50 protein-coding genes, 5 tRNA genes and 1 pseudogene (1 of these 56 running past the window's edge) are annotated in these 57,671 nt (G+C 39.3%); 20 read left to right on the forward strand and 36 right to left on the reverse strand.

Annotation, left to right across the window (positions count from 1 at the left end; all coding sequences use genetic code 11):
- The 3 genes from pilV to ispH all read right to left on the reverse strand — a co-directional run.
- A partial coding sequence (gene pilV, locus J582_RS13280; protein ID WP_081405534.1) for a type IV pilus modification protein PilV occupies positions 1 to 382 on the reverse strand: 382 nt, incomplete at its 3' end.
- A complete protein-coding gene (locus J582_RS13285) occupies positions 376 to 849 on the reverse strand; it encodes a pilus assembly FimT family protein (protein WP_016803890.1) in 474 nt (157 codons plus the stop codon). The genes pilV and J582_RS13285, both read right to left, overlap by 7 nt.
- Positions 850 to 1,017: 168 nt before the next feature.
- Positions 1,018 to 1,968, reverse strand: coding sequence for a 4-hydroxy-3-methylbut-2-enyl diphosphate reductase (gene ispH / locus J582_RS13290; protein ID WP_002051768.1), 951 nt, complete (start codon positions 1,966 to 1,968; stop codon positions 1,018 to 1,020).
- Between the two features lie 122 nt (positions 1,969 to 2,090).
- Here ispH and gmk point away from each other — a divergent pair, with 122 nt between their 5' ends.
- The 7 genes from gmk to bfr all read left to right on the forward strand — a co-directional run bounded on the left by gmk (position 2,091) and on the right by bfr (position 7,015).
- Positions 2,091 to 2,720 carry a guanylate kinase gene (gene gmk, locus J582_RS13295; RefSeq protein WP_031982109.1) on the forward strand — a complete coding sequence of 210 codons (630 nt, stop codon included), beginning with the start codon at positions 2,091 to 2,093 and terminating at the stop codon, positions 2,718 to 2,720.
- A gap of 72 nt (positions 2,721 to 2,792) precedes the next feature.
- Entirely contained in the window at positions 2,793 to 3,071 is a 279-nt protein-coding gene (gene rpoZ, locus J582_RS13300) for a DNA-directed RNA polymerase subunit omega (RefSeq protein ID WP_000135049.1), read from the forward strand.
- Between the two features lie 38 nt (positions 3,072 to 3,109).
- Positions 3,110 to 3,241 carry a hypothetical protein gene (locus tag J582_RS26745; RefSeq protein WP_102990545.1) on the forward strand — a complete coding sequence of 44 codons (132 nt, stop codon included), beginning with the start codon at positions 3,110 to 3,112 and terminating at the stop codon, positions 3,239 to 3,241.
- A gap of 39 nt (positions 3,242 to 3,280) precedes the next feature.
- On the forward strand, positions 3,281 to 5,386 hold the full coding sequence (locus tag J582_RS13305; RefSeq protein ID WP_017392603.1) for a RelA/SpoT family protein: 2,106 nt from the start codon (positions 3,281 to 3,283) through the stop codon (positions 5,384 to 5,386).
- Positions 5,387 to 5,507: 121 nt separating this feature from the next.
- Positions 5,508 to 5,891 carry a RidA family protein gene (locus tag J582_RS13310; RefSeq protein WP_002051728.1) on the forward strand — a complete coding sequence of 128 codons (384 nt, stop codon included), beginning with the start codon at positions 5,508 to 5,510 and terminating at the stop codon, positions 5,889 to 5,891.
- Between the two features lie 220 nt (positions 5,892 to 6,111).
- Positions 6,112 to 6,306: a bacterioferritin-associated ferredoxin gene (locus tag J582_RS13315; protein WP_000289091.1), complete on the forward strand. Its 195-nt coding sequence runs from the start codon at positions 6,112 to 6,114 to the stop codon at positions 6,304 to 6,306.
- A gap of 244 nt (positions 6,307 to 6,550) precedes the next feature.
- Positions 6,551 to 7,015 carry a heteropolymeric bacterioferritin subunit Bfr gene (gene bfr, locus J582_RS13320; protein WP_000678123.1) on the forward strand — a complete coding sequence of 155 codons (465 nt, stop codon included), beginning with the start codon at positions 6,551 to 6,553 and terminating at the stop codon, positions 7,013 to 7,015.
- A gap of 40 nt (positions 7,016 to 7,055) precedes the next feature.
- On the opposite strand, the gene J582_RS13325 is transcribed toward bfr, so the two are convergent.
- The 17 genes from J582_RS13325 to J582_RS13405 all read right to left on the reverse strand — a co-directional run bounded on the left by J582_RS13325 (position 7,056) and on the right by J582_RS13405 (position 28,612).
- Entirely contained in the window at positions 7,056 to 8,684 is a 1,629-nt protein-coding gene (locus J582_RS13325; protein ID WP_032048047.1) for a PglL family O-oligosaccharyltransferase, read from the reverse strand.
- A gap of 99 nt (positions 8,685 to 8,783) precedes the next feature.
- The gene (locus tag J582_RS13330; protein WP_031982112.1) at positions 8,784 to 10,094 is read right to left on the reverse strand and encodes an O-antigen ligase family protein; all 1,311 of its coding nucleotides are present in this window, start codon (positions 10,092 to 10,094) and stop codon (positions 8,784 to 8,786) included.
- 56 nt (positions 10,095 to 10,150) lie between these two features.
- A complete protein-coding gene (locus tag J582_RS13335; RefSeq protein WP_031982113.1) occupies positions 10,151 to 10,612 on the reverse strand; it encodes a pilin in 462 nt (153 codons plus the stop codon).
- Positions 10,613 to 10,951: 339 nt separating this feature from the next.
- On the reverse strand, positions 10,952 to 11,512 hold the full coding sequence (locus J582_RS13340) for a TPM domain-containing protein (protein WP_022575997.1): 561 nt from the start codon (positions 11,510 to 11,512) through the stop codon (positions 10,952 to 10,954).
- Positions 11,506 to 12,588 carry a TPM domain-containing protein gene (locus tag J582_RS13345; protein WP_022575998.1) on the reverse strand — a complete coding sequence of 361 codons (1,083 nt, stop codon included), beginning with the start codon at positions 12,586 to 12,588 and terminating at the stop codon, positions 11,506 to 11,508. Before J582_RS13345 ends, J582_RS13340 begins: the two co-directional genes overlap by 7 nt.
- 21 nt (positions 12,589 to 12,609) lie before the next feature.
- Positions 12,610 to 13,200 carry a LemA family protein gene (locus tag J582_RS13350; protein ID WP_002051712.1) on the reverse strand — a complete coding sequence of 197 codons (591 nt, stop codon included), beginning with the start codon at positions 13,198 to 13,200 and terminating at the stop codon, positions 12,610 to 12,612.
- 133 nt (positions 13,201 to 13,333) lie between these two features.
- Complete coding sequence (locus tag J582_RS13355) at positions 13,334 to 14,221, reverse strand: metal-dependent hydrolase (protein ID WP_031982115.1); 888 nt, start codon at positions 14,219 to 14,221, stop codon at positions 13,334 to 13,336.
- Between the two features lie 173 nt (positions 14,222 to 14,394).
- Positions 14,395 to 15,816: a glutamate synthase subunit beta gene (locus J582_RS13360; RefSeq protein ID WP_002051782.1), complete on the reverse strand. Its 1,422-nt coding sequence runs from the start codon at positions 15,814 to 15,816 to the stop codon at positions 14,395 to 14,397.
- Positions 15,817 to 15,885: 69 nt separating this feature from the next.
- Complete coding sequence (gene gltB, locus J582_RS13365; protein ID WP_171073045.1) at positions 15,886 to 20,361, reverse strand: glutamate synthase large subunit; 4,476 nt, start codon at positions 20,359 to 20,361, stop codon at positions 15,886 to 15,888.
- A 462-nt stretch (positions 20,362 to 20,823) separates the two neighbouring features.
- Complete coding sequence (locus J582_RS13370) at positions 20,824 to 21,699, reverse strand: hypothetical protein (protein ID WP_004711666.1); 876 nt, start codon at positions 21,697 to 21,699, stop codon at positions 20,824 to 20,826.
- A gap of 15 nt (positions 21,700 to 21,714) precedes the next feature.
- The gene (aroB, locus tag J582_RS13375; protein ID WP_002051763.1) at positions 21,715 to 22,797 is read right to left on the reverse strand and encodes a 3-dehydroquinate synthase; all 1,083 of its coding nucleotides are present in this window, start codon (positions 22,795 to 22,797) and stop codon (positions 21,715 to 21,717) included.
- A 28-nt stretch (positions 22,798 to 22,825) separates the two neighbouring features.
- Complete coding sequence (aroK, locus tag J582_RS13380; RefSeq protein ID WP_002051689.1) at positions 22,826 to 23,395, reverse strand: shikimate kinase AroK; 570 nt, start codon at positions 23,393 to 23,395, stop codon at positions 22,826 to 22,828.
- Between the two features lie 11 nt (positions 23,396 to 23,406).
- A complete protein-coding gene (gene pilQ, locus J582_RS13385) occupies positions 23,407 to 25,572 on the reverse strand; it encodes a type IV pilus secretin PilQ (protein WP_031982120.1) in 2,166 nt (721 codons plus the stop codon).
- Between the two features lie 62 nt (positions 25,573 to 25,634).
- Entirely contained in the window at positions 25,635 to 26,162 is a 528-nt protein-coding gene (locus J582_RS13390) for a pilus assembly protein PilP (RefSeq protein ID WP_004711660.1), read from the reverse strand.
- A 10-nt stretch (positions 26,163 to 26,172) separates the two neighbouring features.
- Positions 26,173 to 26,913: a type 4a pilus biogenesis protein PilO gene (locus J582_RS13395; protein WP_006581061.1), complete on the reverse strand. Its 741-nt coding sequence runs from the start codon at positions 26,911 to 26,913 to the stop codon at positions 26,173 to 26,175.
- Complete coding sequence (locus J582_RS13400; RefSeq protein ID WP_004711656.1) at positions 26,910 to 27,554, reverse strand: PilN domain-containing protein; 645 nt, start codon at positions 27,552 to 27,554, stop codon at positions 26,910 to 26,912. The genes J582_RS13395 and J582_RS13400 overlap by 4 nt, the downstream gene beginning before the upstream one ends.
- Positions 27,554 to 28,612 (reverse strand): pilus assembly protein PilM, encoded by a 1,059-nt coding sequence (locus tag J582_RS13405; protein WP_004711654.1) that lies wholly within the window; start codon positions 28,610 to 28,612, stop codon positions 27,554 to 27,556. The genes J582_RS13400 and J582_RS13405 overlap by 1 nt, the downstream gene beginning before the upstream one ends.
- Positions 28,613 to 28,773: 161 nt before the next feature.
- On the opposite strand from J582_RS13405, the gene ponA reads away from it, so the two are divergent.
- Positions 28,774 to 31,332: a penicillin-binding protein PBP1a gene (ponA, locus tag J582_RS13410; protein WP_032048048.1), complete on the forward strand. Its 2,559-nt coding sequence runs from the start codon at positions 28,774 to 28,776 to the stop codon at positions 31,330 to 31,332.
- Between the two features lie 18 nt (positions 31,333 to 31,350).
- Here ponA and J582_RS13415 read toward each other — a convergent pair whose 3' ends face one another.
- The 9 genes from J582_RS13415 to J582_RS13455 all read right to left on the reverse strand — a co-directional run bounded on the left by J582_RS13415 (position 31,351) and on the right by J582_RS13455 (position 40,926).
- Positions 31,351 to 32,175, reverse strand: a complete 825-nt coding sequence (locus J582_RS13415) for a putative RNA methyltransferase (protein WP_086223555.1) — start codon at positions 32,173 to 32,175, stop codon at positions 31,351 to 31,353.
- Positions 32,176 to 32,177: 2 nt separating this feature from the next.
- Positions 32,178 to 32,510, reverse strand: coding sequence for a hypothetical protein (locus tag J582_RS13420; protein ID WP_031982126.1), 333 nt, complete (start codon positions 32,508 to 32,510; stop codon positions 32,178 to 32,180).
- A gap of 60 nt (positions 32,511 to 32,570) precedes the next feature.
- Positions 32,571 to 33,689 carry a phospho-N-acetylmuramoyl-pentapeptide-transferase gene (gene mraY / locus J582_RS13425; protein WP_002051726.1) on the reverse strand — a complete coding sequence of 373 codons (1,119 nt, stop codon included), beginning with the start codon at positions 33,687 to 33,689 and terminating at the stop codon, positions 32,571 to 32,573.
- Positions 33,690 to 35,090 carry a UDP-N-acetylmuramoyl-tripeptide--D-alanyl-D-alanine ligase gene (locus J582_RS13430; RefSeq protein ID WP_032048049.1) on the reverse strand — a complete coding sequence of 467 codons (1,401 nt, stop codon included), beginning with the start codon at positions 35,088 to 35,090 and terminating at the stop codon, positions 33,690 to 33,692. It lies immediately after the preceding gene.
- Between the two features lie 8 nt (positions 35,091 to 35,098).
- Positions 35,099 to 36,598, reverse strand: coding sequence for a UDP-N-acetylmuramoyl-L-alanyl-D-glutamate--2,6-diaminopimelate ligase (locus J582_RS13435; RefSeq protein WP_031982128.1), 1,500 nt, complete (start codon positions 36,596 to 36,598; stop codon positions 35,099 to 35,101).
- Between the two features lie 3 nt (positions 36,599 to 36,601).
- Positions 36,602 to 38,434: a penicillin-binding protein PBP3 gene (ftsI, locus tag J582_RS13440; RefSeq protein ID WP_002051677.1), complete on the reverse strand. Its 1,833-nt coding sequence runs from the start codon at positions 38,432 to 38,434 to the stop codon at positions 36,602 to 36,604.
- 11 nt (positions 38,435 to 38,445) lie between these two features.
- A complete protein-coding gene (locus tag J582_RS13445; RefSeq protein ID WP_002051754.1) occupies positions 38,446 to 38,778 on the reverse strand; it encodes a cell division protein FtsL in 333 nt (110 codons plus the stop codon).
- A complete protein-coding gene (gene rsmH / locus J582_RS13450; protein ID WP_031982130.1) occupies positions 38,778 to 39,701 on the reverse strand; it encodes a 16S rRNA (cytosine(1402)-N(4))-methyltransferase RsmH in 924 nt (307 codons plus the stop codon). Before rsmH ends, J582_RS13445 begins: the two co-directional genes overlap by 1 nt.
- Before the next feature lie 226 nt (positions 39,702 to 39,927).
- Positions 39,928 to 40,926 carry a sulfate ABC transporter substrate-binding protein gene (locus J582_RS13455; RefSeq protein WP_031982132.1) on the reverse strand — a complete coding sequence of 333 codons (999 nt, stop codon included), beginning with the start codon at positions 40,924 to 40,926 and terminating at the stop codon, positions 39,928 to 39,930.
- 401 nt (positions 40,927 to 41,327) lie between these two features.
- Between J582_RS13455 and J582_RS13460 the strand changes: the two genes are divergently transcribed.
- From J582_RS13460 to J582_RS13500, 9 genes are all read left to right on the forward strand, one after another.
- Entirely contained in the window at positions 41,328 to 41,627 is a 300-nt protein-coding gene (locus J582_RS13460; RefSeq protein WP_031956437.1) for a hypothetical protein, read from the forward strand.
- A gap of 117 nt (positions 41,628 to 41,744) precedes the next feature.
- Complete coding sequence (gene gltX / locus J582_RS13465) at positions 41,745 to 43,253, forward strand: glutamate--tRNA ligase (RefSeq protein ID WP_002051704.1); 1,509 nt, start codon at positions 41,745 to 41,747, stop codon at positions 43,251 to 43,253.
- A gap of 57 nt (positions 43,254 to 43,310) precedes the next feature.
- Positions 43,311 to 43,386 (forward strand) — tRNA-Ala (locus tag J582_RS13470).
- A 25-nt stretch (positions 43,387 to 43,411) separates the two neighbouring features.
- A tRNA-Glu gene (locus J582_RS13475) sits at positions 43,412 to 43,487 on the forward strand.
- Positions 43,488 to 43,618: 131 nt separating this feature from the next.
- Positions 43,619 to 45,037, forward strand: coding sequence for an amino acid permease (locus J582_RS13480; protein WP_031982134.1), 1,419 nt, complete (start codon positions 43,619 to 43,621; stop codon positions 45,035 to 45,037).
- Positions 45,038 to 45,153: 116 nt separating this feature from the next.
- Positions 45,154 to 46,038 carry a hypothetical protein gene (locus J582_RS13485; protein ID WP_080660957.1) on the forward strand — a complete coding sequence of 295 codons (885 nt, stop codon included), beginning with the start codon at positions 45,154 to 45,156 and terminating at the stop codon, positions 46,036 to 46,038.
- 134 nt (positions 46,039 to 46,172) lie between these two features.
- Positions 46,173 to 46,248 (forward strand) — tRNA-Glu (locus J582_RS13490).
- Between the two features lie 28 nt (positions 46,249 to 46,276).
- Positions 46,277 to 46,352 (forward strand) — tRNA-Glu (locus J582_RS13495).
- A gap of 28 nt (positions 46,353 to 46,380) precedes the next feature.
- Positions 46,381 to 46,456, forward strand: a tRNA-Glu gene (locus tag J582_RS13500).
- A gap of 92 nt (positions 46,457 to 46,548) precedes the next feature.
- Here the strand turns inward: J582_RS13500 and J582_RS0104705 are convergent.
- Positions 46,549 to 47,496: pseudogene (locus J582_RS0104705) on the reverse strand (hypothetical protein).
- Positions 47,497 to 47,770: 274 nt separating this feature from the next.
- Here J582_RS0104705 and J582_RS13505 point away from each other — a divergent pair.
- Positions 47,771 to 48,109 (forward strand): membrane protein, encoded by a 339-nt coding sequence (locus tag J582_RS13505; protein ID WP_002051673.1) that lies wholly within the window; start codon positions 47,771 to 47,773, stop codon positions 48,107 to 48,109.
- A 19-nt stretch (positions 48,110 to 48,128) separates the two neighbouring features.
- Here J582_RS13505 and J582_RS13510 read toward each other — a convergent pair whose 3' ends face one another.
- The 5 genes from J582_RS13510 to J582_RS13530 all read right to left on the reverse strand — a co-directional run bounded on the left by J582_RS13510 (position 48,129) and on the right by J582_RS13530 (position 55,435).
- Complete coding sequence (locus J582_RS13510) at positions 48,129 to 49,085, reverse strand: cation diffusion facilitator family transporter (RefSeq protein WP_002051646.1); 957 nt, start codon at positions 49,083 to 49,085, stop codon at positions 48,129 to 48,131.
- Between the two features lie 131 nt (positions 49,086 to 49,216).
- Positions 49,217 to 52,375, reverse strand: coding sequence for an efflux RND transporter permease subunit (locus tag J582_RS13515; protein WP_031982138.1), 3,159 nt, complete (start codon positions 52,373 to 52,375; stop codon positions 49,217 to 49,219).
- Entirely contained in the window at positions 52,365 to 53,573 is a 1,209-nt protein-coding gene (locus J582_RS13520; protein WP_031982139.1) for an efflux RND transporter periplasmic adaptor subunit, read from the reverse strand. Before J582_RS13520 ends, J582_RS13515 begins: the two co-directional genes overlap by 11 nt.
- The gene (locus tag J582_RS13525; RefSeq protein ID WP_017392592.1) at positions 53,573 to 54,982 is read right to left on the reverse strand and encodes a TolC family protein; all 1,410 of its coding nucleotides are present in this window, start codon (positions 54,980 to 54,982) and stop codon (positions 53,573 to 53,575) included. The genes J582_RS13520 and J582_RS13525 overlap by 1 nt, the downstream gene beginning before the upstream one ends.
- A 57-nt stretch (positions 54,983 to 55,039) precedes the next feature.
- Positions 55,040 to 55,435: a cation efflux protein, CzcI-like gene (locus J582_RS13530; RefSeq protein WP_342451356.1), complete on the reverse strand. Its 396-nt coding sequence runs from the start codon at positions 55,433 to 55,435 to the stop codon at positions 55,040 to 55,042.
- A gap of 153 nt (positions 55,436 to 55,588) precedes the next feature.
- Between J582_RS13530 and J582_RS13535 the strand changes: the two genes are divergently transcribed.
- Complete coding sequence (locus tag J582_RS13535) at positions 55,589 to 56,281, forward strand: hypothetical protein (protein WP_031982142.1); 693 nt, start codon at positions 55,589 to 55,591, stop codon at positions 56,279 to 56,281.
- Between the two features lie 330 nt (positions 56,282 to 56,611).
- The gene (locus J582_RS13540; protein ID WP_004711619.1) at positions 56,612 to 56,992 is read left to right on the forward strand and encodes a tetratricopeptide repeat protein; all 381 of its coding nucleotides are present in this window, start codon (positions 56,612 to 56,614) and stop codon (positions 56,990 to 56,992) included.
- 43 nt (positions 56,993 to 57,035) lie between these two features.
- Here J582_RS13540 and ettA read toward each other — a convergent pair whose 3' ends face one another.
- Positions 57,036 to 57,671 carry the 3' portion of an energy-dependent translational throttle protein EttA gene (ettA, locus tag J582_RS13545; protein ID WP_002052196.1) on the reverse strand. Its footprint extends 1,026 nt past the window's final position, so only the last 636 of its 1,662 coding nucleotides appear in the window; the start codon falls outside the window, past its right edge — the gene reads right to left on this strand; its stop codon occupies positions 57,036 to 57,038.

The raw sequence follows: 57,671 nt of genomic DNA on the forward strand, positions 1-57,671 counted from the left end.
AATTTGTCATTGTAATTTTGATACCCAGCTGATCTGCATTTTTTGCTGTTTGATATGCGTCAAATTGAGCAAGCTGTGAAGGCGTACACGGCCTATTAAAGCAGGAAGTCGGAGCCACTGTAGTTGATGAAAAATTACTATAACTACGCACAAATGCTGGATATTGACCAGCTTGAACACTATTTGTGCGAATATTTTCAGCTAACCCCCTCATGACTATCATCGCCTGAGATTTAGTTAATGCTTCTGAAGATGCGTCCATTGCCCTGATCTGAAGTGCTACATAACCAAGTACTCCTATTGCAAGTAGAATTAAAGCAACTAAAACTTCTATTAAACCAACACCTGCTTGAACTTTCAGATTGTTTAAATGCATTAGCATGTCTCCTCAGCTTTAAAAACCAAAGCTCCAAGTTTTGTAAGTATAAAATTTTTCTTTTTATTTATTCTTGAATTACAAATAGATATAAGTGCATCCTGAGTAATATTACTCACAACTCCATTTGCGTTAAATGTTAAAGTAGTGATAGCTAAAGAACTTTGGGTATTATCAGCAGCTATATTTTTTAGCGTTAGAGTGTTGTTAGAAGTAGGTTGCCAATTTAATAAAGTGGCAGTATTAGAAGCCGCTGAATTCAAATTAACTGAAACATTCTGACGACCAAGCACAGCCTGACTTTTCGCCTCAGATAGAGTGCTAATTAAATCTCTTTGATTAGTATCTAAACGTTTACTTTCTAATAAATTTGACATAGACGGCGCAGCCATCATTGCAATAATAGCCATGACTGCAATTGTTACGATGAGTTCCACTAAGGTGAACCCTTCTTGCGGAGTAATTCCCCTCATCCCCATAACCCCAAATAAATTTAAAACTTTTTATTTCTATATAAATTTTACGTTCTACTTTTACAAAACGAATACAAACCAGATAAAGGGTATAAAAAAACAGATAACCGTCATTTGACAATCATCTGTTTAAATTTTTTAAAATCAATATGTTAAATAAGTCACATTTTATGCTTGAGTAACATGAATACGTAACTCTTTAGGAAGACTAAAAGTAATATTTTCTTCACGCCCTTCTAACTCTTTAGGTGCTTGGGCTCCCCAATCCTGTAAACGTTGAATCACTTGTTTAATTAAAATTTCTGGAGCAGAAGCGCCTGCTGTAACGCCAATTTTACAAGTATCATTGAACCATGATTGTTCAAGCTGATCAGCGTTATCTACTAGATAAGCAGCTTTCCCCATACGTTCAGCAAGCTCTCGTAAACGATTCGAATTTGATGAATTAGGTGATCCAACAACTAATACGACATCGCATTTTTCAGCTAAATCACGTACGGCATCTTGTCTATTTTGAGTTGCATAACAAATATCATCTTTGCGTGGCCCTTGAATTTTAGGGAACTTCGCACGCAAAGCATCAATGACTTTCGCAGTATCATCAATAGATAAAGTCGTTTGTGTAACAAAAGCTAATTTTTCTGGATGTCTGACTTCAAGCGCTGCTACATCGGCTTCATCTTCGACCAAATAAATGTCACCGCCTTTTAATTTGTCATATTGTCCCATTGTTCCTTCAACTTCTGGGTGCCCTTCATGACCAATTAAAATCGCTTCTGTACCTTCACGGGCATATTTAGTCACTTCAATATGCACTTTCGTAACAAGCGGACAAGTCGCATCAAAAACTTTGAGACCTCGACGCTCTGCTTCTTGCTGAACCGCTTTTGAAACTCCGTGCGCACTGAAAATTACAATAGAATCATCTGGCACTTGATCCAGCTCATCAACGAAAACAGCCCCTCTTTGACGTAAGTCATCTACCACAAATTTATTGTGTACAACTTCATGACGCACATAAATAGGTGGATTAAAACATTCCAAAGCCCGATTGACGATTGCTATGGCTCGATCAACACCGGCACAAAAACCACGCGGATTAGCTAACACAATTTCCATAACAGCCTCAAAATTAATAAAACAGGGGAAGTTCTCGTAAATATTTGCAGTTAAAACTATTCAGTTTAAACGCACGGTACACTACAATAGCGAAGATATTTTATCATATCAGGAAAAATATCATGTCGGGTCTATTGTTTGTCGTTTCTGCTGCATCAGGAACGGGCAAAACATCTTTGGTGAAAGCCCTACTTGACCGTGTGAGCAATTTACATGTTTCAGTTTCGCATACTACCCGAGGTCAACGACCAGGTGAGTTAGATGGTGTTCACTATCATTTCACAAGAAAAGATGTCTTTTTAGACCAAGTAAATCAAGGTGGATTTATTGAATACGCTGAAGTATTTGGTAACTACTACGGCACTTCTCAAGCAACTGTTAAACAACAATTAGCTCAAGGGCATGATGTCTTGCTTGAAATTGACTGGCAAGGTGCTGAGCAAGTACGTAAACTCTTTCCTGAATCTAAACAGATCTTTATTTTACCACCTACTCAATTCGATTTACGTCAACGGTTATCTAACCGTGGCACAGACTCTGTGGAAGTCATCGAACATCGCTTAAGCTGTGCTGTGGAAGACATGCAACACTATGTAAATTTTGATTACATTATTATTAATGATGACTTTAATAAAGCACTTCATGAGCTTGAAGCAGTAATTACTGCAAACCGCTTAGTGTTATCTCAACAAGCAAATAGATACCAAGCATTAATTCAGGACTTGATTACTCCTCAACCAAAACAGGAATAACTTGAGTCTAGAACGAAAGCCTTTTATACTATTTAGTCTGTTCAAATTTACCATTCCAAAACGAGAACTTTTATGGCACGCGTCACCGTTGAAGATTGTTTAGATCATGTAGACAACCGTTTTGAGCTTGTGCTCGTTGCAAGTAAACGTGCTCGTCAATTGGCACGTCAAGGCATGGAGCCAACTGTAGAATGGGATAACGACAAACCAACAGTTGTTGCTTTACGCGAAATCGCTGTAGGTCACGTAACGAAAGAAATTCTTAAACAACGTGAGCAAGATTATCAAACTTCTAGTCTTGATCTTGCCCTTTCTACAAACAGTTTAAATTTAGAAGGTTTTTCTTTCTAATTACTCCTGTTTCTATAAAAAACCATCGTTTCTTTGCGATGGTTTTTTATTTGGCTTCTTTATATTTAAAAACATATTGGCAAAAGCAATTATTTTCATTGAAAAAAAAATACACTTTTTCAAACGAAAAAATTGACAAGTTCCGCAATATGCTTTTCATTAAGAAGTAGATAGATTTAGTTTTTTAAGTAACAGAAAAAGGGTGGTCTATGCCAGGCGAAGAGGTCAGCCAAGCCAAGCAACAGCTCAAATTAATTATCGAACCTTACTTATCAGTAAGTGAAGTCGAGAAAGTGCTTGCTGCCTGTGATTTTGGAGATCTGGCACACACTGGTATTACCCGTAAAAGTGGTGAACCTTATATTCTGCATCCTATTGCTGTCAGCTGTATCTTAGCTAATATGCGTTTGGATCCTGAAACTTTAATGGCAGCGCTCTTACATGACGTCATTGAAGATACTCAATATACCAAAGATGATATTATTGAGCGCTTCGGGCAAACAGTTGCAGAACTCGTTGATGGCGTAACTAAGCTAAGCCAGTCAAGCGATAAAGAATATAATAAAGCCGCATCTTTCAGAAAAATTCTGCAAGCAACCTTACAAGATCCACGCGTTATTATTATTAAACTAGCTGATCGCTATCATAATATGACCACATTGGGTGCTCTGCGTCCCGATAAACGTGCTCGTATCGCGCAAGAAACTTTTGATATTTTTGTACCTATGGCAAGATTAGTCGGCATGAATGAGATGGCTGATAATCTTGAAAATTTATGTTATCAAAATCTTGATTTAGATATGTTTGATAACGTTCAAAATGCTTTACTTCAAACCAAACCCGAACGATGTAAATATCAAAGTATTTGGGAACAAAATCTTGCAGAGCTTCTGCACAACTATCACATTCAAGGTCGCATTAAAAAGAAAAATAATAATATTGAGTTATTACGCCATTTCGTTAAAAACGAAATGGATTTACAAGAGCTGACTCATAGTCATGCTTTTGAAATCGTTTTACAGTCTATTGCTGACTGCGACCGCTTAGTGGCAGCATTAAAAGAAAATTTCCAAGTCATCCAATATCAAGATCATATCCGCCGTCCACTACCTGGCGGGAATCAGTCTTTACTGATCAAGCTCAAAGGCGAAAAAACTACGCTATCACTCACCATCCAAACTGAATTGATGCGTAAAGCTGCCCGTTTTGGTGTGGTATTAGGTGAAAATGCTCCACAAACTTGTCGCTCTGCCATTCAGGCATCAATGCAAAATTTAAATACACTCATTGATAGTGAATGCGCTAAGACAACTTTTAACGATTTACTTGATTATCTACATCAAGAAAAAATTTGGGTCTATACCCCACATGGTCAATTACATGAATTACCACAAGGGGCAACAGTAGTCGATTTTGCCTATTCAGCTAGTCTTTTCTTGGGTAACCATGCGGTAGGTGCGAAAGTTGATGGTGAAATTAAGCCACTTTCAACCCCCCTAGTCAGTGGACAAGTTATTGAGATTATTACTGATGTTTTAGCAACACCAAATCCAGATTGGCTTAGCTTTATTAATACTCAGAAAGCTCGTCGTGCTTTACAACACGTGCTCAAAGATCAAGATATTGAAGAACAACGCTTAGTGGGTGCCCAAGCACTTTCACGCGCTTTGAAACTCTTTAATCGTTCAATCAACGACCTTTCAGATGCAGATTGGCTAGATCTTTTACAATGGCGTCATATTGACAATAAAAATGCATTATTTGAGCAAATTGCAGTTGGAGATTTACTTCCTCAACTTGTAGCCAACCATTTGTTTGCAAATGATAAACATCCACAAGTAGAAAATTCGGACCGATTAATTCAAGGTACTGAAGGTATCGATGTTAAATATGCTCACTGCTGTAACCCAATTTTAGGCGATTTAATTCAAGGTCATTTAACACGTCGTGGCCTAATTGTGCATCGTATTCGTTGTCATAATTTACTTCATGAACAACATCTACACCCAGAAAATATTATGCCACTTCAATGGAAAGCAGATGATGTAGATGATGTACGATTTACGGCCTACCTTGCGATTTATATGGCAATGAATGATGAACAGATATCAGATCTCATCTATCAATGCCGTAAAAATAATGCGGGGGTGGAAATGGTGCATTCCAATGAGCAACGTACTTTCGTCAATATTGTAGTCAACAATCGTAAACATATTGCGAAAGTCATTCGTGATTTACGAATGCACTATGGATTCCCACGTATTGAGCGTTTGGATGCCCCTGCTCCACAAGCAGAAGTTTCTAAAGTCAGCTAAAAATTGTTCTACTTTACTAAAATCTAACTTTCCATAAGCACCTAATTAATTAAATCGATGATACTTTTGTCAAAACCTATCATCGATTATGATGGAAAAAGATTTAATCAAGGAGAACCAAATGTCCCGCCAAGTCATTCATACTGAAAATGCCCCTGCTGCTATCGGCACATATTCTCAAGCTATTTTAGTAGGTAACACACTCTATCTATCAGGGCAAATTGGTTTAGACCCTTACAGTATGGAACTTGTAGACGGTATTGAAGCTCAAATCCGCCGTGTATTCGATAATCTCAAAGCAGTATGTGAAGCTGCGGGTGGCTCACTTGCAGATATTGCAAAGCTCAATATTTTCCTTACTGATTTATCTAATTTCCAGCTTGTAAACCAAATTATGGGCGAATATTTTGCTCAGCCATACCCAGCTCGTGCAGCACTTGGGGTAGCAAGTCTACCTAAAGGCGCATTAGTAGAAATGGATGGAATTGTAATTATTAATCAATAAGATAAATATTTAAGGAAAAAAATAATCCTTAAATATTTAGTTCTAAAATTAGATACCGCTATGCTTAGAAATCTAAACAACCATTAGATTTCCGCTTAGGCGGTATTTTTTTATCCAAAATCCCAATAAAGATAAATGAGATTTTAAATGAATTTCATTGACAAACGATAATAATTATCAATAATATCAATTATCGCATTTATATTTGGGGATTACTCCCATGTACGTTTGCTTGTGTCGTGGCATTACCGATCAGGATATTAAAGACGCTATTGAAAATGGCGCTGAAAGCTATCGTGAAATTCGCGATTTGCTTGACCTCGGTACTTGCTGTGGACGCTGTGCACCAGAAGCACGTGCTATTATTAGTGAAGAATTAGCAGAAATTGCTGCGCGCATTTCTGTAGCTGCATAATAAAAATTAGTATTTAACAGTAAATTATTGACTCCTCCACCGCTTTTTGCGGAACGTTAATTGTTCCTCATTCAAGCGGTTTTTTTTGGAAGGAAATTCAGCTTTACCAATATTGTGTTGTTTTTGATTGCGATTTTCATTTGCTGTTCTATAAATTACTCGCCATATCTGTGAATGTTTACTAAAATGAATTCATAGATTGCCTTAATTGGATTAAGGCAGAAATTGTTTTGGAGTAGCTACAATGAAAGGCAATCGTGATGTAATCAATCAGCTTAACCAAGTGCTGTATCATCATTTAACTGCAATTAACCAATACTTTTTACACTCTCGCATGTTTAATGACTGGGGAATTGAACAACTCGGTTCTGCTGAATATAAAGAATCAATTCGTCAAATGAAGCATGCCGACAAGATTATTGAACGTATCTTATTTTTAGAAGGACTTCCTAATCTTCAACATCTAGGTAAATTGTATATTGGTCAGCATACAGAAGAAGTTCTGCAATGTGATATTCGCAAAGTGAAAGAAAACATTGAAGCTATTCAAAAAGCAGTTGCATTAGCTGAAACAGAACAAGACTATGTAACACGTGATTTGGTACAAGAAATTTTAGAAAAAGAAGAAGAATACTGGGATTGGTTAGATACTCAAATTGACCTTATCGGTAGCGTTGGTATCGAAAACTATATCCAGAGCCAAATGTAATTTCTCATAAAAAAATCCCCTTGAAAACAAGGGGATTTTTTTATTTATCTTTTAATAATTGCGGCAGTGTTATTTGCTGTCCATAAAGGTGCTGCAAAATAAATATTTGTCGCTCTGCCTGATCTATTTTTCCATTATAAGCAAGTAACTGAGCATATTTACGTAAATTATAGGGGGTTGCTTTGTTCTTCACAAAATTTCCCCATTGAACTAACTCTGCTTCAGATAAAGTTACATGAGGATTAAGCGCAATCCACTTTAAACGCTGCTCAAATTGGGTTAGAACAAAAATCTGGTCACTTCCCATAAGCTCGGCATTTGGCTGCTTATTTTTAAATAGTAAATTACTATTCATGACATATACGTTGTAATCACGCCAAATTGCGATCATAAGTATTAAGCTAATACCCCAAATTAAATGCAGAAGATGTTTACCTAGTACAAAACCTTTCAGTATTGGAGTCTGTGCTTGAATTACACCCAATAAAAAGCCACAAGTCAGTAAGAAATAAGCATAACGCTGCGGAAATTCTAACATGGCATGAATAAGTACTGTACAGACCATCATCACTGCAATAATCGAAATTGTTTCTTTCGCTTGTTGATTTAACCAAAACAACCAAAATGTAAAGTAAGCAATAATCACGATACCAATTGGAATACCATTCCAAATAATAAGATCTAGCAATACATTGTGAGCACTAGTCGTCCATTCTGCTGTTGGGAAAAGAGTATAAGCAGACATTTGAGCAACACTAGTTTGGTTCCACCCATATCCCAACCAAGGATGTTGCTGTACAGCGAGTAACATTTGCGTCCAGATATTAAAACGCAAATAACCAGAACTTGCCCGTTCAGCCAAGCTACTCGCCTGAGTTATATCTGTATGCGACCATGCCTCAATTAAGCTTGTAAGAAACGGTAAAACTAAGCCCGCCATGAGGAAAAAGCCAGCACACCATAATAAGCCTTGAAAAAGTCCAAAACGCTTCGGTTTGTTAAATTGCTTAATAGCCCAATAGGTGAGTAAAAATGGAAAAACAATCCAAGAAGTGCGTGATTGACTTAGGACAACTGCAAATAAAATAGTTAGTGCTGATGGCAAGAGTAACCAAACTGAAGCCTTGTTCTTTTCATATAAATATAAGCATCCTAATAACCCCATAATGAGAAAGGTTGCCATATTATTGGGTTGGCCAAAGTTACCGTAAGGTCGATTACCAATTAAATGCAACATATGTGCAAAATGCGTATCAATATTTAACCACTGGCAAACCGCAATAAAGCTAGTTGCAACTGAAACAATAACAGCAAGTAGGCTAAACCCTGTAAAAATTTGGTCCCGCTGCTGATAATCTAATGACAGGTTATAGCCAGCCACAACCATAAACCAAAAGCCTAATAAGTAAAGTGAACTTAACAAAGCTGTATTAAAATCAAAAACCAGACCAAAAGCCCACTGCACCACTGGAATTAAAATAAATGGCAATAGTAATAATTGTGCCCGCGGAATTTTTATATTTTGATAAAAAAGTGCAGCTACGGCACTTAGACCTGCCGCAAAGGTACTCATTTCACTAGAAAACATCACCCAAGGGTTATAGTGAAATGGAGATAGCCATGCAAAACCTAACAGGATTGCTGCGAGGAATAAAAAGAATACTTGCATAGTGACAGGTTATAGGCCAAAAACTTGAGAAGGATTATACATGGAAGCCAAAAAGAATTTGTAATGAAGTCGATGCATGTAATTTACAAACAAAATAACTCAAGGAATCTGTACCACTGGAACTAGATGCTCTGCACCACCATAAAACCAAAAATTCGGAGCCATTCTTCCTACATAACTGCCGCATCCCCAGCACATTAAATCTTGTCCTAAATACATTATTGTAATGTATAAAAATAAAGTTCCCCATAAGCCAATAAGTACTTTTGTAAATAAAGAAGAATATTTGGAACTAGGAGATAATTTGCTTTGAGAAAATGCAAAAGCTAGAAATAATATACAAGCAATTTGTGAAGCGGGATATACCATATTACCAGAGAACATTGCATCAATTAAAATTGCAGCAACACCAGCTTTTGCAATGGGTAAAATCTCCTTATCTAAGAATAATTTTATAAATTGATAAGTCATCCAAACTAAAAATATACATCCAACCATCCCCCATTCAAAAATTAACCTTAAATAAAGATTATGTATATGATATCCATATTTATATTGTATTTTAGATAAATATCCTCCTCCTACACCAGTAAACGGATACTGTTTCCATTGATCAAAGACAAAATACCACATCTCTGCACGCAACGATGTTCCCGCTCTTATTACTGTCATTGTATTTTGTTTTGCAAAATATACTGTACTTTTATAAACTATAAATGCAGCAAATATGTAAAAAGTTGTTTTTAGAGCCAGCCTACGGTTTTCCTTTGATAAGAGAAAAAATATAAGCAACCCAGTTATGATTGCAGACAAAGCAGAACGTGCACCATCAAAAAAACATGCTAGAGAGAAAAAGAAAATTGCGAATGGATAAAAGTAATGAAGATAAGGATATTTCTTATTTTGTAAAAAAATCAGAAAGAAAAATAGAGGAACAATAACGCTATCATAGATCCGAATCGTACCAGAGTTAAATTGCCAATTAAACCATTGTTGATGAATAATAAAATTAGTAATAGAAATAAGAATAAATAAACATGGAATAAACGCTGAAACTATAATTAAGACTATGCCATGTTGTATATTTTTTATACTTCTTAATTCATAAGTTAAAGTAGAAAATATAAATAGTAATGCTATCGCAGACCAAAGTTCTTGAAATTCAAAAATTCCCCAATTTATTTGTTGAATTAATATGAATAAACCGATAATAAAAAAGTTAATGTGAGTATAGATTGAATATCCTATTTTTTTTGTGAAGATCATTATTAATAAAGCACATAGTGCTAAAGGAAACTGTAATAAGCGAAGTTCATCATATTGAAAAATAGACCAACCAACTTGATAGCCCAATAAGGCTGCGATAAGATAAAATCCTATTAAAAGGAATAATATATTATTTTTTAACATATTTATTTTCTTTAATAAAAAGAGAGGACGAAACCTCTCTTTTTATTATATTCTTATTAAGAACCTGCAACAGTTAATGAATTAGGTAAATATTTATCATCAATAGTTGTACCAGAAGCTGCTTTGCTTAAAACACCATTATCGTTAGTTTGTAATGCAAGAACTTTAGCGGCAATTTTACTTGAAACACCAGTCGTTTTAAATGTATAAGTGATACCGCATACGAGGTTATTTGCAGCAGCAGTGCCACTTATAGTTGTGATAGTGGCACTACCATATTTACCTGATACAGTATCTGTTCCAGCGACAGCAGATGTCGCACCACCAGAAAAGCAAGAATTGCTTTGAAGATTAGTTTGAATATTCGTTTTCAAACCATCAGCAATAGTCATTGCTTCAGAAGCTTGAGATTTAGCAATATAATCCTGATAAGCAGGAATCGCGATCGCTGCCAAAATACCAATAATCGCTACAACGATCATGAGTTCGATTAATGTAAAACCTTTTTGTGCATTCATAGCCTTTTCCCCAAAGATTGTATGTATGTTTTTATATAAGCTTTTTGAGCTATAGAATATAATGCAGCAACCATGCCAACTTTTATTTTTATTAAAAAACAAAGATTTATAAATACTTTAAACTTATTCGAGATGCTAAAGCAGTAAATAAGTGACAAAAATTGTCACTATAATTTTTTTAGAATTAAATCACTAATAAAAATTTCTTCACAGCCTATTTCTTTTTTTTACTTTTTAATGTGACAAAAATCTCTTTAAAAATACATGATTAGATGACATTTTTTGTCAGTCAGTTTATTGTCCAAATTTTTTAAAACAGCTAGATTTTATGTAGATAATTTAATTAATAATGATAGGTGCATTACCCAATTCATTATTCTGATCTGGTATATTTTCATCGTAAAACCGAGACATCACATCACCAATTTGCTGAACCCCAATCACTACAGCTTGTAGATACTGCTTTTGTTTAAGCTGCTGCACAATAGACTCACAAATCTGTTGCCATACCTGCTCAGTCGTCGCGCTACGAATACCACGATCAAATATAATTTCTACTGTGCGTTCACATAAATTTAAATAGAGCAGTACACCGCTATTAAGTTCAGTATCCCAAACCCCAAGTTCTGCAAATAATTGCTGCGCCCTTAAGCGCGTGTTCTGCCTATATGCTTGTGAACAAGGAATATGCCCTTCTATAACGACCTGTATTTCACCAACATGACCAAGTTCTGCTTGTTGAACAGCTTCAGCAATAGCTTGTTTATCCCTTTTACTAAAATAGCGGCTACTAGCAGGAAAATAGCAAAGATGCTTAAACCAACGTTTTAAACTTGGCTCTACATATTCCTCAATTTTTGGTTGAGTAATAATTTGTGTTGTTTCTGATGTTGTTACCATGACCCTGAAGCACCTCCACCACCAAAACGACCTCCACCGCCGCCATAACCGCCGCCTCCACCACCGAAGCCGCCTCCGCGTCCACCCCCACCAGAACCACTTAAAATAGCCTGTAAAATAAGTTGGGCAATTGAGGTAATGAGTAAAAAGAAAATACCAAATCCAAGTAATAAACTAGTGACCAAGCCAGCACCGTTTACAAAGCCTGCTACCGCGGCAGCAACACCTGCTGTAGAAGCACTAAGAGGTCGACCAACAATAAACGAGCCTACAATTCCGGCAATAAGAATAAACAACGCCATTGTCAAAGTAGTTTGTTTGGCTTGTTGTTCTTCGGCAGCCTGATGTTGGCGCTCTTTTAAATCTTGAGCAGCTTGCTGAGCAACTTCCGGATCTAGATTTAAAATCCTTCCGATTTCATCAAGACCAGCGTTTAATCCTTGAGCATATTGGGCTTGTTTAAAATAAGGTGTAATTTGATTTCGAATAATTCGACTTGCCACAATATCAGGCAATACGCCTTCTAAACCATATCCAGTCAAAATTTGTATTCTATGATCATTAATAGCAACTGCGATAAGTAAACCATTATCTCGTTTACTCGAACCAAGTTGCCATTTTTCACCGACACGTAAAGCGTAATCAAATATATCTTCTTGGCCTGTGGTCGGTACAATCACAATACCTATTTGTGCCTTACCTTGCTGGTATAGATTTAAAATTTTCTGATTGAGTTGCTGCTTTTCAGCTTCACTCAAAATATTGGCTTGATCAATAACAGGCTGATTTAATGTTGGTAAACCACGAATTGATTCACCATCAGCCATGTCATTCGCAACATGAGCTTGAGGCGCGGCACTTGAAGCAGCCTGCTCATTGATTTTAGGTTTCGATGCTTGAGCTTGCTGCTGTTGAATAATTTTACCTGCCACCACAGTATCAGTTTCATCTGTAGCAGTGGCAATATTATTCTCACTCCAAGCCGCACTCTGAAACAGAACACTGCAGCAGAGCACTATTAAGGTAATAACAAACACCTTAATTTGCTTAAACTGAAGCAATATAGTATTTCTCATGCAGCTCTTCCTTGATTTAAATTAATCGAAAGAAACTTTTGGAGCCTGCTGAGCCGATGCTTCTGCAGAGAAATTAGCTTTTGGATGCATACCAATCACTTTCGCTGTTACAGCTTGTGGGAACTGACGGACATAAGAGTTATAGTCTTGAACAGTTGTAATATAACGATTACGTGCCACAGCAATTCGGTTTTCTGTACCCTCAAGCTGAACCTGTAATTCTTGGAATTGGGTATTGGCTTTTAAGTCTGGGTAATTTTCTGAAACAGCAATCAGTCGAGATAACGCACCAGTTAACTGGCTTTGCGCTTGTTGATATTTTTCAAGTAATGCTGGGTCTTCCAATACTTCTTTATCGACCTTCAAGCCTGCTACATTTGCACGTGCCTGAGTTACTTCAGTTAATACTTGCTCTTCATGCTTAGCATAACCTTTAACTACGTTTACAAGATTTGGTACTAAATCTGATCGACGTTGATATTGGTTCTGTACCTCAGACCAAGCCGCTGTTACAGCCTCATCTTTGACCTGTAAAGTATTATAGCCACAGCCGGAAAATAGTAAGGTGCTTGCAAGTGTTGTCGCGATTACAAGTTGTTTAAACGTTTTCATCGTCACTTTATCCTCAAGTTTTTCTTTATATTTTTAACCTCTTGTCTCGATTGTATGATGAATTTGGCATTATTGTGTTGCTTTTATTTTATAGATTTAAAAAAACCGGATCTTTAAATCCGGTTTTTTTATTCTAGCTTGGCCTTAACTTTGTTTCCTTTTGGAAACTTGTCATTTGATATTCATCGGCCAAATAACTTTTCCAATAATCGACCATATGACCATAATCTTTTTGACTCGGGTGGAAGTCCTTTTTGTAATAAGCAAAATATTCAGGAGTTAGCTGTATAAGCATTTTAGCAAGCAAATATAGCCCAAATAAGTTACCTCCGACTTTAGGCAAGCTTTTCCATTTATCTTGCCAAAATAACCGCGTCGTACCATAGAAAGCAAGACTCGCAAATCCCGTAGTAACACTACGCATGAGTAAACGGCGAATACGATCATCACCATATACATGTTGGTACACATCAAATGCAACTGAACGATGCTCAATTTCCTCAATAGCATGCCAGACCCAAAGCTTTAGCGCATCTTGGTCCAAAGTTTTTAATAATTCAGGATGCTGTAAAATATACCCTCCAAGCAAAGCCGTAAAATGCTCAAATGCACATGTCAATGCCAGCTGTAGCTTAGGAGAAATTGTTCTTAAATATTTATCACGCTCATTCAACCAAGCCTGAAAACGATCCAGATTATAATCATCACGGCGCCAAGCCTCATTAAATTCACTATGCGCTTTCGAGTGCATCGCTTCTTGTCCAATAAATGCCGCAATCTGGGCCTGCAATTGGGGATCGGAAACTTTGTCACGTACATTACGCACGCTATTTACAAAAAACTGTTCTCCTACGGGAAATGTTGAAGAGAGTGCAGTTAAAAAATGGGACATTAAAGGCGAATTTGCAAAATAATAGCGCTTGATTGCTTGAGGATTAAACTCAAGGCGACGCACTGTAATACCCAACGCTTTTCGACGATTTAAATATGATTTTTCTGCCGTCATACCTGCGATGTTCATGCTCAACACCTACTGTAGTGAAGAAGGAAGCTTTGAGTATCTCTTGCAACTAAGGGGCCAAAAAGGGCAAAAAAGCTTATTGTATTTGCCAAAAACGTCAAACTGATTAACGGTAAAAAATAAAGCCTGCATATAGCAGGCTTTATCAAAAACTTTAATAATGATTTTTTAGATTAAACACCAAGATAATCTAAAATACCTTCAGCAGCTTGGCGACCTTCCCAAATAGCTGTAACTACAAGATCTGAACCACGCACCATATCACCGCCAGCAAAGATTTTCGGGTTTGATGTCTGGAATTTAAATTCTTGGTGCTCTGGTGCAACTACACGACCTGAACCATCAAGATTAATATTCACATTACCAAACCAGTCTGCTGGACTTGGACGGAAACCAAACGCGAGTAAAACTGCATCTGCCGGTAAAATTTCTTCCGAACCCGGAATTGGCTCAGGGCTACGGCGGCCACGACTATCTGGTTCACCCATCTGCGTCGTTACCACTTTTACGCCTGTCACTTTGCCATTCTCACCAACAATTTCGATTGGTTGGCGGTTAAACAAGAACTTTACGCCTTCTTCATACGCATTTTTTACTTCACGTGCAGAACCTGGCATATTGCTTTCATCACGGCGATATGCACAAGTTACATCATGAGCACCTTGACGCAATGAAGTACGGTTACAGTCCATAGCGGTATCACCACCACCAAGAACAATAACTTTTTTACCGTCTAAGCTAATGTATTCACTTGGATCTTTTTCCCAACCTTGGCAACGGTTCACGTTAGAGATCAAGAAATCAAGCGCATCATAAACACCATCAAGATCTTCACCCGGGAAACCACCTTTCATGTAGGTATAAGTTCCCATTCCCATGAATACTGCATCATATTCAGCAAGTAATTCATCAATAGTGACATCTTTACCAATTTCAGTATTTAAGCGGAATTCAATACCCATGCCAGTGAAAATTTCACGGCGGCGCTTCATCACATCCTTTTCCATTTTGAATTCTGGAATACCAAATGTCAGTAAGCCACCAATTTCAGGACGCTTATCGAATACAACTGGCTTAACACCACCGCGGGCTAAAATGTCGGCACAACCTAGCCCTGCTGGACCTGCACCAATGATCGCAACTTTTTTACCTGTCCACTTTACATGGGACATGTCTGGGCGCCAACCCAAAGCAAAAGCGGTGTCATTAATATATTTTTCAGCGTTCCCAATAGTTACTGCACCAAAACCATCATTTAAGGTACAAGCACCTTCACACAAACGGTCCTGCGGACACACACGACCACATACCTCAGGTAAAGTGTTCGTTTGATGGCAAAGCTCAGCAGCCTGGAAAATTTGTCCTTCAGCAATGAGTTTTAACCAGTTTGGAATGTAGTTATGTACAGGACATTTCCATTCGCAATATGGGTTACCACAACCTAAACAACGGTGTGTCTGATTAGTGACAGTTTCCGAAGTAAAAGGTTTATAAATTTCCACAAATTCTGCTTTGCGGACAGTAATATCTTTTTTCTCTGGATCTTGACGTGGTACATCCAGAAATTGAAAGTCATTATTTAGGCGTTCTGCCATGTCTCTCTCCGTGGGTAGGCGCGGATTTCCCTGTTGCCCGCACCTGCCTATGTCTTTGCAGTCGTGGAATTATTGTGGATCAGCTTGCGTAGTTTTCAAAAGCGATTGCAAGTTAGCAGCTTTTGGTTTTACAAGCCAGAATTTACGGCTGTAGAAATCGAACTCATTGCGAATTTTATAAGCCCAAGCACTACCAGTTTCTTTAATATGCTCGTCAATAATACGCAACAAGAACTCTTTATGATCTTCCATAGATTCTGTTGAAATACGGGTTAAGTCAATTAACTCGTGGTTGTAGTAATCTACAAAGTCATTATCGAGGTCAAGCACATAAGCAAAACCGCCTGTCATACCTGCACCGAAGTTATGACCCACTTTTCCAAGCACAGTCACAACACCACCAGTCATATATTCACAGCAGTGGTCACCTGCACCTTCAATAACAGCAAACGCACCAGAGTTACGAACGGCAAAACGCTCACCTGCCGTACCAGCTGCAAATAACTTACCGCCAGTTGCGCCATATAAACAAGTATTACCAATAATTGCTGTATTTTGTGTTTGGAAAGGCGAACCTTTTGGTGGGAAGATCGAGATACGACCACCCGCCATGCCTTTACCTACATAGTCGTTTGCATCACCTTCAAGACGGATATGTAAACCACCAGCATTCCAAACACCAAGTGACTGACCAGCAGTACCTGTTAGGTTCATTACAACCGGATGTGCTTCCATACCCAAGTTGCCATAGCGACGAGCAATCTCACCCGATACACGTGCACCAATTGAACGGTCACAGTTCACGACATTAAAGTTGAACTGACCGCCTGCACTTGACTCAATTGCAGGAAGCATTTCTGCAACCATTTTCTCAGCCAATACACCTTTATCAAATGGTGCATTACCTTGTACTTCACAGTACTGCGCTTTACCTTCAGCAGCAGGATGAGAAGTTAACAATGCACTTAAATCAAGGTGAGCATGTTTTTCAGTTTCACCCGGCAATACTTCAAGTAAGTCCACACGACCAATTAAGTCTTTAAGTGAAGCTACACCAAGAGCCGCTAACCATTCACGTGTTTCTTCTGCAATAAAGTGGAAGAAGTTAATGAGCATTTGTGGTTCGCCAATATAGTGCTCTTGACGTAAATGGTCTTGTTGAGTTGCAACACCAGTTGCACAGTTGTTTAAGTGGCAAATACGTAGATATTTACAACCTAATGCAATCATTGGTGTTGAACCAAAACCGAAACTTTCAGCACCTAAAATTGCCGCCTTGATCACATCAAGACCAGTCTTTAAACCACCATCAGTTTGTACACGTACTTTGCCACGTAAGTCATTTACACGAAGTGCCTGATGCGCTTCACTCAAGCCAAGCTCCCATGGAGAACCTGCGTGGTGAATTGAAGAAAGCGGAGACGCAGCAGTACCACCGTCATAACCAGAAATGGTAATAAAGTCTGCATATGCTTTAGCAACACCAGCAGCAATCGTACCTACACCCGGTTCAGATACCAACTTCACAGATACCATTGCTTTTGGGTTAACTTGTTTCAAGTCAAAAATCAGTTGCGACAAATCTTCAATTGAGTAAATGTCGTGATGTGGCGGAGGTGAAATAAGTGTCACACCCGGTACTGAGTAACGTAAACGCGCAATTAAGCCATTCACTTTACCACCTGGTAACTGACCACCTTCACCTGGTTTTGCACCTTGAGCAACTTTAATTTGCAAAACTTCAGCAGAAGTTAAGTAAGCAGGTGTTACACCGAAACGACCAGATGCAATTTGCTTAATTTTCGAGTTACGAATTGTGCCGTAACGTGCAGGGTCTTCACCACCCTCACCAGAGTTTGAACGACCACCAATGGTGTTCATCGCAATTGCAATAGCTTCATGTGCTTCTGGAGAAAGCGCACCTAAAGACATGCCTGCCGAGTCGAAACGAGGCAAGATATCTTCAACCGATTCAACTTGTTCAACTGGGATCGGATTAGTTGTTTTTAACTTAAATAAGTCACGAATAGTCGCTACTGGACGGTTATTTACCAATTCAGCATATTCTTTAAAGTCTTCGTATTTACCAGAGCGAACCGCTTTATGTAGTGAGTTAATCACATCTGGGTTAAACGCATGGTACTCTTTACCAAATACGAATTTAAGCAAACCACCCTGATCAATTGGTTTACGACTTGACCAAGCTGTCGCTGCTAATTTTTTCTGGTCTTTTTCGAGGTCAGCAAATGTTGCACCTTGAATACGACTTGGAACACCTAAGAAACACTGATCTACCACTTCAGAAGATAAACCTACTGCTTCAAAAAGCTGACCACCACGGTAAGAAGCTACTGTCGAGATACCCATTTTCGAAAGAACTTTTAACAAGCCTTTCTCAATACCTTTACGGAAGTTTGCTTGTGCATGAATCGGATCACCTAAAAGCTCACCTTTCGCAATCAAGTCATTGATTACGTCATATGCAAGGTATGGGTAAACAGCAGTCGCACCAAAACCAAGTAATACCGCAAATTGGTGTGGATCACGTGCAAAACCAGTTTCAACCATAATGTTTGCATCAGTACGCAAACCAGTTTTAATGAGGTAATGGTGTACCGCACCCGTTGCAAGAGCAGCGTTTGCAGGTAAGTAACCCTCACGAATGTTTTTATCAGTTAAAACAATTAGGGTTTTACCATCACGAACAGCTTGTGCAGATTCTTCACAAATACGCGTAATTGCCGCTTGTAAACCTTCTGTTTCAGCATAGTTTAAATCAATATCAACTGCCTCATAACCCGCACGCTCAATTGTACGGATTTGCTGCATTTTTGAATTTGACAATACAGGGCTAGAGATGATGATACGATCAGCATGCTCAGGACCTTGTTCGAATACGTTCTGCTCACGACCCAAACAGGTTTCAAGTGACATAACAATTGATTCACGCAGTGGGTCAATTGGTGGGTTTGTCACCTGTGCAAACTGTTGACGGAAGTAGTCGGTCACATGACGTACTTGACGAGACAATACAGCCATTGGCGTATCGTCACCCATAGAACCAACAGCTTCCTGACCGCTCTCAGCGATTGGACGTAACAACTGGTCGCGCTCTTCAAATGTCACCATAAACATTTTTTGAGCTGCTTTTAATGCTTCACCAGTTAAACCTTTATCAACAAGTTGCTCTTCAAGTTCTGGGTTTGCATTTAAGCGAATCGCGTGATCACGTAACCACTCACGGTACGGGCGCATGTTTTTCAAATGAGTACTAACATCTTTAGTATCAAGTACTTTACCTGTTAAAGTATCGACTACCAAGATTTGACCAGGACCTACACGACCCTTGGAAACTACGTCTTCAGGTTCATAGCCCCAAACCCCAATTTCAGATGCTAAGGTAATATAATCATTTTTAGTAATTACCCAACGTGCAGGGCGCAGGCCATTACGGTCAAGCATACAAATCGCATGGCGTCCATCTTGAATAACAAGACCAGCAGGACCATCCCAAGCTTCCATATGTTTTGAGTTGAATTCATAGAATGCACGCAAGTCTGCATCTAGAGTTTCAACGTTTTGCCATGCTGGCGGTACGAGCATACGTAAAGCACGGAATAAATCCATACCACCGCCCACCAAGATCTCAAGCATATTATCCAAGCTTGAAGAATCCGAACCTGTACGGTTTACAATCGGGTTAAGCTCAGTAAGTCCTGGTAATAATGGGTTTTCAAATTTAGGAGTACGCGCTAACGCCCAGTTACGGTTTGCTGTAATCGTGTTGATTTCACCATTATGCGCAAGGTAACGGAATGGCTGAGCCAACGGCCAACGCGGTAATGTATTTGTAGAGAAACGTTGGTGGAATACCACGATATGCGATTTTAAGCGCTCATCTGCCAAATCTGTATAGAACTCAGCAATTGCAGCAGGCATCATCAAGCCTTTATAGCTAATAACTGTCGAGCAAAGCGTAGTCACGTAAAATGACGGATCTTTTTGAAGTTGTTGTTCCGCACGGCGACGCGCCAAGAATAACTTACGGTTAAATTCAACCTCAGTTACACCCATTGGACAGTTCACAATGACTTGTTCAAAAGCTGGTAAAGATTGAAGCGCAATTTCACCTAATGCATCGTTATTTGTAGGGACGATACGCCAAGCGAGTACACGTAAACCTTCTGACTCAATTTCTTTTGTTAAAATATTTTTAGAGTGCTGTGCTAATGCAGGATCAATATTTAAAAATACCGTACCCACAGCAAAAATTTCACTTAGTGTAATATCACTTAGTTTTTTTGCTTCATCACGGAAAAATTGCTTTGGCATCGCCAATAATAAGCCGCAACCATCTCCCGTCTTGCCATCTGCGGCAATACCACCACGGTGCGTCATGCAACTTAAACTGTGAATCGCGGTTTCTACTAGATGATGACTTGATTCACCCTTCATATGGGCAATCAGTCCAAAACCACAGTTATCCTTAAACTCATCAGGCTGATATAAACCTTGAGCGGGAGCTACAGTATTAGGCGATGGCATGTGCATAGCGTACCCTTCTTTCAATAAGGCTCTTTCGAGCGTCAAACAAACAACTTCTTTTTGCGATAGTGCCTACGGATGACAGTTAGCTCAATGTTTCGCAAACAAAAAATTTTGGGCTGATAAGCCAATATACGCCGTTCCATTTTTACGTACACTGGTTTTTGCTAGAAAAATGTTTTGACTTATTTCGCACTCTTTTAAAGCAGTTGGACCCCACGCCTCTGCATAGAATTCACTTCTTAGAGGGCTAAAATAGTTTGCAGCACATTAATAAGCACAACAATAAAGCAAAAAGTGTGCCATATCGGAAAAATTAAACTAAATCCTTATATTTATTATAAATATAGTTATTTTATTCGCGTTATCATGTTAAAAAATGCCTAAATATGCACCACATCTGATCAAAAAATATTATCACATAATCATTTTGCACCATTTTTGCGCATATTATAAGATAAATTAATTCCCTTTTGTGCCCTCATTTGTGGCATTTTTCTGCTGTCCCTCATTGATTCGTGTTTGAGGTGTTCTATTAGGCTGATCAATATTAGAATTTGATTGCTGTACATCAACCACATTTCCTTCTGCATCACGACGAATAATAGTAGTTTTTGTAGCTGAATTAGTTGCAGGAGCTTTAGGCTGAGCATTGGCAGTTCCCGTAGCTACTCCTGACATCAATAATGACTCATCAATTGTAGGTAAAGCAGCCGGACGCAGACGTACTTCATAAAGCTGATTATTGCCACCTTTCATCTCATCTGCCCCTAAGTCATTTACCAGTGAGGCATAACTTGAGAACTGTTGTGGCTGAGGTTTAACTGACTCAGGTAATTGCAGGTTAATTTGTGTTAATTGCTGAATTGCATCTTCTGAGCGTTTAAACGTGCCATAAACCAACACATACTGCTCTGCTTGTTGTTCCCCACTTAAACGGAAATAAATAAATTTATTACGGTCGGTACGATTTTTTAAAAAGTTTTTAATAATATCTTCATCAGAGGCACGAAATAACTCAAGCGTCCATTGTTTTTTATTTTCATTAATAAACTTTGTACCGCGAAACTCAGGTTCATGCTCACCCGAAGCCACAGTACGTGTAGTTAAATCGAGTGGACGAACCTCATCAGCCAAAGCACCTAGGTTAGGTGTTGTAGCAACTTTCTCTGGTTGAATTTGTACAGGCGCCTCAGAGTCAGCGGACTTTTCAACTTCAACCAGTTTTTTGCTATCTGTAATTACCCAAAAAATAAAAGCAAGCAATAAGCAGGCAATACCACCAACCAACCAGATATATTGTTGAACATTCTGCCAAAGTGTACGTGATACAGTCATGCTTTACCTTATTTGTTATCCGTGTTGATTCGCCAAAATAGCCTGTTTCATCAATTCGACATCAAAGTCCTTGGTAATTACTGCTTGTCCAAGTTGCTTTAACAACACCAAACGTAATTGTCCATTAAGAACTTTTTTGTCATGAGCCATATATCCAAGGAAATCATCCAATGGAATTTGTGGACATGATATCGGCAAATTCGCACGTTGAATGATTTTTTTTGTACGAGCTACATCTTCATTTGAGATCCAGCCCAAACGCTGTGATAAATCTGCTGCCATCACCATACCAGTTGCAACAGCCTCACCATGCAACCAAGTACCATAACCTAGATACGACTCAATCGCATGGCCAAAAGTATGACCTAAATTAAGTAAAGCGCGTTCACCTTGTTCTTTCTCATCATTCGCAACAATACGCGCTTTATGAGCACATGAACGATAGACAGCTTCTGCAAGTAAATCAGCATCTCTAGCAACAAGGCCATCCATATTTTCTTCAAGCCAAACCAAGAAATCAGCATCACCTAAAAGTGCATATTTGATCACTTCAGCTAAACCGGCTGAAAGCTCACGTTCTGGCAATGTATTCAATTGTGCCATATCAGCTAAAACGACTTGTGGTTGCTGAAAAGCACCTAACATATTCTTGCCAAGCGGATGATTGATTCCTGTTTTTCCGCCAACACTCGAATCGACTTGTGAAAGCAATGTCGTAGGAACCTGTACAAAATAAACGCCACGTTGGAAACAAGCAGAAGCAAAACCCGCCATATCCCCAATCACGCCACCACCTAAAGCTAAAACAGTACAATCGCGATTAAAGCCGGCTTCAAGCAATGCATCAAAAATTAAATTTAAATGTTGAATATCTTTATATTTTTCGCCGTCAGGTAAAATACAAGTCGCAACCGTTTTACCCAGACTTTTTAATGCTTCTTGATAGTGGCTTAAATATAATGGTGCAACCGTAACATTGCTTACAATCATGACCTGTTGACCATGTATATATGGCTCGAGTAACTGTTTCGGGTCAAGTTGACTACCAATAAAAATAGGATAACGGCGTTCGCCTAATTCAACATGTAAAGTTTGCATGAATTTATAAAACCACTAGTCAGTTCGTCTATTTTAACTTGTTCGCTAGAATAAGTTGCAAAATCTTTTGTGCGAGATCACGTGCAGCACCTTGATTTGTTTCAATCGTATAATGTGCAACTTCTCTATACAGGGGGTCTCTAATCTTTAATAAATCCCGCAATTTTTGTTCAGGATTTTCAACTTGTAATAAGGGTCTGTTTTTATCCCGATAAGTTCTTTGTAGTTGTAATTCAACAGGAGTATATAAATAAATAACGATTCCACGTTGCTTTAAAAATTCTCGGTTAGGTGCTTGAGTAATCGCCCCACCACCCGTAGCAAGCACTAATGCTTTACGTGAAGTGAGCTCATTTAAGACTACAGTTTCACGGGTACGAAATCCAACTTCTCCTTCTTTTTCAAAAATCCAGGGAATAGTCGCCCCTGTCTTGCGCTCAATTTCATGATCACTATCTAAGAATTCACGCCCTAATAGTTCTGCTAAATGACGTCCAACGGTTGTTTTTCCTGCCCCCATGGGCCCTACCAAATAAATATTTGGCAGGGTTTCAAACGCTTTGCTTGGCAAGGCGCCACCTATTTCAATTGCTTTCATTAAAAAATATATTAATGATTTCTCGCTAAAGTGTCATTAACAATTCGTGGTGTTACGAAAATCAATAATTCTTGCTTATCATCAGACTTTACATCTTTTCTAAATAAATGCCCTACAACAGGAATATCACCAAAAAACGGAACTTTGGTTTGAGAATTCGTCGTTGTTTGCTCGAATACACCACCTAAAATAACGGTCTCTCCATTATCAACCAGCACATTGGTATTAATATTATTCTTATTCAGAATCAACTCACCATTTGGGGCCGCACCTGCTACAGAATCCTTAGAAATATCCAATTTCATTTGAATCTTACCGTCAGGCGTAATACTTGGAGTTACATTTAGGCTTAGTAATGCATCTTTAAATGATGTTGTGGCTGTTGAGCCCGAAGCAGAGTTAGTTGTCGTCTGATAAGGAACTTGTTGACCCGTGGCAACTTTTGCAGTTTGCTTATCGGCAGTCATCACTTTAGGAGTTGAAATCACTTCACCATAACCATCAGCTTGTAAAGCAGATAATTCAAGGTCCAACATAAAATCAGACATACTAATCAAGCCAAAGGCAATACTTCCTGCTGGATTAGAAACCCCCAAATCAACGTTTAAATTATCTGGACGCTCAATCGTATATTTATAACCACCAGTTGTACTATCTTTTTCTGGCTGTCTTAAATTCCATAAAGTTGTTTCACTACCACCAACCAACAAGTTTTTATTATTGGTAATACCTTGCGAAAGAATGCCCCACTTCACACCAAGTTCTTTGGTAAACGACGTAGACGCTCTCACAATACGTGCTTCAACCATAACCTGTTTAACTTGCACATCAAGCAAGTCAATCATTTTTCGGATTTGATCAATCGACTGAGCAGTATCATTAATAATAAGAGTATTAGTTCGGTCATCTTGAGTAATGGTACCGCGAGGGCTAAGTAAACTACCCACATTATTCCCAAGACTATCAACGCCAGTATTTAAATTGGTTGAAGTTGAAGTTCCTCCACCAGAAGTATGTTGTAAGCCATTACTATTATTTGAGCCTTGGGTAATTAAACCCATAATATCGCCAGCTTTAGCGTATTTAAGTTGAATATACTCTGTCTGTAACGGAGCAAGTTTTACACTTTGCGCCACAGCTTTCGCTTCTTCCTCTTCCGCTTTAATCAACTCTGCAACAGGAGCAATCCAAATCACATTCCCATTACGACGTTTATCAAGATTTTTAGTTTTTAAAATAATATCCAGAGCCTGATCCCAAGGTACATCTTTCAAACGTAGCGTGATATTACCTTGCACACTATCAGCAGCCACCATATTGATTCCCGTAAAATCAGCAAGGAGCTGTAAAACACGGCGCACTTCGATGTCTTGAAAATCTAGCGAAAGCTTATTTCCAGAATAATTTGGCGTTTTATATAAAGAAGTTACATTTTTATCTTGTGGTCGTTTCAAACTGATTGTGAGCTTATTTTCAGCCTGATATGCCATGTATTCGTAGCTACCAGATGACTGAATAGTAATTATACCAGCACCTTTATCATTATAAGCATCAATACTTGAGACTGGTGTTGCAAAATCATTTACATTTAGACGACGCGCCAAATGTGCCGGAATTTTTGTACCTAAAGTTCTTATAACAACTTTACTGCCTTGTTGTTGAACATCTACAGGTGTATTACTTCCCAAAAGATCCACAACAACTAAACCTTCTCCCTGACTACCACGCTGAAATCCAATGTTTGAAATACCTTGTGGTTGTGCAGTAACTACTGGTACAGGTTTATTATTCGGTTGGACCGAATTAATTTTTAAAATGAAAGTATTACCTTCCACACGTGTTGTAAACGCTCCAGCATCTTTTAAATTTACAGTCAAACGTGAACGTTGATCATCTGAAGTTACATCAACAGAGCTTGCTTCATTGGTTGCAACAGCAATTTTAGACTGTTTTAAACTTTGTTGAGCTTTATCAAAATCTAATATTAACCGTGACGGATTTTCAAGTTGGTAAGCCTGTGGCTGTGGTGGCAATCCATTAAATATAACTCTAATTTCTGTGCCCTGACCTGCAACTTGCGTTGGTACTATATTGGTCATGCTGACCTGTGCAGATGCAGCCTGCATAATTGCAACAGCTACAGCCCCCATAGAAAACTGACGGAATACCTGATTCATTGTCTGACCATCCCCAATTAAATAATCTTTAAAAATACTTTTTCGTTTTTATTCCCTAAATTTTAGGGTGCAGGCCCAATCAAGACCAAAGTTCTCGGTCTCTCGACATAGCCTTCTCGACCATCTGGCACAATCTCGACCAGATCAATCTGGGTTGGACTAATATGAGTAATACGGCCCTGATTCATGCCCATATAATTACCCACTTGTACCCGTTCAATTTGATGATCCGGTGTCTGAATCAAAGCCAATATTTGACCACGATTATTACGCATGCTTCCTTTCATATTTAAGGCTTCAAGTGCATAGTTTTCTAATGGTTGCGGTGCACGTGAGAAATTTGGATACACTCGCTTCCCGGCCATAATTTTAAGTTCAGCTGCCAGTGAGCTTGGCATAAACGGGCTTTTTAATTGATGAGCAGCATAATTAAATTGTGGTACAGGGGTAAAAATCGGCGCTGGCTCAATAGGGAGCGGTGGCTGATTACGAATACTTGCCATTTGCTGATTGACTGCGTCAATTCTTGAATCACATCCCACAAGAGCGGCACAGGCCAAAATATAAAGAGTAATTTGCTTAATTTTCATCATAACTCTCCTATTTCGGCTGAGCATTAGGGCTAGTTGGTGCAGTCGCCGCTGCAGCCTTAGCTGGTTGTGCCGATGCCTCTGTTGCTCCTATATATCGATAGGTTTTGGCTTTAATAGAATAATTAAGCACAGGAATATCTGACTTACTATCTTTAGCTTGAGCAGCCTCTACAACAAAGTCATGCATCGTCACAATACGTGGCAAAGCAGAAATACTACTTACGAAAGCACCGAAAGCGTGATAGTCGCCTGTTGCTTCGATGGCAATTGGTTGTTCAATAAAAATTTCCTGCTTTACTTCATCCTCTAAACGAATATTTTTAAATTTCAATCCAGAGTTCACACCAGTTAAGTTAATATCCTCAACTAAACTTGGAATCTCTGTTTCTTTCGGCAACTGTTCTAATTGCTGGTTGAAATTTGCCTGCATCTCTTGAAGCTGCACTTGATACTGCTGAAGGTTACGTAATTTGGAGTCTTTTTCTCGAAATTCATTTAATAAATTACCTTCCTGAGCTTGGGCATTATCAATTGCTTGTAGCTTTGGCTGAATAGCAACAAAATAACCCAAAGCCAATACAGCAAAGAAAATAAAAATCCAGCAAGTAATTTTTACAGATATTGGCCAACTACCGTAGTTGTTCATATCAAGCGTATTAAATTGCTGAAGGAATTTATCGAGATTAAATTTCTTTTTCTTTGAAGCTGATTGCTCTAATGATAATTCTTGCAGTTCATCTTGACTCATTTGGCTGCCCCCGTGTCTTTCGCTACGGCTGGCTTAACAGCATCGTTATTCGTTGTGGTCACGCCCATTTCCCCCAAATCGACAGTCACAACAAAACTGCCATAGTTATCTTCCACCCTAGGAAGAAGAGAACTCGCAGTCTTATCTTTTTTATCTTCATTAGCCAAGAAAGAATTCATAAAAGCATTACGATACCAAGGAGACGATTCAAGGTTACGAAGCAATTCAGCTACCGTATTTGGACTCTCAGCTTTACCCTCGATCGTAAATTTATCCCCTACTCGACTGAATTTGGTTAGATACATTGCTGGTGGCGTGACTCGAACGAGCTCATCAACTAATCGCACCACTACTGGCCGTTGACTCTGCAAATTTTGAATCAACTTCATACGCTCAATAATAGCATCACGCTGCTCTTGTAAACCGTTTAATGCTTTTAATTGCTGATCAAGGTTTTGATTTGTACTTTTAATAAGTTGGTTTGCTTGTTCTTGATCATCTAATTTATGATCAAAATAGAACCATCCACCAAATACGGTTGTAATCCCCAAAACAACCACCCCAAAGCATAAAGTTATAAATTGTTTTTTTCGTTGTTCCCTCAGCTCTTCACGCCAAGGTAGTAAGTTAATTGTTGCCATTAATCAAAACTCCTTAAAGCCAAGCCGCATGCCACCATTAAAGATGAAGCATCATTTTCAATTTTTTGAACGTCGACTTGAGGAGAAAAACCCATTTGTAAAAATGGGTTGGCAATAGTGACACGGTAGCCTAATTTTTGTTGCAAAAGCTTGGCAAGACCTGGAATATTCGCATTGCCACCTGCAAGCAAAATATGGTCTATTTCGTTAAACTGAGATGAAGAAAAGAAGAATTGTAATGAGCGGGCCGCCTGCTGAACCACAGCATCTAGAAATGGATCTAGTACCTCAATTTCATAATCATCTGGCAAAGTACGGTCTTTTTTAGCTCGGCTTGCTTCTTCTAGAGAGAGGCCATAACGACTTTGAATTTCAAGCGTAAGTTGCTTACCACCAAAAACCTGCTCACGAGTATAAATAATCTTGCCATTTTGCATGACCGATAGTGTTGTCATGGTATGGCCGATATCTAAAATTCCTATCGTATTTGCGCCCATCGGCAAGCTATCAGCAAACACACTAAAAGCACGTTCGACTGCATAACTCTCGACATCTGCCAGTTTAGGATTCAAATCTGCCAATTCAAGAACTTCAACACGTGTTTCAACGTTTTCCGTTCTTGTTGCGACCAAAAGAACATTTACTCGATTTGGATTCAGCAAGCGATCAGGCAAAACCTCAAAATCAAGGCTCACCTCATCCAGCGGGAACGGTATGTACTGCTCCGCATCTACACGAATCTGAACTTCACGTTCGTCATCGCTCATATCTGCATCCATTTCGATAGTTTTATGAATAACCGTCGATGTTGGAACAGCAATTGCAGCATTAGTGGTTTGGGGATTTGCTAAATTCATCGCCCGTTCCAAAGCTTCTGCTACCGCTTCTGGATTTAAGATATTTTTTTCAACTACACTGTTTTCAGGTAAAGGCATCAAAGCATAGCTTTCTACCCAATATTTACCGTTCTTGACAGAGAGCTCTAACAACTTAACAGAAGTCGAACTAATATCGACGCCCATTAACCCCTTATTAGGTTTACGATATAACCTGAGCACACTATTGTCCTATTATTTTTTTATCCCCAAAAAAAATTACAAACCAATAATCTCGGTCTTTATTTTTACACGGATACAATATCTCATCTAACAATCCGCATGTCTAAAGGCTATACTGACCACAATTAGTTTGTATTCGATCTTATTAAAGCTTACTTATCATGAAAAAGCTATCCAGTTTGGGCTTCGTGCGTCCAATTTTTTTGATCATTATTATTATCTTAGTCTCACTTCCGATGGGATTTTATGGCATGTATCTCTATATTGCCCCAACCCTCCCGGAAATGAGTTCACTAAAAAAAGCACCGCTTTTAAAGCCCTTGCAAGTCTATACAGCCGACAACCAACTTATTGCTGAGTACGGTGGTAAACTTTCTATTCCTGTTGAATACAAACAAATTCCTCCTACGTTTATTCATGCATTCCTAGCAGCAGAAGATTCTTCTTTCTTCGAACACAGCGGCATTAGCTTTAAAGGTTTAGGCCGTGCTTTAAGTGAAAGTGTTACTGGGTCTGATGTGCAAACAGGTGGTTCTACCATCACAATGCAGGTTGCAAAAAACTATTATTTAAGCCCAGAAAGAACTTTAAAACGCAAACTAACCGAAATCTTTTTGGCCCGAAAAATTGAACAAAACTTATCTAAAGAAGACATCTTAAGTCTTTATGTGAATAAGATTTTCTTGGGTAAAAATGCTTACGGTATCGCAGCTGCTGCAAAAATTTACTATAACAAGAGTATTAATGAGCTCAGCATTGCTCAAATGGCTATGATTTCTGGCTTACCGAAAGCACCATCTAAATACAACCCAGTGGTTAACCCAGAACGGGCACTTGAACGCCGCAACTGGATTTTAGGCCGTATGTTGCAGCTCGGTTATATTTCTCAAGCAGAGTATCAAAAGGCAGTTGCAGAGCCGATCAACTTGAATATGCCCAACCGTGACCTAAATAATATTCACCCATATGCAGGTGAAATGGTCCGCTCAGAGCTTGTAAAACACTTTGGTGAACAAGCAATTGACTCAGGCTATAAGGTTTACACGACCATTAACGCCCAACGTCAGGCTATTGCAGAAAAATCTGTACAAGATGGTTTAGAGGCTTATGACCGTCGTCATGGCTGGCGTGGGGCAGAAGCACATGACAAACCATTAAGCCAATTTAGAGCTTATGCCAATACCTACCCTGCAGAAGTGACTAAAGTAAATAACAACTCTTTTGAAGCGTTAATGCAAGATGGTTCAACAGTCACTGTGCAATGGTCTGGCATGTCATGGGCCCGCCCCTATCGCAATGCAAATAGCGTAGGTGGAGCACCTTCACGTGCATCTCAGATTGTTAAGGTTAAGGATATTGTTCGTTTACGTCCAAATGAAGCTAAAACTGCATGGTCGTTAGTTCAAGTACCTAAAGTTCAAGGTCAGCTTATCGCAATTAATCCAAATGATGGCTCCATTGAAGCAATTGTTGGTGGTTATAATTTCTATCAATCAAAATTTAACCGTGCTTTACAAGGCTGGCGTCAGCCGGGTTCGACCATCAAACCATTCCTTTATGCTTTAGCATTAGAACGTGGTATGACACCTTATAGCATGGTCAACGATAGCCCGATTACCATTGGTAAGTGGACACCAAAGAACTCTGATGGCCGTTACCTAGGTATGATTCCATTACGCCGTGCTTTGTATTTGTCTCGTAATACCGTCTCTGTAAGACTTTTACAAACTGTAGGGATTGAACGTACTCGTCAGTTATTCATGGATTTTGGTTTACAAGAAGATCAGATTCCACGTAACTACACCATTGCTTTAGGTACACCTCAAGTATTGCCAATTCAAATGGCAACAGGTTATGCAACGTTTGCAAACGGTGGCTACGGTGTCCAACCACATTTCATTCAACGTATTGAAGATGCATACGGTAAAGTGATTTACGAAGCTAAGCCAGAATATGCATGTATTCCATGTATTAATTCACCTGAAACAACTGAAGATGCACAGGCAACTACACCAGATGATCAAGTTGTTGAAGTGACCAATAAAGAGTTGGAACAGAAAGAAAAGGCGGCCAAACAGCTCAACCTAAAACAAACTGATAAGAATAATAGTCAATATCGTCAAGCTCAGCGTATTTTAAAATCAAGCTCTGCTTATGATATGGCAAATATCTTACGTGACGTAATTGAGCATGGTACAGGTCGTGCCGCACTTAAAATTGGCCGTAGTGACTTGGGTGGTAAAACAGGTACAACGAACGACGCAAAAGATGCATGGTTTGCAGGTTTCAACGGCAAGTTAGTCGCAATTACATGGGTCGGCTTTGACCAACCAACAACACTTGGCCGTCGTGAGTATGGTGGTATTGCCGCATTACCAATCTGGATTAACTTTATGGATCAATCTCTAAAAGGTACTCCAGCTTCTTGGGTTCGTTTAGAAAAAGATGCTCAAGCACCTATTTCTCGTGACAAACAAGCTGTCGTTACAGAAATAGGCGATAAGAAAACATATCGTGCTGCACCACCATTAGCACGTCCACTTTATCGTCCTGCACCACCGCAACCGAAAGCTAACACCAATAATGACTTTGATGACCTACCTGGTGAGGAAATTGTAATTCCATCTAAGGCAGCACCTCCAGCAATGAAGCCTTCACAAGGAACAGCGCCGAAGCGTGACAAAGATGAGTTAGAAAACTTGATTAACCAAATTGAGTAAAAATAAAAAAAGCCATCGTTAGATGGCTTTTTTATTACGCTTTTGAAAAAGATAGATTTGAAAAGATGCTGTCACTTTCAGGTGTGATTGCTGTTCTAATTGCATCCGGCGCTCAGGAGACGCCTTATACGCATAAGGCGTCATAGCGATCAGATTCTTTAAAGCTTCTTGGTCAAGTAATAAAGGAGCATCTATAACTTGCTGTTCTTTCAACTCAAATAAATCTTGCAGTTGTTTAACAAACTTTTGCGGCGTGTGCGGATTAACCTGCTCAAATAGCGCTTCACGCATCGCATACAGATGATCGGTTGCAGGAGTCACAACAATTAAATACCCATCATCTTTTAAAATACGTAAAATTTCTGCTTGTGGAATCGGGCTAAAAAGACTCGTACACACATCTATACTTTGATCAATTACAGGTAAAGTTGCTCCTGTACCGACAACCCAAGTCACGTTGGCATTTAACTTTGCAGCACGTTGTACCGCATTTTTTGCAATATCTACACCTATACACTGCTCAACAACCTGTTGCATCGCACTCGTGTAATATCCCTCACCACAGCCAATATCAAGTACAGCTTTAGCTTTAAGATGCTTTAGCAAATGAACTACTGCTTGCTGTAAAGGCTGATAATAGCCACCCTGTAAAAAGGCACGGCGTGCATCTACAGACTCAGGAGTATCCCCGGGATTTTTACTGTGTTTATGCTGTACGACATGTAAGTTCACATAACCTTGCTTTGCAATGTCATAGCTATGACCCTGTTCACACCGCCATGTTTTGTTTACCAGCTCAAGTCGCTGACGACATACGGGGCACATTAAATTTTGCGTAGTCACGTTTAATTATTCTCTTGTTCTTTTTGTTGCAAATAAGCCTTAGCGTGCATTCCAACAAATGTGCGGCCTGCATTTGTTCCAGAAATCCATTCATCTACTTCAAACAAATCAAACAATCCCACTTTAATTAAAGTTGGAATTGCGATCTTCAACTCTTCTTCAATTTGCCCTCTTTGTCCCGCATTATAGAGTTCAATATTATGCAGCATTGTCGCGACAGTTCCCGTTTGTACCTGACTACCATCTTTAAGTACAACTTGAGGTAATACTTCCCCATCACTAACCACTTTTTGGTTAATTACAGATAATTGGTCTAGCCCAACAACCTTTGTCATTTACCTCTCCAATAAAAAAAGCCAGTAGAAACCGGCTTTATATTGACACCAAAATAAGTTCTAGCGCAATTTTAAGGTCATTAGGCCTAAAACAACTAGCATAATCGTAATAATCCAGAATCGAATTACAACTTGAGTTTCTTTCCAGCCTTGTTTTTCATAGTGATGGTGTAAAGGTGCCATCAAGAATACGCGCTTATTTCGCATTCGCAACGACCCGATTTGTAGGAATACTGATACAGCCTCCATCACAAAAACACCGCCCATAATCGCAAATACGATTTCTTGGCGTACCATCACGGCAATTGTTCCAAGCATTGCGCCTAGAGCTAAAGCGCCCACATCACCCATAAAGACTTGCGCCGGGTGTGCGTTATACCAAAGAAACGCCAAGCCTGCACCAATCATAGCAGAACAGATCACCACAAGCTCTGAAGTATATTTCACATATGGAATATGCAAATAATTAGCAAAACGGATGTCACCAGATAAGTAAGCGAATACACCTAAACCTGAAGCCACCATAACCACCGGCATAATAGCTAAACCATCTAAACCGTCAGTTAAGTTAACCGCATTAGAAGCACCATTAATTACTAAATAGGTGAATACAATAAATGCCAAGCCTAATGGAACAATAGAAAGTGGAATTGAAAGATTCTTAAAGAAAGGAATCAATAAATCCAGCATATTTGCTGTGTATTCTGAATTAGATTGTTCAGTTGCAATTAAATATAACGCAATACCAGCACCAAGTGAGGCAATAGAAGTCCAGAAGAATTTCTTACGTGCAGGTAAGCCCGCATTATCTTTATAGCGAATCTTAATCCAGTCATCTGCCCAGCCAACCGCACCGAACACAACCATTACACCAAGTACAATCCAAACATAAGGGTTAGATAAATCAGCCCACAATAAAGTACTAATACCAATTGAGAGTAGAATTAAAATCCCTCCCATTGTCGGTGTACCCATTTTTTTGGCATGATTTTCAGGAGCAAATGAACTTACTGCCTGACCGTATTTTAACGCTTGTAATTTACGAATCATGATTGGTCCGAGAACCAAACCAATGGTCAGTGACGTTAATACACTGAGTAAAGAACGTAATGTTAAATAACGAACAACCTGAAACGAACTGTGATAGCCCGCAAGTTGTTCAAACAACCATAACAGCATTTAAAGTTTCTCCATCAAATCAGCCATCAACGTTTCCATATGAGTAAAGCGAGAACCTTTAAACAGGAAACTCATGGACTGGGGTTGATGTGTTTGGATTAGATTGATTAAAAATGGAAGCGCCTCAGCTTGAGTCTGAAATGCTTTCAATTTAGTAGAATGAAGGCCTGCACCTTCGAGAGCTGCTGAGGCAAACTGCCCAACTGCAATAATATGATCTAAAGGAAGCTGAGCGAGATCGTGACCTAAATCATGATGTTCTTGCCAACTACTATCGCCAAGTTCCCCAATATCCCCCATCACCATGACTTTAATGCCATTTTGTTGAAGTAATACTTGCGCCGCAGCTCGCATAGATGTTGGATTAGCGTTATAAGTATCATCAATAAATAAATGAGGCACTTTTTGAATAAAGTTCAAACGGCCTTTCGCACCTTGTGCTTGCTCTAATCCTTTTACAATATCGTCTAGGCTAACACCTAATGCCAAAGCAAATGCTACTGCAGCAGTTGCATTTTGCACATTATGCTCACCTGCAAATGGCAGCCTTACAAAACTTGAACCTTGAGGTGTATGTAACTGGAAATTGGCAGATTGTGGCAACAATTCAATCTCTGTAGCAAAGACATCACCACCAGTACCAAAACTCATAATTTGATGACTTTTTGCTGCTTCACGAATCTCGGTAGTAAAGTCATCTTGTTGCGGAACAATAGCAACGCCCTGAGGTAGAATATGACGATAAATTTCTGATTTAGCACGGCAAATACCATCGCGACCACCGAACTCACCTAAATGAGCAGTCCCAATATTTAAAATGCCAGCGACATGCGGTTGAACAAGTTTTGATGTGTAATCAATTTCACCTTGATGATTTGCCCCAAGTTCCATCACTGCATATTGATGTTCCTTGCGAAGCTCAAGCAGCATCATCGGCACACCAAGGTCATTATTTAAATTGCCTCGGGTAATCAATGTAGGGGCTAAACGAGATAAGATGCTTTCTAGCATTTCTTTAGTGGTGGTTTTACCGCTACTTCCCGTTAAAGCAATAACTTTCAATTGAGCATTTTGTTCACGGCGATACGCACCAAGTTGCCCTAAAGCCAAGCGAGTATCAGCAACTACAAGCTGAGCAATGTTTGCATCTATAGGTTGCTCAACAATAGCGACTTGGCAACCATTTGCAGCGACTTGCGCGACAAAATTATGCGCATCGAAACGTTCACCTTTTAATGCTAAAAAGGCATCCCCACTTTCTGCATGACGCGAGTCAGTCAAAATACGTTTAATTTCAGTTTGAGGGATCTGGTCTTTATGCCAGTAACCCTGTGTTGCCTGTTGTAATTGTTGAGCTGTCCACGGTTCCAAAGGCACGGTACTGGTGGTTGAAGTATGCATAATTTTTCCTATTGTGCAGGGTAAGCAGCATCTACCGTATGATGTTGTGCATCAATCGCAGAACGCACTTCAACCACATCATCAAACCAGTGACGCACACCATTAATTTCTTGATAATTTTCATGACCTTTTCCGGCAATCACCACAATGTCACCAGCTTGAGCATGCTGTGTAACAAATTTAATTGCTTCACGACGGTCATGAATTTCATGCATACGATGCCCTGAAAAATCTATTCCTTGCTTCATATCAGCAAAGATTTGTTCAGGGTCTTCTGTTCTTGGGTTATCTGAAGTCAGAATAACCGGATTTGCACCATCTAAAGCTGCTTGAGTCATGAGTGGGCGCTTACCACGGTCACGGTCACCACCACATCCAAATACAGCCCAAAGCTGATTCGAAACGTGACGCTTTAATGTTTTAAGCACTTGAATCAATGCATCGGGTGTATGCGCATAATCCACCACAAAAAGTCGCTCACCATCACGAATGACCTGCATTCGGCCTGGTGCGCCAATCAGTTTAGGAACAAAATTAACTAATGCTTGTAAATCGAAACCAGCTTGCTCAGCAGCGATCAGCGCCGCAATCAAGTTTTCAACATTAAAATGACCTAATAATGGACTTTCTACAGCAAATGAACCTTGCTGCCCCACTAAATTAAAGGTTGCACCCGCCAAGCTATAGCTTAAATCGGTAATATAATAATCGGCCGTATTTTGAGTAAGCGAATAAGTCAAAATTTTAGGTTGCGCTGGATTATTCTTCGCCGATTTAATCATTAAATCTGCATGTGCATCATCTAGATTAATCACAGCAACTTTTAACAAATTAAACTTGAATAAACGAGCCTTTGCTTCTGCATAAGCTTCTAGCGTGCCATGATAATCGAGGTGATCACGACTTAAGTTACTATAAACAGCAATTTCAATATCACAACCATTTAATCGGCCCTGCTCAAGACCATGCGAACTCGCTTCTAAAGAAGCAAAAGTTGCGCCGTGCTTAGCATAAGCATGTAATTCATTTTGTAACTGCAAAGCATCAAGAGTAGTATGTGTAGAAGGCGTTAAATCCGGCAAAATACCATTACCAGTCGTTCCCATCACCGCACAGCGCTGCTGTTGCGAACTAATTAACTCAGCAATTAGGCGAGAAATAGTCGTTTTACCATTCGTACCTGTTACAGCAATAATCCGTAATGGTTTAACCGTATCAGTTTGTTGTAAATAACGTTTTTGCCACTCACCCATACGCTGACGCACATCAGAACATACCCACTCATTCGCTACACCTAATTCGGTTTCACTAATTACAGCAAGTGCCCCATTTGTTAAAGCTGCTTCAGCAAATGTGCGTGTTTTTTCAGGTTGGCTATAACTGGTCAAGGCAATAAAAATTTGGCCAGCTTCTACTTTACGACTATCTAAATTAAAGCCATGAAATGGCTGTTGAGGCCATTGTGCATCAATCTCGATTGGATTAATTTCTTGAAAAGAAACAGTCATAGCTTACCTGCGAATAGGATTTTGTGGAGTATTAAGTGGCTTATCAAGCGGCACGTTCATTAAACGTAGTGACTCTTGCATAATACGAGCGAAAACTGGGGCAGCAACCAAACCACCGTAGTAACGACCTTGTGGATTTTCCACAACCACAATAACAGCTAAACGCGGATCACTAATTGGTGCAACGCCGGCAAATAAAGCACGATATTCACTATTTGAATAGCCTTTACCATCAGCACGCAATTTATGAGCAGTACCTGTTTTACCGCCTACTCGATAGCCTGGAATATTGGCTTGTGTCGCTGTACCACCCGGCATAGTCACTTGCTCAAGCATTAACAAGACTTGATCAGCAATTTTCGGGTTAAGAACTTGCTCCCCTTTAGGTGCCTGATCTAATTTATGCAAGCTTAATGGCATTTTGACGCCATGATTTGCAAGCATGGCATAGCCTTGTGCCAGCTGAAGAATAGTTGCGTTTAGACCATAACCATAAGCCATGGTACCAATTTGAGAAGAGTTTAATTTATTTACAGGAAGTACTAAACCAGAACTTTCCCCTGGGAACTTCACAGCAGAACGCTTACCAAAACCAACACGATTAAAGAAGGTCGGTAAGGTCTCTTTTGGAAGTGATAATGCAATTTTTGCAGAGCCCACGTTTGAAGACTTAATAATCACACCTGTTACGGTCAAAGCCCCATAGTTATGGGTATCACGAATAGTATGCCAACCTAAACGCATTGAACCAGGAGAGGTATTTACAATCGTATTTGGTGTGTATTGACCAGTTTCTAATGCAGCAGAAATAGTAAATGGCTTCATGGTTGAACCCGGTTCGAACATATCGATCGCACCACGGTTACGCATAGCATCTTTATTAGACAAGCCATTCTTATCATTCGGGTTATAAGATGGCCAACTGGTCATTGCCAAAATCTCACCCGTTTTAACATCAACCGCAATAGCCGTTGCTGAACGTGCATTATTCGCAACACCCGCTGCGGTCAATTCGCGATACATAATGTACTGTAAACGAGAGTCGATACTTAAAGTGATATTCTCACCCGGCTCGCCCTCACGAATCACCTCAGAAACTTTTAAACGATTACCACGCTTATCACGAATAATTTTTTGTTCGCCATCTACTCCAGAAAGCTGCTTATTCAACTGCATTTCTAGGCCTTCAACACCTTGACCCTCACTATTAGTCAAACCAATAATTTGGGCATTTGGTTGTGGCTGCGGATAATAGCGTTTGTAAGTTTTTTCTGCATAAACCCCTTGGAAGTTACCTTTCATAATGAGGTCAGCTTGTTGCGGCGGTACTTCTTTTTTCAAAACTAAATAACGAGAACGCGGACGCGCATTCATCTGTTTCTTAAGGTCAGCACGATCAACACCGACCACATCGGCAAGCTCATCTAAGTTTAAATTTTTATCTGGTAATTGGCGTTTTAATTTACGATTTTTTGGATCTTGTTTTAGTTCAGCCGAAATTTGATCATATAAATGTTTAGTTTCAAAATAATCACGTGGGTCCATCACAATTTTCATGATTGGACTACTGATCGCTAAAGGCACACCGTGGCGATCACTAATTACACCACGCATAGCTTCTACACGTTCAGTACGCAAAATATTGGCATTGGCTTTATTTTGTAAAAAGTCCTTATTAATGATCTGAACATAAAATGCACGTGCAATTAATACCACAAAACACAGGAGCACCACTGCCCAGAGCAGATAAAACCGCCACATATCAAAGGCAAGACTTGGTTTTTCCGAAATAGACTGCTGTTTTTTTCGTGTTTGCTTTGTTCGCTTATCTACCATACAGCAAGGCCTTACTTATTTTGCTCTGAGGTCATCGGTAAAGAAATTACCACCGTTTCTGCAGCCGGTGGCGAAAACATTCGTAATTGTGTCACAGCACGCGTACCAATTTGAGCAGTCGCACCAAATGTTTGTTGCTCAATCAATAAACGTCCCCATTCAGCATTGAGGTCATCACGTTCACGCATATAAGAGCTTAACTCTCTATAATCATGACGATATTCAAATACTTGCAATACCACCATCATGGCACTGATGAAAACCAACGCCACCATGACTGTATATATCACAACTTTTTTGACCACTTTATTTTCTGTGGTTTCGATTTCATCACTGCTTTTCATTACGCGCCTTTTTGTTCCAAGCGTTCAGCAACCCGAAGCCATGCACTACGTGAACGTGGATTCGCTTTTACTTCTTCTTCACTCGCACGAACTCGTGAAATTTTCTTTAATCTTCTCGTATCAACCTGCTGTTGAGGCATCCCCCAACCAGAATCTTCTGCAAGCGTTGATTCTTTTTGAATAAACTGTTTAATCAACCTGTCTTCAAGCGAATGGAAGCTGATCACAGACAAACGTCCATTTGGTTTAAGCAAGTCTACAGCTTGCGGTAAAAACACTTCAATATCATCTAGTTCTTTGTTAATAGCAATACGAATAGCCTGAAAAGTACGTGTCGCCGGATGCTTATGTTTTTCCCATTTTGGATGAGCTGTTTTTACAAGTTCAGCCAGTTGTGCTGTCGTATCTAATTTTCCAGCTTGTTTAATTGCTTTAGCAATACGTCGACTATATCGTTCTTCACCATATTGATAAATGATATTCGCCAACTGTTCCTCTTCAATTTCAAGTAACCATTCAGCAGCAGTCAAACCTTTAGAGTTATCCATACGCATATCTAAAGGGCCATCTTGCATAAAACTAAAGCCGCGTTCTGCCTGATCTAATTGAGGAGAAGATACGCCTAAGTCTGCCATAATTCCATCGACACTTTGCACCCCAATTTCCTGCATTTTTTCTTTTATATCAGCAAAACTTGCATGAATAATGGTAAATCTCGGGTCTTCTTGTGCTAAAGCGGCTGCAACTTCTAGAGCCTGAGGATCTTTATCAAAGGCATATACTCGAGCGTTTTCATCGAGTTTCGACAATAATAAGCGTGTATGCCCACCTCGTCCAAAGGTTGCATCGATATACACCCCAGTTGTGCGATCTGCCAATAAGCTTTCAACGGTCTCAAAAAGTAAGACAGAAATATGCGACATAGGAGTTAAATCATAGCGTAAAAATGTAACTGTACATTATCACCTTGTTTACGATGAACACCAAACGGCTTTTTGTAGGAAAATATTAATTTTTCATAGAGAAAACCGTTTTCTTTGCATTTTTTAAGCAAAATAAAAAAGCAAGCTCACCTTTTCAGGTTCACTTGCTTCAATATTAAAAGTTTAAGTAATTTTTAAACGGCTACTCTAGCTATATTTATCTCTACTATTTCCCTTCATAAATCTGATCGAAGATGGCTCCATTGGCAAAGTGAGTTTGCTGAGCTTTTGCCCACCCACCAAAAACATCATTAATCGTAAATAATTTAATTTTTGGAAATTGTGCTGCATATTTTGCAGCGACCTGAGGATTACGTGGTCGGAAGTAATGTTTAGCGGCCAACTCTTGTCCTAAAGGTGAATATAAAAAGTTAAGATAGCCTTTTGCCAAGGTACGGTTACCGTCCTTGTCGACTGTTTTATCTACAATCGCAACAGAAGGCTCTGCCAAAATTGAAATGGATGGATAAACAATTTCATATTTATCTTTATCAAGCCCTTTAGTTGCCAATAATGCTTCATTCTCCCAAGAGAGTAGAACGTCTCCTATTCCGCGCTCAGCAAATGTAGTCAGCGAGCCACGTGCTCCAGAATCTAGCACTTTGACATTATGATAAAGTTTTTTAACCAGCTCTTTTGCTTTGGCATCATTTCCACCCGGCTGTTTTAAAGCATATCCCCATGCAGAAAGATAAATCCAACGCGGCGCTCCCCCCGTTTTCGGATTAGGCGTAATAATTTCAACACCAGGTTTAGTTAAGTCATTCCAATCACGAATATTCTTTGGATTACCTTTCCTAACCAAAAATACAACCGTAGATGTATAAGGTGCCGAGTTATTAGGAAACTCTTTTTGCCAGTTCGGTTGGATATATCCGGCTTTAACAATTTCATCGATATCATTCGCTAAAGCCAAGGTCACCACATCTGCTTGAAGGCCTGTCGCTACAGCTCGAGCCTGTTTCCCAGAGCCACCATGGGATTGTTTAAAATCAACGTCCTGACCTGTACGTTGCTTCCAGAATTTTCCAAAAGCCTGATTATATTCTTGATAAAATTCACGGGTTGGATCATAAGAAACATTTAAAAATGTAGTCGCAGCCTGTACTGCACTTACGGCTAACCCCATATATGTAGCGACCGTAATTATTGCTATTCTTTTCATTTATAAAAACCAATTTCATTTTTAAACTATACTATATTTTTATGTTTTCATTTTTCCATCAAATACTTATAACAATTCAAGGTTTACTAATCACTTTAAACGATATAAATTTTGCTTAGTTTTTATTCATAATTTCGAAAAGTTTTGTAATTATTCTTATAGTTTATTTATAGTCTTCACTTTATCTACACATTAATTTGTTAAATAATGAGACGTAATGGATACAGATAGGCTACATTTAAAAGATACCAAGGTGAAATAAAGGTGTTTTTTGTAAAAAGTGTGACATAGTTCTACTTTTTTATTAAAATTTATGTTTGAATCGTAGCGTTACCGTAATTTTACATTTGGTTAAACTCAAAAAATCGACGAAATGTACGTACTGAGGGGATGAGTAAAAAATGAAAACTAAGTATGGAAAAGCTTTGAGTTTGGGTTTGGTGCTCAGTTTTGCATCACAATTATCTGTTGCCGCAGCACTCAAAGATACACCGAGCAAAAGCGTTTCGGACCGTCAGTCTTCGCTTATTGAAAAAGCGCTAGACCAACAAAAACGCAATACTATAGCCTTACCATCTACAGATGATGAGCTAAAAGTACTTAACACTATTCGTGTGACACCTACTCAAAATTTTCTTGCTGCACAGCATGAACGTTTTTCACGTTTTGTTCAGGCCATCTTCCAGCCACATACTTCTTAATATTTGAAACGGCCCCTCATCGTTTCAAATTAAGCCCAGTCTGCCGTTAAATAAAAACGTCAGAATACTGGGCTTTTTCGTTATAATAGTTTCAATTTTTATTTTGACCCATTATCTATGAAAGTTCGTACTCGTATTGCACCTTCTCCTACTGGTTTCCCTCATGTTGGTACTGCCTACATTGCCTTATTCAACATGTGTTTTGCGAAACAACATGGCGGGGAATTTATTTTAAGAATTGAAGATACAGACCAACTTCGCTCTACACCAGAATCTGAAAAAATGATTTTAGATTCTTTACGCTGGTTAGGTTTAAATTGGTCTGAAGGTCCAGATGTGGGTGGCCCACACGCGCCTTATCGCCAATCAGAGCGTATGGGAATTTATAAGCAATACGCGTTAGAACTTGTTGAAAAAGGCCATGCTTTTTACTGTTTCGCTACAGCAGAAGAACTTGATCAAATGCGTGCCGAACAGCAGGCTCGCGGTGAAACACCAAAATATGATGGCCGCGGTTTAAAGCTTTCTCAAGAAGAAGTAACTCGCCGCCTAGAAGCAGGCGAACCTCATGTCATCCGTATGAAAGTTCCAGAAGAAGGTGTATGTAAATTTAACGACTTACTCCGTGGGGAAGTAGAAATTCCTTGGGCACAAGTCGACATGCAAGTCCTTCTTAAGACTGATGGTTTACCAACTTACCATTTAGCAAATGTCGTTGATGACCATTTAATGGAAATCACTCATGTATTACGTGGTGAAGAATGGCTTCCTTCTGCACCGAAGCATCAGTTGCTTTACCAATACTTTGGTTGGGAAATGCCAACACTTTGCCATATGCCATTGCTACGTAATCCAGATAAGTCGAAGTTATCTAAACGTAAAAATCCAACATCAATTAACTACTACCGCGATATCGGCGTTCTGCCAGAAGCCTTACTCAACTATTTAGGCCGTATGGGCTGGTCAATGCCAGATGAGCGTGAAGTATTTACCCTGCAAGACATGATGGATCACTTTGATATTCAACGTGTATCTTTAGGCGGCCCAATTTTCGATGTTGAAAAACTCAATTGGTTAAATGGTCAATGGATTAAAGGTTTAACACCAGGCCAGCTACTAGACCGTTTACTTACTTGGAAGAGTGACCGCAATACATTAGAAGATATTGCTGCTGCAATTCAACCGCGTATTAATTTACTTTCTGAAGCAGTAAATTGGGCTGGTTTCTACTTTAACCATATGCCACAAATTACAGCCGAAATGTTTGAAAGTAAAAAATTGACTCAAGAACAAGTTCGCCAAAGCTTACAATTTGCTATTTGGCGTCTTGAAAGTCAGTTTACCTGGAATAATGACACGGTTAGCCAAACCTTAATGGACTTGGCAAATCAAATGGGTATTAAACTACGTGATTTTATGCCTGCTTTCTTTATCGCAATTGCTGGCTCAACCAGTTCAACACCAGTTATGCAATCAATGGTTACGCTTGGTCCAGATTTAACCTTTGCTCGCTTACGACATGCATTAGAAATTGTTGGTGCACCGAGTAAAAAAGAGGTGAAAAACTGGGAAAAGCTCAATGAAAGCTTAAAACTGCCGAAAAATGAAGCAACTAGCGAAGCTTAATTCATTTTTTTGTTGACGTGTGGGCGCATTCACCCTAATATTGCGCTCACACAAACTGGGGCCATAGCTCAGTTGGTAGAGCGCTACAATGGCATTGTAGAGGTCAGCGGTTCGATCCCGCTTGGCTCCACCAAGATCCTTTGTGTTTGCCTCATCAAGTCCCTATCGTCTAGAGGCCTAGGACATCGCCCTTTCACGGCGGTAACCGGGGTTCGAATCCCCGTAGGGACGCCATTTTCTATTTTAAAAATTCCTTTTAAAGACTCTATCGTCACCTTCCTGTCTATTCTTTGACACCTTCTTGATTGCACATTTGTCTATTTTATCTAAAATAGCGTCTTTCTTAAATTCTCTCAATGTGTAATATGCAGCCATCTGACAATCAACTAGATGCTCAGCATCAGAACAGTACTGCACCTTTAAAAAGAGCCATGAGTACTCGCCACCTTGTGATGTTATCGCTAGGCGGTGCAATCGGTACTGGTTTATTTTTGGGTTCAGGGGAAGTCATTTCACAAACTGGACCTATTGGCGCAATTATTGCCTACATTCTTGGGGGTGCAATTGCTTACATGGTTATGCTCTGTTTAGGCGAGCTGGCTGTGCACATGCCTGTTTCTGGCTCTTTTGGTGCATATGCCCAAAAGTACATTAGTCCAAGTACAGGCTACATGATTTCATGGATGTATTGGCTAACATGGACAGCAACGCTAGGGACCGAATTTACCGCCGCTGCCCTACTCATGCAGGAATGGTTGCCGCAAATTTCAATGTGGATCTGGACACTTATTTTTGCAGTGACGATTTTTGGGCTAAATATTAGTTCAACTCGAGTATTTGCTGAATCTGAGTTCTGGTTAGCGCTTGTTAAGGTTGTTACCGTTATTGCCTTTATTGTGCTTGGGTTATTAGCCATTTTTGGTTTAATTCCTTTTCATGGCGCTCAAACTGCTCCTCTGTTTAGTAATTTAACAGCCCAAGGCTGGTTCCCACACGGTTTCCTCCCTATCTTTACTACCATGCTGATTGTGAATTTTGCGTTCTCTGGGACAGAACTAATTGGTGTGGCTGCTGGTGAAACTAAAGATCCTGCACAAAACGTCCCTAAAGCGATTAATGCTGCAATCTGGCGCCTTCTTATTTTCTTTGTCGGTACCATTATTGTGATCAGTGCATTACTCCCTTTCCAGCTTGCAGGCTTAAGCAGTGAAAGTGTAAGTAGCAGTCCTTTCGTTACTGTATTTAATTACATTGGTATTCCATATGCAGATGATATCATTCGTTTTGTAATTATTACTGCACTGCTCTCAGCCGCCAATTCGGGTTTGTATGCCGCTTCACGCATGATGTGGTCTTTATCAGAACAAAAGCTTCTTCCAAGTGTATTTGCCAAGCTTTCAAAAAGTGGGACACCTATTGTTGCTTTAGTAGTCACCATGTTTGGCGCAATCCCAGGTTTGTTATCGGAACAGTTTGCACCTGAAACCATCTTTAAAAACTTACTCGGCGTTGCAGCTTTCACCATGGTTATTGTCTGGATGAGTATCTGTTTAAGTCAGTTCAATTTCCGTAGACACTGGTACCGAGCTGGACATACGGTTAAAGATTTAAAATATGCTGCACCATTATTTCCTATTGTCCCAATTTTGGGTTTTCTATTCTGCTTTATTACCTGTTTAAGTATGGCAGCAGACCCTCAAATGCGAGCAGGTTTTGTAGGTTGCTTAATTTTTACGGCTTTATGCTATATCAGTTATTTTATTTTTTATCGCCATAAGGCCTAAGTGCTTGTAATTAAAAAGTGTAGCAAAAAGCTACACTTTTTTTTGTTTAGATACTGGCTTTATAGAATCTACCGTTGTAGATTAAAATTTATATTAAAAACAATTCCTTGTATACAATGAAAATTATATTTATCCATGGGATGAATCAACAAAATTACACAGCACATCGTTTAAAAGAGCACTGGCTAAGAGTCTTTAAACTGGGCTTAAAACAATTGCACTGTAGAGTTAATTTAAGAGATTTACATATACACATGCCTTTTTATGGCGATTTAATGACGAAATATCAACTCTCTAATCAATTAGATTTAAACACCTTACTTCCAAAATCCTTTAACTTTCATTTGCCTATTCATTTACACTCACAAGCCAACACACCTAAGGAACATACTCCTTTTGTGCCACATCTTCCTCTTTCCCCCGATCAACCCACAGAAAGCTTATCAGAACGTTTATATCTGACTTCACAGTTAGTAAAAGATCGCGTTCTTAAAGAAATGGTGGTTCTTTTAAATAATTTTCCTAAATTACATGAGAGCTTAATTCAACAATTCTTGATTGAAACTTACATGTACTTATCTAATCCTGATTTTATGTACGAAGTTCATCAAAGAATTTTAAAACAAATGCATGATGATGAAGATTGTATTGTAGTCGCTCACTCTTTAGGTTCCGTGATCGCATTTCACTTGTTATCAGACCCGGCTTATCACTTTTCAGTACAACGCTTTGTTACCTTAGCTTCACCACTTTCTTTTCGGGTGATCCAAAGTAAACTCCCTATTCCGATTGAACGACCAAAATGCCTCAATGGCGATTGGTATAATTTCTACTCAAAAGATGATTTTTTAACAGCTTTCCCATTAAGTGAAGCACCTTTTAATTTCACTCCACCAATTATCAATCAAGAAATTTTTACTTTTGCGAACCAACCCCATGAAATTGTAGGGTACTTACAACACCATGCAGTCATCAAAGCAATTATTGAACCTTTTCAATAAAAATTAGCCATAAATGCCTATATTTTCTACAATTTGAGTTATTTTTAAGCGCTTGAATGTTTTTTTTAATATTTCTTCAGAAAACTATTTGACACTTTTATTAAATCGACCTAATATACGCCCACCTCTGAAACGTCCCTATCGTCTAGAGGCCTAGGACATCGCCCTTTCACGGCGGTAACCGGGGTTCGAATCCCCGTAGGGACGCCAATATTTTTCAGATGTATGCCTCATATAAGTCCCTATCGTCTAGAGGCCTAGGACATCGCCCTTTCACGGCGGTAACCGGGGTTCGAATCCCCGTAGGGACGCCAATATTTTTCAGATGTATGCCTCATATAAGTCCCTATCGTCTAGAGGCCTAGGACATCGCCCTTTCACGGCGGTAACCGGGGTTCGAATCCCCGTAGGGACGCCAAATTCTAAAAAGCCACTGCATGAAGACAGTGGCTTTTTTCTTATGTACGCAATAAAAAAGCTGATCATCAATCAGCTTCTCATTTATATAATTTAATTCGCAATTCCAACTTGGACTTCAAGACGACCTGATTGAACCCGTAGTCCTTTTATTTCGAATTGATCTACCAGTTGCTGCACAAGCTCCCGGCTTTCCCTCAAAATATTGAGTCCCGGTAAAATACTAAAGTCTGTCAAGCTTAAAAGTTTTTCTACCATCCATGAACGGTTGTTAATGAAATCAATAAACCCTGCCTGTTCAAGGTCAATAAACCACATACGGTGACCATCACGTTGAATACCCGGAATATCACGAATCAAATGATTAATCAGTGATGGTATAGGCAACATGTTAATGACTTCGAAACCTACTCGTCCGATACGACGGACTGCCCAATTCGACAATGTTCCACCATGTCGAATTTGTACATCTAGGCTTTCATCCATTTGACGTAAACGTAAGAATTTTTCTTGCCCAATACGGCATTCCAATACCCGAAAATCTAAACTCAGCCGATATAGGAAACGGTGATAGTGCCCATCGATTTCAACCTGAAACCGATCATTGCCACATTGAACTTTAATATCATCAATTTCTGACCGATCTATTCATTTACGAATTTGGCTATTTAACAGCATTTCAGGCAAATATAAATTCAGCGTACTCTTACCTAGAAAAGTACGGGCCATAATTAACGCAACCTGACGCGCAGTTTCACTGGTTTCAGAGACCATATCTCTAACAGTTCCTGCTGCCAGATTGGTCATGCCAACGACTCCACGCTTTGTATGAGTTGTTACATGGTCTAAAGCATCTAAGGCTGCATCTGCAACCTCTGCAAGATTACGTGTCGTATCACTAGCAAATCCGACGGCATCATGAGCATGTTGCAAGGTCTTATGCAGCAAACGGCGTGAGAATGACAGTTTTATAGGGTCAGGGTTCCCTGAAACTGTTGATGTCGTTATAGGCTCCGACTTATTGTCATCTTCTTGACCCAAGTCCCTCTCCTTTTTATATTTCTTTCGCATCCCATTAATCAGCTTTTCAGCTCATTTCCAGTGTTGAACACACTTGGTTTTTATCTAGATTAGCATGCTCTGCGGTACTATTTTAACTTTTATGTGTACGCATAAATCATCATTTTTTCATATATGCTTGTTTCAAAAAAGTATTTTTATATCTAACTTTTATGTCACTTTTTAAAAGCCCTACAATTTTTTTCCTTTCTTTGCATTTCCGTTAGAATAGATTCAAATTTAATGTGGAGCTGTCATGCAATATCGTTGCCCTCAATGTCAAAGTGTTAAAATTATGCCAGTAAGCCAAGGTGTTAACAGTGCCAAACCTGTTGTGCCTAAGAGCTTAGTGATTTTAGTTCCTGCCATTTTTGTACTATTACTCTTGGTTGTAATTAGTATTTTTATGTGGATTTTTGGCAATGGTGCAGGCACTTCTCTACAAATTGCAACGGTCGTTGTTTTTGTTGTGACTCTAGGGGCGGGGTTTATGTTCTGGCGTGATTTGCCGGACTTTAAATTGTCTATGCAAGCATTTATGCAGTCACAAAAACATTGGAAATGTCGTGACTGCAATCACGAATGGGAAATTTAAAAAAAGTATTCACATCAGCTTAGTGCTGATGTGAATGTTCTTTATCAGTCTCATCATGTTCATGTGAAGCATGTTGAGCGATATGCTGACAATTGATCTCGGCATCATCTTCAATTTGCAATGTCACTTCGCCAATACCATGCTCATGAGAAAGCATTTCAACAGCATCTTGATAGAGCTTAGTACGGTCAGCTTCAGGCGCAAATAAGTGCACAGTTAAATGAATGTTTTTAGAAGTAATCGCCCATACCTTGAGTTGGTGAATACTTTCAACACCATTTAAAGACAATAAATCTGCACGTAACTTTTCGATATCGACTTCTTCAGGTACGCCTTCGAGCAAAATATTAATACTTTGTTTCAGTAAAACCCAAGTTCTTGGTAATACCCAAAAACCAATCAATACCGCAATAATCGTATCGACCCAGTACCAGTTGGTGAAGTAAATCACAACTGCACCAATAATAACGCCAACCGAGCCTAGTGCATCACTCAACACCTCTAAATAAGCACCTTTCACGTTTAAGCTATTATTGGCACTCGACATGAGGATTTTCATTGAGATAAGGTTAATCACTAAACCAATGGTTGCCACAATGAGCATACCCACACTTTGAATTTCAGGCGGCTTAGAGAAGCGAATATAAGCTTCATATAAAATATAAATTGCCACTACGAACAGCATGAGCGCATTAAATAATGCAGCCAAAATTTCAAAGCGCTGATAACCAAAAGTACGTTTATTATCGGCTGGACGCTTCGCAATCTGAATTGCAATCAGAGCAATTGCCAGAGCAGCGGCATCGGTAAACATATGCGCAGCGTCGGAGAGTAATGCCAAACTTTGTGTAATTAATCCAGCAACGACCTCAACAATTAAAAATGTTGAAGTCAGTGCTAAAGCAATCATTAATTTCTTAGCATTACCTTCAGTCACTACAGCATGACTATGATCATGACCATGTTGTCCACCCATTTTGCGGACTCCTTATTATTTATCTTTATGGTGAGGTAAAGATAACGATGGAAACATCACTATCTTTACCTCTTTCAAACACTTTTTTGAATTGACGCTGTCATCAAAAAAGATATCTCAAAATGATGACATTATGAATGCTCAGCGCTTTTCGCTTTGCTTTCATTCATCCATCGATAAATGACCGGTAATAAAACCAAAGTTAATATCGTAGATGAAATAATGCCACCGATTACGACCGTTGCCAAAGGTCGTTGCACTTCGGCTCCAGTTCCTGTTGCCAAAGCCATCGGAATAAAACCAAGTGAAGCAACAAATGCTGTCATTAATACTGGACGTAATCGTAATACCGCTCCTTTCCAGGTTGCCGCATGAACATCTAAAGTTGTTCTCAGCTCTTTAATAAACGTGAGCATGACCAAACCATTTAATACTGCAACACCCGATAAAGCGATAAAACCGACCCCAGCAGACATCGAAAGTGGTATATCTCTCAGCCATAAAGCCACTAATCCACCAGATAAAGCGAAAGGAACTCCACTAAATACCAGTAAGCTGTCTTTAAAATTACTGAATACGGCCATGAGCAACACAAAGATCATGATGAGCGCCATCGGCACAACGATTTGCATTCTTGCTGTAGCAGAAGCAAGATTCTCAAACTGTCCTCCATAACCTAACCAGTAGCCGCTAGGTAGCTTTTGCTGTGCCAGTTTGCTTTGCATCTCTTGTACAAAAGACCCAAGATCACGGTCACGCACATTTGCTGTCACAATGACGCGGCGCTTACCATTTTCACGACTTACTTGAGCAAGGCCTAGAATATTCTCAACCTTAGCGACGTCTTGTAACTGAATCAGACCACCATTTGGTAAGCGAATCGGTAACTGAGCTAACTGCTGAGGCGTACGCATGTTTTCCTGCAAACGAATCACAAAATCGAAACGTCTATCACCCTGTAAAATTTGCCCTACACTCTGCCCTCCAATACTGGCAGCCACAATATCCTGAATAGATTTGACTGATAGACCGTATTGGGCAGCCAATGCATGATCAACATCTACATTCAGTAATGGCAAACCGTCAGTCTGTTCAACTTTGACTTCACTGGCACCCGGAATGCTACGTAGCTGTTGAGCTATTTTTTCCGCTTCCTGATTGAGAACCTGCATATCGTCCCCAAAAATTTTCACCCCAATATCACTACGTACACCTGAAATAAGCTCATTAAAACGTAGTTCAATCGGTTGTGAAAATTCACTGTTATTACCAGGAATCTGGTTCACGAACTGCAGCATTCTGGCACGCAGTTCATCTATCGTTTCTTTAGGGTTTGGCCATTGATCGTGTGGTTTTAATAAAACAATACCATCGGAAATATTAGGAGGCATGACATCTGTAGCAACCTCGGCTGTTCCTGTTCTTGCAAAAATGGCTTTAATTTCGGGAAAAGCTTTCAATAACTGCTTTTCCACATTCTCCTGAATCTTAAGCGACTCTTCTATACCAGTGCTCGGTGCACGCATGAGTTGCAGTGCAAAATCACCTTCACTTAACTGAGGTGCGAACTCACTACCCACTCGTGTTGCAATTGCACTTGTCAAAATCAAGATGCTGACCGCTGCTGTGACAACAACATATCGGAAGGCATAAGCCTTATCGAGTAAGCCTGCATAACCTTTTTTCAAGCTCATCATCCAGCGGCTTTCTTTTTCCTTCACTTCACCCGTAACAAATAAAGCAACAGCTGCTGGAACAAAGGTCACAGATAAAATAATTGCTCCCAATAACGCTAAAACGACGGTCATTGCCATAGGATGGAACATTTTTGCTTCTACGCCTGCTAAAGCAAAAATTGGTAAGTACACGACCATAATGATGATCTGACCAAATATTAATGGACGTCGTGCTTGTTTAGCGGCTAGAAATACCTCTGTAAAACGTTCTGAACGTGTTAGTAAACGACCTTTTAAATGCTGCGCTTCAGCTAAACGCCGAATACAGTTTTCAACAATAACAACTGCCCCATCGACAATGATCCCGAAGTCCAAAGCTCCTAAGCTCATGAGGTTGGCACTAATTTTTTGTTCTGCCATGCCCGTTAAGGTAAAAAGCATTGCTAATGGAATAATACAAGCAGTGATTAAAGCAGCACGAAAGTTTCCTAAAAAAATGAACAGGATAACAATGACTAAAATCGCTCCTTCAATCAAATTTTTAGCTACTGTTTTAATTGCTTTATCTACGAGGCTACTACGATCATAGACTGTTTCAATCACCACACCCTGAGGGAGTGATCTTTGGATTTCCTGAACTTTTTGATCAATCGCTTTGGCAATGGTTTTACTGTTTTCACCCATCATCATCATGGCGATACCTAAAACAGTTTCCTGCCCATTATAAGTAGCACCACCAGTACGTAAGTCATGACCAATCGATACTGAGGCCACATCAGCAACCCGTATAGGCAAACCGTTTTTAGTAGCAACCGTAACATTCTGAATGTCTTGTATCGACGTCAGCATACCCGGTACACGGACTGTGAGTTGCTGACCATTCTCTTCAATAAATCCGGCACCGCGGTTTTCATTGTTATTTTGAAGCGCATCTTGTAAATCGGTGAGGGGAATCTGCAACTGCTGTAACCGCGTTAGATCTGGTGAAACCACATAGGTTTTGTTGTATCCACCAATGCTATTAACCTCGGCTACCCCTTGCACACGTTGCAACTGGGGCCGAATAATCCAGTCTTGAATTTCACGCAGGTCCATTGCGCTATAGGCTGAACCATCTGCTTTTTTAGCATTAGGTTCCGCTTTTACCACCCATTGATAAATCTCACCAAGTCCAGTTGAAATTGGAGACATTTGTGGATCAATACTATCGGGTAAAGCACTCTTAGCTTCTTGTAAACGTTGATTAATTAACTGTCTTGCCCAGTAAATGTCAGTACCATCCTTAAAGATAATCGTGACCTGAGAAAGACCATATCTGGAAATTGAACGAGTCTGTTCCAGATTTGGAATGCCGGACATGGCATTTTCAATCGGATAAGTAATCCTTTGCTCAACTTCCGGTGCTGTAAAACCATTAGCCTGACTATTGATTTGTACCTGCACATTGGTGATATCTGGCACGGCATCAATTGAAAGTTTCTGGTAGCTATAAATTCCAACACCAATCCAAGCAATAACAAACATCATGACCCAGATGGCATTTTTAATTGAAAACTGAATGATCCGATCAAACAAACCTTCAGCCGCTGGCAAATCAGGTTTATTAATGTCCATGCTCAGCCTCCCCTTTTTCAAGTTCGGACTTGAGCAAGAAACTACCTTGAGTCACATATTGCTGCTTTTCAGTAATTCCGGATTTAACCTCGACCCATTGTGCATCTGAAGAATAATTGCCTAACTCTACGGTAACTGGAGCGAAATGAATTTTGTCCTTCTCCTGTTTTGCAACAAAGACCACATTCTTTCCATCAATCTGTTGTACCGCTGCCTTGTTAACCCGTAATACCGTCGCTGCATTATTTTGTTTCAGTAACACGTTGACCATTAAGTTAGGACGTAATTCTTTTGAAGGTGTCAGCACCTTGGCCCGAACCTGTAATCGACCAGTTTGACTATCCGCTTCTGACGTTAAACTTTGTACCTGTGCTTTGAAAATATTGTTCGTTTGCAGTGATTTAAATTCAATTTCCTGATTAGGCTGAATATTGGTATTTGTACTTGGTAACACAAACTCAACCCATAACTGATCTAGACGATCAATAACAAATAACTGTTTTTCAGGGCCAATTTGCTCACCAATAACAATATCTTTACTGCTGATTACACCGCTTAAAGGTGCAGTTAAAACATATCGACCTTTACTTGAGCGAGTCGCTCCCAAGGCACTTAAACGGCTATTTGCAGCTTGTACCTGAATTTGCGCTTGACGATAAGCATTGTAAGCACGCTGATAATCTTGTCGTGCTGAAACACCTTGCTGCCACAATTGTTTTTCACGCTGATAATCTTGCTGAGCTAATGTTAGCGCTTCTTGCGCCATGCTTAAGTTAGCTTGTTGATCGACCAAATCTGGTACAAATAAAGTCGCAAGCGCCTGTCCCTTTTCAACTTGTTGTCCCAGCGCAACATTTACACTATCCACTCGGGCAGAAAATGTTGAAGAGACATGTGCTTGCTGGTCTGTATTTACAACAAGTTTGGCAGGGTATGAGAGATTCTGCTCAACTTCTCCGCGCCCTACTTGCTCTAACTTCACACCATATTCAACCAGTTGCTTGGAAGTGAGATTTAAACTTCCTTCCTCTTTTTCAGACTCTTCATGACCCGCTTCACCTTCTGCATGCCCTTCTTCACTTTTTTCAGTAGTGGACTGCTTTTTCCCTGAGAAAAATAACCAAGCACTTAAAGCAAGACAAGCAATCAGCAGCGAAAGAGCAATAAGCCATTGGTTTTTCATTTTTTTAACTGACATTACTCTGCCCCTCCAACTGTTGGCAACTTATAGGTGTCTTGCCATAAATTTTGATTAATTTGATTTAATGCATCTCCGGACATCACCATATTTGGATCGATCCCGAGAGCTAAACTTTCAGCCTCAATAGCTTTTTGCCAAGCAGATTTAAGGAGTTGAACTTTCTTCAATCGTTGTTCTTGTAATTGCAGGGTAGATTGCTGAACATCAGTAATTGCAAATTTACCGACTTTGAAGCCAAGCAACATTTTCTCCTGTACCGTCTCTGATAAAGGAATCTGTTGCTCATTCATCAAGTTATATTGCTGCTTTAAACCAGCCAACTCGTACTGTAGAGTACGAATAGAATCTAGGCTTTGCTTTTTATAAAAACTTTGCTGCTGGGCAATTAAATCAAGTTTGCTTTGGGCAATTTTCAGGGCATATTGCTGGCGATTAAAAATGTTTAAAGGAACCGCAATACCTACTCGAATCTGATTTTCGGTACTGCTCGTTTCTGCGGTTTTGCTACGAACCACGCCCATATTTACGGTAGGTGTTGGACGATTTTTTGCTTTTAAATAATTAATTTCAGAATTTTGTTGGATGGCTTGAAGTCGCATGGACTGTTCTAACAAATTCTGTTTTAAGTATTGATCGATGTCACCTTCATTTTTTAAAGGCCACGCACTTTTTATATCTGGACGTAAGGTGAAGTTATCTTCAGTCTCACCCCATAAGTTCGCCAATTTTCTTTTGGCACTACTTAGTGATAATTCAACTTCCTGATATAAACGTTGGTTTTCAACATGCGTCATTAAAGTCCGGTCTAAATCAACCTGAGCAATACTACCGGCCTGAAAGCGTAAACGAGTAGCATCTAAAAGGTTCTTACTCGTTTTTAATTGTGCTTTCGCAACTTCATGTTCAAGTTCCAAAATCGAAACTTGTGACCATAAATATTTGACAGCAAGCTTCAGTTGAGCCTCATATAAAACCTGATTTAACACAACTTGATTTTGCTGGACACTTGCCAGTTTTTTTGCTGCGGAACGTACACCAAAAACATCTAGTTTTTGCGATATACCAAGTTCTAGTTCCTGATCTTTTCCAGATTTAAAACCCGTTTGCTGTACAGAAACCGTCGGATTTTCCCATAACTGGCTCTGTCTGATATTGCTCTCTGCGATATCTTGTTGAGCTTGCCAAATTCCTGTTTGTGTCTGAAATTGCTTAACCTGCTCTAGTACTTGCTCAAACGTTAAAACATTCTGTATACGCTGCGGTTGAGTATTTTCAGCAAGGTTTTGATTTGAATTAGCCGCAGTTGTTACAACACTAGTTGAAAGCGCAACCGCAACAACTAATGATTTAAGTATCCAAGATGAGCTCAGACTAACGAAACGTTTTTCGTATAAAAAAATAGACATAAAGTAACCCTATGAAATAAATAATATTTCTGGTGGGTTATTTTTCGGCTATCCCACCTATAGCAGGGTTAAAACAGGAGGCGGGTCTTGTTTAGGGATATGAGGAGACTTATAAGAATTAGACCAATAATATTGTTGTTTTGGCTCAGATGACTGTATTAACGGTGAAACAATTTTTTCTTGTGCTTCTACAATCACAACATGAAAACATGAAGGTAAATGATCATGATGATCAGACAAGTTCAAAGGAGCTTTGTGACTAGTCCCTGCGACGTCAGTCTTTTCACTATGGCTATGCTGTGAAGATTCATAACTCAAAGCAGCATGATGTCCAAAATGATGCAATGCTTTTTCCTGATTTTCATGGGCGCAAAATGCCGCTGCCACATTCCATAAACTTTGGAATATAAGCAAACAGAATAAGACGGACATGAAAAGTGCAGAACGTGGCAACAGCACACCATTAAACTAAAAAGTTGAACAAAGCCACTATAGCAGGCTCCCGCCATGTAATAAAATTACAAAACATTGAATTATAGGTTCACTTTCTTACTTAGAAATTTTCCAAATTTTTCTGCATAAAAGAATTTTTTTAGAGCAATATGTATGTATAAAACTTTAACTACTTTTATATTAGTAACTTGCCTCGGTTTAAGCGGTTGTGCAACTACAATGTTGTCCAATACCCTTCCTAGCGAAACAACCGAAGTTAAGACAAATATTTTAAAAACTGATCAGATTATTGCACTCGGGCAAGCCGTTAAAGATGACCAAAAACAAGGTATTGTCTTTGTTGGTCAAGACTATAATTACTTAATGACTGATGGTAGTTCTGAATTTTTAAAGATTATTAAAACTATACCTACTAATGACAGAACACTTAATATCCCTTCCCCTCTTATACTCACTATGGAAGATGCAAATCATTTCAATGGTGTAATCCAAGTTCGCTATAACACCCAATTAGGAAATCTCAAAGAAAAACAAAAAGATATGTTAAAAAAATTGGGGTTTAGAGAAAATTTTAATGCAGTACTTGAGCAACAAAAAAATCAGTACCCCTATATTAATATTTTTTTCAAGGGCCAACTGTATGAAGCTAAAAATCCAAAAGATATACAGCAAAAATTAGAAAAACCATATGCCGTTGAACTACAAGAAAAAATTGAAACAACAACGAAGCACCCGTTTAAAAGCGCTACTCGCAAAGTACTCTATCCATTAGCGATGACTTTTGATGTGGTAACTATTTATCCGTTATTAATTTGGTCTGATTTAAGAGGCGATTTTAATAAATAAAAACTTTTTACTTAAATACAAAACTAGCTTTAAAGCTGGTTTTGTTTAAAAAAATTTCTTTTGTTTGATATTGATAAGTCTTATTGAATTCTTCGCATTCCAAAAAAAATTATGTTCTAGTTTTAAATTTACTCAAGAGAGTCTTTGTTTACCTATAAATTTCGCTAAGCGTAAAAACATCTGTAACTTTTATGTAAGCTAAAACCTCATCATTTTTCATCCAAATGCGCTATATCACATTTACAAAATAAAACATAAGATTTCAATATAAGGGACTAGCTTAAAAGTGTGAGTCAATTCAATCAGATTGAGGAACAAGGGGAGACTATCATGGATATGAAAACAATCAAGCATGGGCTTAATCACTTGTTTGCCTTTGAAAACTTACCAGCCGATATGCATTCACAAGCTGAGGATGAAATTGAACAAGGCTTACGCTTTGAAGAGTTAGCCGTACAAGATCATGAACGTATGCAAAATTGGCTAGATATTACCCCAAACGACCGCAATGCGATGTGGTGTTACCTCCGTGCAGCTTTAAGAGGTAATGCTGACGCTTCTTTTAAACTTGGTATTGGCTATTTAAATGGTCAATTTGGTTTAGATAAAAACTACACTGAAGCTGAAAAGTGGTTAAACAAAGCAGCAAGTCAAGGTCATCCCGACGCTGAACGCTGCTTACAAGAAGCTTTCAGTAAACTTGCCTTCTAATAAAAAAACCAGCCCTTAGGCTGGTTTTTCAATTTAGGTGTAATTAGCCACCAATTTTTTTGTATTTCTTACGATGTGGTTGAGCATCATCACCAAGCTTAGCACGGCGATATGCTTCAAACTCGGTATAGTTACCTGTATAGAACTCTGGTTGCTCATCTTCAAATGACAAGATGTGAGTTGCAATACGGTCAAGGAACCAACGGTCATGCGATACAACCATTACCGTACCAGGGAATACCAAAATTGCATCTTCAAGTGCACGTAAAGTTTCTACGTCCAAGTCGTTTGATGGCTCATCCAGTAAGATAACGTTTGCACCTTGCTGTAAGATTTTTGCAAGTTGTAAACGGTTACGCTCACCACCTGACAATTCACCTACGCGTTTTTGCTGATCTTGGCCTTTAAAGTTAAAGCGACCAATATAAGCACGTGATGCAATTTCATAATCGCCCACTTTCAAGATATCTAAACCGCCAGAAACTTCTTCCCAAACTGTTTTGTTATCATCTAAAGTGTCACGAATCTGACCAACATAAGCAACTTTAACCGAATCACCCAGTGTTACAGTACCAGTGTCAGGTTTTTGCTCGCCTGTCATCATGCGGAATAAAGTCGTTTTACCCGCACCGTTAGGACCTACAATACCGACAATCGCTGCTGGTGGTACCGTAAATGA

This window comes from Acinetobacter sp. 1566109 (genome assembly GCF_000582255.1).
In the GTDB taxonomy this organism is placed as follows: Bacteria; Pseudomonadota; Gammaproteobacteria; order Pseudomonadales; family Moraxellaceae; genus Acinetobacter; species Acinetobacter nosocomialis.

Coding starts and splice junctions, on each gene's coding strand:
- ispH (WP_002051768.1), bottom strand. CDS start 1,968: ATGGAAATTGTGTTAGCTAATCCGCGTGGTTTTTGTGCCGGTGTTGAT.
- mraY (WP_002051726.1), bottom strand. CDS start 33,689: ATGCTGTTATGGTTGTTTGAACAACTTGCGGGCTATCACAGTTCGTTT.
- aroB (WP_002051763.1), bottom strand. CDS start 22,797: ATGCAAACTTTACATGTTGAATTAGGCGAACGCCGTTATCCTATTTTT.
- J582_RS13400 (WP_004711656.1), bottom strand. CDS start 27,554: ATGGCAACAATTAACTTACTACCTTGGCGTGAAGAGCTGAGGGAACAA.
- J582_RS13390 (WP_004711660.1), bottom strand. CDS start 26,162: ATGAAAATTAAGCAAATTACTCTTTATATTTTGGCCTGTGCCGCTCTT.
- J582_RS13345 (WP_022575998.1), bottom strand. CDS start 12,588: ATGAGAAATACTATATTGCTTCAGTTTAAGCAAATTAAGGTGTTTGTT.
- J582_RS13315 (WP_000289091.1), top strand. CDS start 6,112: ATGTACGTTTGCTTGTGTCGTGGCATTACCGATCAGGATATTAAAGAC.
- J582_RS13310 (WP_002051728.1), top strand. CDS start 5,508: ATGTCCCGCCAAGTCATTCATACTGAAAATGCCCCTGCTGCTATCGGC.
- J582_RS13335 (WP_031982113.1), bottom strand. CDS start 10,612: ATGAATGCACAAAAAGGTTTTACATTAATCGAACTCATGATCGTTGTA.
- J582_RS13430 (WP_032048049.1), bottom strand. CDS start 35,090: ATGCATACTTCAACCACCAGTACCGTGCCTTTGGAACCGTGGACAGCT.
- J582_RS13480 (WP_031982134.1), top strand. CDS start 43,619: ATGCAGCCATCTGACAATCAACTAGATGCTCAGCATCAGAACAGTACT.
- aroK (WP_002051689.1), bottom strand. CDS start 23,395: ATGAAAGCAATTGAAATAGGTGGCGCCTTGCCAAGCAAAGCGTTTGAA.
- J582_RS13540 (WP_004711619.1), top strand. CDS start 56,612: ATGGATATGAAAACAATCAAGCATGGGCTTAATCACTTGTTTGCCTTT.
- J582_RS13460 (WP_031956437.1), top strand. CDS start 41,328: ATGAAAACTAAGTATGGAAAAGCTTTGAGTTTGGGTTTGGTGCTCAGT.
- J582_RS13360 (WP_002051782.1), bottom strand. CDS start 15,816: ATGGCAGAACGCCTAAATAATGACTTTCAATTTCTGGATGTACCACGT.
- J582_RS13510 (WP_002051646.1), bottom strand. CDS start 49,085: ATGGGTGGACAACATGGTCATGATCATAGTCATGCTGTAGTGACTGAA.
- pilQ (WP_031982120.1), bottom strand. CDS start 25,572: ATGAATCAGGTATTCCGTCAGTTTTCTATGGGGGCTGTAGCTGTTGCA.
- J582_RS13395 (WP_006581061.1), bottom strand. CDS start 26,913: ATGAGTCAAGATGAACTGCAAGAATTATCATTAGAGCAATCAGCTTCA.
- J582_RS26745 (WP_102990545.1), top strand. CDS start 3,110: ATGGTTTTTTATTTGGCTTCTTTATATTTAAAAACATATTGGCAAAAG.
- J582_RS13435 (WP_031982128.1), bottom strand. CDS start 36,598: ATGACTGTTTCTTTTCAAGAAATTAATCCAATCGAGATTGATGCACAA.
- J582_RS13305 (WP_017392603.1), top strand. CDS start 3,281: ATGCCAGGCGAAGAGGTCAGCCAAGCCAAGCAACAGCTCAAATTAATT.
- J582_RS13370 (WP_004711666.1), bottom strand. CDS start 21,699: ATGACTGTATCACGTACACTTTGGCAGAATGTTCAACAATATATCTGG.
- bfr (WP_000678123.1), top strand. CDS start 6,551: ATGAAAGGCAATCGTGATGTAATCAATCAGCTTAACCAAGTGCTGTAT.
- J582_RS13355 (WP_031982115.1), bottom strand. CDS start 14,221: ATGAACATCGCAGGTATGACGGCAGAAAAATCATATTTAAATCGTCGA.
- J582_RS13285 (WP_016803890.1), bottom strand. CDS start 849: ATGAGGGGAATTACTCCGCAAGAAGGGTTCACCTTAGTGGAACTCATC.
- J582_RS13525 (WP_017392592.1), bottom strand. CDS start 54,982: ATGTCTATTTTTTTATACGAAAAACGTTTCGTTAGTCTGAGCTCATCT.
- J582_RS13485 (WP_080660957.1), top strand. CDS start 45,154: ATGAAAATTATATTTATCCATGGGATGAATCAACAAAATTACACAGCA.
- J582_RS13325 (WP_032048047.1), bottom strand. CDS start 8,684: ATGCAAGTATTCTTTTTATTCCTCGCAGCAATCCTGTTAGGTTTTGCA.
- gmk (WP_031982109.1), top strand. CDS start 2,091: ATGTCGGGTCTATTGTTTGTCGTTTCTGCTGCATCAGGAACGGGCAAA.
- J582_RS13535 (WP_031982142.1), top strand. CDS start 55,589: ATGTATAAAACTTTAACTACTTTTATATTAGTAACTTGCCTCGGTTTA.
- J582_RS13455 (WP_031982132.1), bottom strand. CDS start 40,926: ATGAAAAGAATAGCAATAATTACGGTCGCTACATATATGGGGTTAGCC.
- J582_RS13350 (WP_002051712.1), bottom strand. CDS start 13,200: ATGAAAACGTTTAAACAACTTGTAATCGCGACAACACTTGCAAGCACC.
- rpoZ (WP_000135049.1), top strand. CDS start 2,793: ATGGCACGCGTCACCGTTGAAGATTGTTTAGATCATGTAGACAACCGT.
- ponA (WP_032048048.1), top strand. CDS start 28,774: ATGAAAAAGCTATCCAGTTTGGGCTTCGTGCGTCCAATTTTTTTGATC.
- ftsI (WP_002051677.1), bottom strand. CDS start 38,434: ATGGTAGATAAGCGAACAAAGCAAACACGAAAAAAACAGCAGTCTATT.
- J582_RS13520 (WP_031982139.1), bottom strand. CDS start 53,573: ATGTCAGTTAAAAAAATGAAAAACCAATGGCTTATTGCTCTTTCGCTG.
- J582_RS13420 (WP_031982126.1), bottom strand. CDS start 32,510: ATGACAAAGGTTGTTGGGCTAGACCAATTATCTGTAATTAACCAAAAA.
- J582_RS13515 (WP_031982138.1), bottom strand. CDS start 52,375: ATGGACATTAATAAACCTGATTTGCCAGCGGCTGAAGGTTTGTTTGAT.
- gltX (WP_002051704.1), top strand. CDS start 41,745: ATGAAAGTTCGTACTCGTATTGCACCTTCTCCTACTGGTTTCCCTCAT.
- J582_RS13340 (WP_022575997.1), bottom strand. CDS start 11,512: ATGGTAACAACATCAGAAACAACACAAATTATTACTCAACCAAAAATT.
- J582_RS13445 (WP_002051754.1), bottom strand. CDS start 38,778: ATGAAAAGCAGTGATGAAATCGAAACCACAGAAAATAAAGTGGTCAAA.
- gltB (WP_171073045.1), bottom strand. CDS start 20,361: ATGCCATCGCCTAATACTGTAGCTCCCGCTCAAGGTTTATATCAGCCT.
- rsmH (WP_031982130.1), bottom strand. CDS start 39,701: ATGTCGCATATTTCTGTCTTACTTTTTGAGACCGTTGAAAGCTTATTG.
- J582_RS13330 (WP_031982112.1), bottom strand. CDS start 10,094: ATGTTAAAAAATAATATATTATTCCTTTTAATAGGATTTTATCTTATC.
- J582_RS13505 (WP_002051673.1), top strand. CDS start 47,771: ATGCAATATCGTTGCCCTCAATGTCAAAGTGTTAAAATTATGCCAGTA.